Annotated in this window: 58 protein-coding genes and 4 pseudogenes (1 of these 62 only partly in view); 23 read left to right on the top strand and 39 right to left on the bottom strand. The window is 64.2% G+C overall.

All coding sequences use genetic code 11. From position 1 onward, the window contains the following. Positions 1-202: 202 nt before the first annotated feature. Positions 203-853: a DUF924 family protein gene (locus tag ACO2Q5_RS20270; RefSeq protein WP_423294432.1), complete on the top strand. Its 651-nt coding sequence runs from the start codon at positions 203-205 to the stop codon at positions 851-853. Between the two features lie 15 nt (positions 854-868). Here ACO2Q5_RS20270 and ACO2Q5_RS20275 read toward each other — a convergent pair whose 3' ends face one another. Both ACO2Q5_RS20275 and ACO2Q5_RS20280 read right to left on the bottom strand, forming a co-directional pair. Beyond that, on the bottom strand, positions 869-2,809 hold the full coding sequence (locus ACO2Q5_RS20275; RefSeq protein ID WP_423294434.1) for a heavy metal translocating P-type ATPase: 1,941 nt from the start codon (positions 2,807-2,809) through the stop codon (positions 869-871). Between the two features lie 70 nt (positions 2,810-2,879). Next, positions 2,880-3,257, bottom strand: a complete 378-nt coding sequence (locus tag ACO2Q5_RS20280) for a hypothetical protein (RefSeq protein ID WP_423294436.1) — start codon at positions 3,255-3,257, stop codon at positions 2,880-2,882. 99 nt (positions 3,258-3,356) lie between these two features. Here ACO2Q5_RS20280 and ACO2Q5_RS20285 point away from each other — a divergent pair. Further along, positions 3,357-4,216, top strand: a pseudogene (locus ACO2Q5_RS20285) (DDE-type integrase/transposase/recombinase); the annotation flags it as partial. Positions 4,217-4,537: 321 nt separating this feature from the next. Here the strand turns inward: ACO2Q5_RS20285 and ACO2Q5_RS20290 are convergent. The 4 genes from ACO2Q5_RS20290 to ACO2Q5_RS20305 form a co-directional block, all read right to left on the bottom strand. Next, positions 4,538-5,023: a DUF411 domain-containing protein gene (locus tag ACO2Q5_RS20290; protein WP_423294438.1), complete on the bottom strand. Its 486-nt coding sequence runs from the start codon at positions 5,021-5,023 to the stop codon at positions 4,538-4,540. 86 nt (positions 5,024-5,109) lie between these two features. After that, positions 5,110-7,509 carry a heavy metal translocating P-type ATPase gene (locus ACO2Q5_RS20295; protein WP_423294440.1) on the bottom strand — a complete coding sequence of 800 codons (2,400 nt, stop codon included), beginning with the start codon at positions 7,507-7,509 and terminating at the stop codon, positions 5,110-5,112. 41 nt (positions 7,510-7,550) lie between these two features. Continuing rightward, positions 7,551-9,035: a multicopper oxidase family protein gene (locus tag ACO2Q5_RS20300; RefSeq protein WP_423294442.1), complete on the bottom strand. Its 1,485-nt coding sequence runs from the start codon at positions 9,033-9,035 to the stop codon at positions 7,551-7,553. A 75-nt stretch (positions 9,036-9,110) separates the two neighbouring features. Then, on the bottom strand, positions 9,111-9,491 hold the full coding sequence (locus ACO2Q5_RS20305) for a hypothetical protein (protein WP_423294444.1): 381 nt from the start codon (positions 9,489-9,491) through the stop codon (positions 9,111-9,113). 95 nt (positions 9,492-9,586) lie between these two features. Between ACO2Q5_RS20305 and ACO2Q5_RS20310 the strand changes: the two genes are divergently transcribed. Further along, positions 9,587-10,048 (top strand): c-type cytochrome, encoded by a 462-nt coding sequence (locus ACO2Q5_RS20310; protein ID WP_423294446.1) that lies wholly within the window; start codon positions 9,587-9,589, stop codon positions 10,046-10,048. On the opposite strand, the gene ACO2Q5_RS20315 is transcribed toward ACO2Q5_RS20310, so the two are convergent. Beyond that, a complete protein-coding gene (locus tag ACO2Q5_RS20315; RefSeq protein WP_423294448.1) occupies positions 9,987-10,661 on the bottom strand; it encodes a hypothetical protein in 675 nt (224 codons plus the stop codon). The two genes, ACO2Q5_RS20310 and ACO2Q5_RS20315, sit on opposite strands and share 62 nt — an antisense overlap. Positions 10,662-10,689: 28 nt before the next feature. Between ACO2Q5_RS20315 and ACO2Q5_RS20320 the strand changes: the two are divergent. Then, a pseudogene (locus ACO2Q5_RS20320) lies at positions 10,690-10,809 on the top strand (IS5/IS1182 family transposase); the annotation flags it as partial. Here ACO2Q5_RS20320 and ACO2Q5_RS20325 read toward each other — a convergent pair. Together ACO2Q5_RS20325 and ACO2Q5_RS20330 are read right to left on the bottom strand one after the other, a co-directional pair. Beyond that, positions 10,789-12,357 carry an FAD-NAD(P)-binding protein gene (locus ACO2Q5_RS20325; RefSeq protein WP_423294450.1) on the bottom strand — a complete coding sequence of 523 codons (1,569 nt, stop codon included), beginning with the start codon at positions 12,355-12,357 and terminating at the stop codon, positions 10,789-10,791. The pseudogene ACO2Q5_RS20320 and the gene ACO2Q5_RS20325 sit on opposite strands and share 21 nt — an antisense overlap. 101 nt (positions 12,358-12,458) lie before the next feature. Further along, a complete protein-coding gene (locus ACO2Q5_RS20330) occupies positions 12,459-12,599 on the bottom strand; it encodes a hypothetical protein (RefSeq protein WP_423294452.1) in 141 nt (46 codons plus the stop codon). A 70-nt stretch (positions 12,600-12,669) separates the two neighbouring features. Between ACO2Q5_RS20330 and trmFO the strand changes: the two genes are divergently transcribed. Next, complete coding sequence (gene trmFO / locus ACO2Q5_RS20335; RefSeq protein ID WP_423294454.1) at positions 12,670-14,004, top strand: methylenetetrahydrofolate--tRNA-(uracil(54)-C(5))-methyltransferase (FADH(2)-oxidizing) TrmFO; 1,335 nt, start codon at positions 12,670-12,672, stop codon at positions 14,002-14,004. Positions 14,005-14,008: 4 nt separating this feature from the next. Then, positions 14,009-14,860 (top strand): tRNA glutamyl-Q(34) synthetase GluQRS, encoded by an 852-nt coding sequence (gluQRS, locus tag ACO2Q5_RS20340; RefSeq protein ID WP_423294456.1) that lies wholly within the window; start codon positions 14,009-14,011, stop codon positions 14,858-14,860. Here the strand turns inward: gluQRS and hisI are convergent. Beyond that, entirely contained in the window at positions 14,845-15,204 is a 360-nt protein-coding gene (gene hisI, locus ACO2Q5_RS20345) for a phosphoribosyl-AMP cyclohydrolase (RefSeq protein WP_423294458.1), read from the bottom strand. The genes gluQRS and hisI overlap by 16 nt on opposite strands. Positions 15,205-15,266: 62 nt before the next feature. Between hisI and ACO2Q5_RS20350 the strand changes: the two genes are divergently transcribed. Next, positions 15,267-15,713 (top strand): iron-sulfur cluster assembly scaffold protein, encoded by a 447-nt coding sequence (locus ACO2Q5_RS20350; protein WP_423294460.1) that lies wholly within the window; start codon positions 15,267-15,269, stop codon positions 15,711-15,713. Positions 15,714-15,849: 136 nt separating this feature from the next. Here ACO2Q5_RS20350 and ACO2Q5_RS20355 read toward each other — a convergent pair whose 3' ends face one another. The 4 genes and pseudogenes from ACO2Q5_RS20355 to ACO2Q5_RS20370 all read right to left on the bottom strand — a co-directional run. Continuing rightward, positions 15,850-15,972 carry a hypothetical protein gene (locus ACO2Q5_RS20355; protein ID WP_423294462.1) on the bottom strand — a complete coding sequence of 41 codons (123 nt, stop codon included), beginning with the start codon at positions 15,970-15,972 and terminating at the stop codon, positions 15,850-15,852. A gap of 84 nt (positions 15,973-16,056) precedes the next feature. Continuing rightward, positions 16,057-18,144 carry an ATP-dependent DNA helicase RecG gene (recG, locus tag ACO2Q5_RS20360; RefSeq protein WP_423294589.1) on the bottom strand — a complete coding sequence of 696 codons (2,088 nt, stop codon included), beginning with the start codon at positions 18,142-18,144 and terminating at the stop codon, positions 16,057-16,059. After that, complete coding sequence (gene ligA, locus ACO2Q5_RS20365) at positions 18,141-20,546, bottom strand: NAD-dependent DNA ligase LigA (protein WP_423294464.1); 2,406 nt, start codon at positions 20,544-20,546, stop codon at positions 18,141-18,143. Before ligA ends, recG begins: the two co-directional genes overlap by 4 nt. Before the next feature lie 57 nt (positions 20,547-20,603). Then, a pseudogene (locus ACO2Q5_RS20370) lies at positions 20,604-20,765 on the bottom strand (winged helix-turn-helix domain-containing protein); the annotation flags it as partial. Between the two features lie 98 nt (positions 20,766-20,863). Here ACO2Q5_RS20370 and ACO2Q5_RS20375 point away from each other — a divergent pair. Then, positions 20,864-22,504: a hypothetical protein gene (locus tag ACO2Q5_RS20375; RefSeq protein WP_423294466.1), complete on the top strand. Its 1,641-nt coding sequence runs from the start codon at positions 20,864-20,866 to the stop codon at positions 22,502-22,504. 20 nt (positions 22,505-22,524) lie between these two features. On the opposite strand, the gene ACO2Q5_RS20380 is transcribed toward ACO2Q5_RS20375, so the two are convergent. Beyond that, positions 22,525-22,821 carry a hypothetical protein gene (locus ACO2Q5_RS20380; protein WP_423294468.1) on the bottom strand — a complete coding sequence of 99 codons (297 nt, stop codon included), beginning with the start codon at positions 22,819-22,821 and terminating at the stop codon, positions 22,525-22,527. Between ACO2Q5_RS20380 and ACO2Q5_RS20385 the strand changes: the two genes are divergently transcribed. From ACO2Q5_RS20385 to ACO2Q5_RS20415, 7 genes are all read left to right on the top strand, one after another. Then, a complete protein-coding gene (locus ACO2Q5_RS20385) occupies positions 22,805-23,344 on the top strand; it encodes a hypothetical protein (protein ID WP_423294470.1) in 540 nt (179 codons plus the stop codon). The genes ACO2Q5_RS20380 and ACO2Q5_RS20385 overlap by 17 nt on opposite strands. Next, positions 23,341-23,607 carry a hypothetical protein gene (locus tag ACO2Q5_RS20390; RefSeq protein WP_423294472.1) on the top strand — a complete coding sequence of 89 codons (267 nt, stop codon included), beginning with the start codon at positions 23,341-23,343 and terminating at the stop codon, positions 23,605-23,607. Before ACO2Q5_RS20385 ends, ACO2Q5_RS20390 begins: the two co-directional genes overlap by 4 nt. Before the next feature lie 7 nt (positions 23,608-23,614). Next, complete coding sequence (locus ACO2Q5_RS20395) at positions 23,615-24,091, top strand: hypothetical protein (protein ID WP_423294474.1); 477 nt, start codon at positions 23,615-23,617, stop codon at positions 24,089-24,091. Positions 24,092-24,101: 10 nt separating this feature from the next. Further along, positions 24,102-24,332, top strand: coding sequence for a hypothetical protein (locus ACO2Q5_RS20400; RefSeq protein WP_423294476.1), 231 nt, complete (start codon positions 24,102-24,104; stop codon positions 24,330-24,332). Then, positions 24,329-24,562 (top strand): hypothetical protein, encoded by a 234-nt coding sequence (locus ACO2Q5_RS20405; RefSeq protein WP_423294478.1) that lies wholly within the window; start codon positions 24,329-24,331, stop codon positions 24,560-24,562. The genes ACO2Q5_RS20400 and ACO2Q5_RS20405 overlap by 4 nt, the downstream gene beginning before the upstream one ends. Before the next feature lie 139 nt (positions 24,563-24,701). Then, positions 24,702-25,079 (top strand): hypothetical protein, encoded by a 378-nt coding sequence (locus tag ACO2Q5_RS20410; protein WP_423294480.1) that lies wholly within the window; start codon positions 24,702-24,704, stop codon positions 25,077-25,079. A gap of 164 nt (positions 25,080-25,243) precedes the next feature. Next, positions 25,244-26,176 (top strand): hypothetical protein, encoded by a 933-nt coding sequence (locus ACO2Q5_RS20415; RefSeq protein WP_423294482.1) that lies wholly within the window; start codon positions 25,244-25,246, stop codon positions 26,174-26,176. Positions 26,177-26,603: 427 nt separating this feature from the next. Here the strand turns inward: ACO2Q5_RS20415 and ACO2Q5_RS20420 are convergent, their stop codons facing one another. Genes ACO2Q5_RS20420 through ACO2Q5_RS20430 form a run of 3 tightly spaced genes read right to left on the bottom strand, consistent with a single transcriptional unit; the run spans position 26,604 to position 28,429 of the window. After that, complete coding sequence (locus ACO2Q5_RS20420) at positions 26,604-27,155, bottom strand: toll/interleukin-1 receptor domain-containing protein (RefSeq protein WP_423294484.1); 552 nt, start codon at positions 27,153-27,155, stop codon at positions 26,604-26,606. 9 nt (positions 27,156-27,164) lie between these two features. Beyond that, a complete protein-coding gene (locus ACO2Q5_RS20425; RefSeq protein WP_423294486.1) occupies positions 27,165-27,824 on the bottom strand; it encodes a hypothetical protein in 660 nt (219 codons plus the stop codon). Continuing rightward, positions 27,824-28,429 carry a TIR domain-containing protein gene (locus ACO2Q5_RS20430; protein WP_423294488.1) on the bottom strand — a complete coding sequence of 202 codons (606 nt, stop codon included), beginning with the start codon at positions 28,427-28,429 and terminating at the stop codon, positions 27,824-27,826. The genes ACO2Q5_RS20425 and ACO2Q5_RS20430 overlap by 1 nt, the downstream gene beginning before the upstream one ends. A 612-nt stretch (positions 28,430-29,041) precedes the next feature. Between ACO2Q5_RS20430 and ACO2Q5_RS20435 the strand changes: the two genes are divergently transcribed. Further along, entirely contained in the window at positions 29,042-29,746 is a 705-nt protein-coding gene (locus ACO2Q5_RS20435; protein ID WP_423294490.1) for a recombinase family protein, read from the top strand. A 183-nt stretch (positions 29,747-29,929) separates the two neighbouring features. On the opposite strand, the gene ACO2Q5_RS20440 is transcribed toward ACO2Q5_RS20435, so the two are convergent. From ACO2Q5_RS20440 to ACO2Q5_RS20455, 4 genes and pseudogenes are all read right to left on the bottom strand, one after another. Beyond that, positions 29,930-31,096, bottom strand: coding sequence for a DUF262 domain-containing protein (locus ACO2Q5_RS20440; RefSeq protein ID WP_423294492.1), 1,167 nt, complete (start codon positions 31,094-31,096; stop codon positions 29,930-29,932). Next, the gene (locus ACO2Q5_RS20445; RefSeq protein ID WP_423294494.1) at positions 31,093-32,283 is read right to left on the bottom strand and encodes an adenine-specific methyltransferase EcoRI family protein; all 1,191 of its coding nucleotides are present in this window, start codon (positions 32,281-32,283) and stop codon (positions 31,093-31,095) included. The genes ACO2Q5_RS20440 and ACO2Q5_RS20445 overlap by 4 nt, the downstream gene beginning before the upstream one ends. A 453-nt stretch (positions 32,284-32,736) precedes the next feature. Then, positions 32,737-33,315: pseudogene (gene ctrA, locus ACO2Q5_RS20450) on the bottom strand (response regulator transcription factor CtrA); the annotation flags it as partial. 107 nt (positions 33,316-33,422) lie between these two features. Then, the gene (locus ACO2Q5_RS20455; RefSeq protein WP_423294496.1) at positions 33,423-33,701 is read right to left on the bottom strand and encodes a DUF1153 domain-containing protein; all 279 of its coding nucleotides are present in this window, start codon (positions 33,699-33,701) and stop codon (positions 33,423-33,425) included. A 129-nt stretch (positions 33,702-33,830) separates the two neighbouring features. Between ACO2Q5_RS20455 and mnmA the strand changes: the two genes are divergently transcribed. Further along, positions 33,831-34,970: a tRNA 2-thiouridine(34) synthase MnmA gene (gene mnmA / locus ACO2Q5_RS20460; protein WP_423294498.1), complete on the top strand. Its 1,140-nt coding sequence runs from the start codon at positions 33,831-33,833 to the stop codon at positions 34,968-34,970. A gap of 15 nt (positions 34,971-34,985) precedes the next feature. On the opposite strand, the gene ACO2Q5_RS20465 is transcribed toward mnmA, so the two are convergent. Then, positions 34,986-35,240 (bottom strand): DUF2312 domain-containing protein, encoded by a 255-nt coding sequence (locus ACO2Q5_RS20465; protein ID WP_423294500.1) that lies wholly within the window; start codon positions 35,238-35,240, stop codon positions 34,986-34,988. A 137-nt stretch (positions 35,241-35,377) separates the two neighbouring features. On the opposite strand from ACO2Q5_RS20465, the gene ACO2Q5_RS20470 reads away from it, so the two are divergent. Next, positions 35,378-35,593, top strand: coding sequence for a hypothetical protein (locus tag ACO2Q5_RS20470; RefSeq protein ID WP_423294502.1), 216 nt, complete (start codon positions 35,378-35,380; stop codon positions 35,591-35,593). On the opposite strand, the gene ACO2Q5_RS20475 is transcribed toward ACO2Q5_RS20470, so the two are convergent. The 3 genes from ACO2Q5_RS20475 to ACO2Q5_RS20485 all read right to left on the bottom strand — a co-directional run bounded on the left by ACO2Q5_RS20475 (position 35,594) and on the right by ACO2Q5_RS20485 (position 37,998). Continuing rightward, positions 35,594-37,390: an enoyl-CoA hydratase-related protein gene (locus tag ACO2Q5_RS20475; RefSeq protein WP_423294504.1), complete on the bottom strand. Its 1,797-nt coding sequence runs from the start codon at positions 37,388-37,390 to the stop codon at positions 35,594-35,596. Between the two features lie 78 nt (positions 37,391-37,468). Continuing rightward, a complete protein-coding gene (locus ACO2Q5_RS20480) occupies positions 37,469-37,657 on the bottom strand; it encodes a hypothetical protein (protein WP_423294506.1) in 189 nt (62 codons plus the stop codon). 14 nt (positions 37,658-37,671) lie between these two features. Further along, positions 37,672-37,998 (bottom strand): TraR/DksA family transcriptional regulator, encoded by a 327-nt coding sequence (locus tag ACO2Q5_RS20485; RefSeq protein WP_423294508.1) that lies wholly within the window; start codon positions 37,996-37,998, stop codon positions 37,672-37,674. Between the two features lie 131 nt (positions 37,999-38,129). Between ACO2Q5_RS20485 and ACO2Q5_RS20490 the strand changes: the two genes are divergently transcribed. Next, complete coding sequence (locus tag ACO2Q5_RS20490) at positions 38,130-38,558, top strand: TIGR01244 family sulfur transferase (protein WP_423294510.1); 429 nt, start codon at positions 38,130-38,132, stop codon at positions 38,556-38,558. 34 nt (positions 38,559-38,592) lie between these two features. Here ACO2Q5_RS20490 and ACO2Q5_RS20495 read toward each other — a convergent pair whose 3' ends face one another. The 11 genes from ACO2Q5_RS20495 to ACO2Q5_RS20545 all read right to left on the bottom strand — a co-directional run bounded on the left by ACO2Q5_RS20495 (position 38,593) and on the right by ACO2Q5_RS20545 (position 49,004). Then, positions 38,593-39,549, bottom strand: coding sequence for a FliM/FliN family flagellar motor C-terminal domain-containing protein (locus ACO2Q5_RS20495; RefSeq protein WP_423294512.1), 957 nt, complete (start codon positions 39,547-39,549; stop codon positions 38,593-38,595). A 77-nt stretch (positions 39,550-39,626) separates the two neighbouring features. Next, complete coding sequence (locus tag ACO2Q5_RS20500; RefSeq protein ID WP_423294514.1) at positions 39,627-42,353, bottom strand: ATP-binding protein; 2,727 nt, start codon at positions 42,351-42,353, stop codon at positions 39,627-39,629. Positions 42,354-42,357: 4 nt separating this feature from the next. Continuing rightward, the gene (locus ACO2Q5_RS20505) at positions 42,358-42,627 is read right to left on the bottom strand and encodes a hypothetical protein (RefSeq protein WP_423294516.1); all 270 of its coding nucleotides are present in this window, start codon (positions 42,625-42,627) and stop codon (positions 42,358-42,360) included. After that, on the bottom strand, positions 42,624-42,995 hold the full coding sequence (locus ACO2Q5_RS20510) for a response regulator (protein ID WP_423294518.1): 372 nt from the start codon (positions 42,993-42,995) through the stop codon (positions 42,624-42,626). Before ACO2Q5_RS20510 ends, ACO2Q5_RS20505 begins: the two co-directional genes overlap by 4 nt. Before the next feature lie 121 nt (positions 42,996-43,116). Further along, entirely contained in the window at positions 43,117-44,391 is a 1,275-nt protein-coding gene (locus ACO2Q5_RS20515) for a helix-turn-helix domain-containing protein (protein ID WP_423294520.1), read from the bottom strand. Positions 44,392-44,510: 119 nt separating this feature from the next. Further along, positions 44,511-45,491 (bottom strand): ABC transporter substrate-binding protein, encoded by a 981-nt coding sequence (locus ACO2Q5_RS20520; protein WP_423294522.1) that lies wholly within the window; start codon positions 45,489-45,491, stop codon positions 44,511-44,513. 40 nt (positions 45,492-45,531) lie between these two features. Continuing rightward, positions 45,532-46,431 (bottom strand): ABC transporter permease, encoded by a 900-nt coding sequence (locus ACO2Q5_RS20525; protein WP_423294524.1) that lies wholly within the window; start codon positions 46,429-46,431, stop codon positions 45,532-45,534. Further along, on the bottom strand, positions 46,428-47,294 hold the full coding sequence (locus tag ACO2Q5_RS20530; RefSeq protein ID WP_423294526.1) for an ABC transporter permease: 867 nt from the start codon (positions 47,292-47,294) through the stop codon (positions 46,428-46,430). Before ACO2Q5_RS20530 ends, ACO2Q5_RS20525 begins: the two co-directional genes overlap by 4 nt. 100 nt (positions 47,295-47,394) lie before the next feature. Continuing rightward, a complete protein-coding gene (locus tag ACO2Q5_RS20535; RefSeq protein ID WP_423294528.1) occupies positions 47,395-47,670 on the bottom strand; it encodes a hypothetical protein in 276 nt (91 codons plus the stop codon). Between the two features lie 25 nt (positions 47,671-47,695). Further along, positions 47,696-48,214, bottom strand: coding sequence for a hypothetical protein (locus ACO2Q5_RS20540; protein ID WP_423294530.1), 519 nt, complete (start codon positions 48,212-48,214; stop codon positions 47,696-47,698). Beyond that, the gene (locus ACO2Q5_RS20545; protein WP_423294532.1) at positions 48,207-49,004 is read right to left on the bottom strand and encodes an ABC transporter ATP-binding protein; all 798 of its coding nucleotides are present in this window, start codon (positions 49,002-49,004) and stop codon (positions 48,207-48,209) included. Before ACO2Q5_RS20545 ends, ACO2Q5_RS20540 begins: the two co-directional genes overlap by 8 nt. Positions 49,005-49,123: 119 nt before the next feature. On the opposite strand from ACO2Q5_RS20545, the gene ACO2Q5_RS20550 reads away from it, so the two are divergent. Further along, positions 49,124-49,327 carry a hypothetical protein gene (locus tag ACO2Q5_RS20550; protein ID WP_423294534.1) on the top strand — a complete coding sequence of 68 codons (204 nt, stop codon included), beginning with the start codon at positions 49,124-49,126 and terminating at the stop codon, positions 49,325-49,327. A 71-nt stretch (positions 49,328-49,398) separates the two neighbouring features. Continuing rightward, the gene (locus ACO2Q5_RS20555) at positions 49,399-49,794 is read left to right on the top strand and encodes a cupin domain-containing protein (RefSeq protein WP_423294536.1); all 396 of its coding nucleotides are present in this window, start codon (positions 49,399-49,401) and stop codon (positions 49,792-49,794) included. 20 nt (positions 49,795-49,814) lie between these two features. Here the strand turns inward: ACO2Q5_RS20555 and hydA are convergent, their stop codons facing one another. Then, entirely contained in the window at positions 49,815-51,266 is a 1,452-nt protein-coding gene (hydA, locus tag ACO2Q5_RS20560) for a dihydropyrimidinase (RefSeq protein ID WP_423294538.1), read from the bottom strand. 91 nt (positions 51,267-51,357) lie between these two features. Beyond that, positions 51,358-52,608: a Zn-dependent hydrolase gene (locus ACO2Q5_RS20565; RefSeq protein WP_423294540.1), complete on the bottom strand. Its 1,251-nt coding sequence runs from the start codon at positions 52,606-52,608 to the stop codon at positions 51,358-51,360. A gap of 137 nt (positions 52,609-52,745) precedes the next feature. On the opposite strand from ACO2Q5_RS20565, the gene ACO2Q5_RS20570 reads away from it, so the two are divergent. Both ACO2Q5_RS20570 and ACO2Q5_RS20575 read left to right on the top strand, forming a co-directional pair. Then, positions 52,746-53,411, top strand: a complete 666-nt coding sequence (locus ACO2Q5_RS20570) for a TetR/AcrR family transcriptional regulator (protein WP_423294542.1) — start codon at positions 52,746-52,748, stop codon at positions 53,409-53,411. A gap of 9 nt (positions 53,412-53,420) precedes the next feature. Next, positions 53,421-53,760 carry the 5' portion of a heme-degrading domain-containing protein gene (locus ACO2Q5_RS20575; protein WP_423294544.1) on the top strand. Its footprint extends 143 nt past the window's final position, so 340 of the gene's 483 nt are visible here — the first part of the coding sequence; it begins with the start codon at positions 53,421-53,423; its stop codon lies beyond the right edge, outside the window.

Here is a 53,760-nt window from a genome sequence, read left to right on the forward strand (position 1 = left end):
AGCCGCAACAGCCCGAAAAAAGAAGGAGTGAAACCCGCCCTTGACCCAAAACTGAACCGAAATCCATAATCAGAGGTGGGTCAAATCTCGATGGAAAACCCGGGTCACTTCTCAGTGGAAATCAACAGCATAGGCGCTTGCACCGCATTGGGAAATCCGCTCCCGTGCCCATGGCGCGGGGGCGTTTTCATTGGGGGATGACATGACCGACAACACCGATGCCGGGGAAATCCGCGCGGTTCTGGATTTCTGGTTCCCCGAGGGCCGCGCTCTGGATATCGACCCCGACCGCCATGCCGAGCTATGGCGCTGGCGGATGCATGGCAGCGCGGACAGTGCGATTGCGGCGCGCTTTGGCCCGCTGACCGAACGCGGCGCGGCGGGGGCGCTGGATCATTGGGCAGAGGCGCCCGAGGGCAGGCTGGCGCTGATCGTGGTGCTGGACCAGTTCCCGCGCTCGCTGTGGCGGGGCAGCAAGCGGGCCTGGGCGCAAGACCCGGCGGCATTGGCGCAGGCGCTGGAAGGGTTGGAAAACGGTGACTGGGCGGCGCTTGGCCTGCCATGGTTCCAGATCGCCTTCACCCAGCCCTTGGGTCACGCCGAAGGGCCGGATCATCTGACCCGCATCGACCGCTTGATCGCGCTCCGCCGCGACATTGCCGCGCGCGTGCCCGCGCCCTTGCGCCCGCTTTATGCCTCGCTGGTCGATCAGGCCGGCAAGGTGCGCCGCGTCATTGCCAGCTTTGGCCGCCACCCGCACCGCAACGCCATCCTCGGCCGAAACTCGACACCCGAGGAGGAAGCCTATCTGGAAAAGGGCGATTTCCCCCATCAGCGTGCCTTTCGGGGGTGAGCGCATCCCCACGGGTCAGGCGGGCTGCGCGACACCCGTCAGCGCCTGTCCGGCAACAGACGCCTTTGGCCGGCGGATCGGGTCCGACAGCAACCGCAGCCCGTTCAGCACCACCAGCACGGTGCCGCCTTCATGACCAATCACCACCAGCGGCAACGGCAGATCGAAGAACAGCCCGCCGATGACCAGAACCACCATGGCGCCGATGGCGAAGGTCAGGTTCTGCCGGATCACCCTTGAGGTTTGGCGCGACAGGCGGTGCGCATCCGCAAGCCGCTCCATATCCTCGGACAGCAGCGCCACATCGGCGGCCTGAAGCGCCACCTCGGACCCGGCCGCGCCCATGGCGATGCCGACATCGGCGCGGGCCAGCGCCGCGGCGTCGTTCACGCCGTCGCCGACAAAGGCGACGCGGCCGGTTGCGGCCAGTTCGCCGACTTCACGCACCTTGTCCTGCGGCAGCATCCCAGCATGGATCTCGTCCGGCTTCAGCCCAAGGCTAGCGCCGATGCGCAGCGCCACCGGCCTGCGATCTCCGGTCATCATGACGATGCGGTGGACACCACTGTCGCGCAGGGCCGTGATCGCCCCGGCGGAACTGGCCCGTGCCTCATCCGCCACGCTGACGGCACCCAGCACGGTGGCGCCGCGACCCAGATAGACGACCGTATTGGCGCCATCCGCCAGCGCCTGCAACGCGGGGTGATCCGTTGCGGCCTTCATGTCCTCGACAAGATAGGCATTGCCCGCCCAAACCGGGCCAAGTGCATCGGACCCTTCGATGCCGATGCCAGGCCGGGCGTTCACATCGGCCACCTGCGCCGGATCAAGCCCGCGGCTGGCGACCTCACGGCGGATCGCGGCGGCGATATGATGCTCGGAGTGCGCCTCCAGCCCCGCCAGCAGCGACAGGAACCCGGCCTCGTCGCCATCCAAAGCGACGATTTCCGTCACCTCGGCGCGGCCGGTGGTCAGGGTGCCGGTCTTGTCGAAGGCGAAGGTATCGACCTCGGCCAGCGTCTCCAGCGCGCCGCCGCCCTTGAACAGAACACCGCCCCGCGCCGCCGCCGAAAGGGCCGACAGGATCGCGGCGGGGACGGAAATGACGATGGCGCAGGGGCTGGCGGCGACCAGCAGCGTGGCGGCGCGGTAAAGCGCCAGTTCCCAACCGCTGCCCAGCCACCAGAACGCGGCAAAGGCGAGCACCGCACCCGCCAGCACCGCGACCGTATAGCGTTGTCCGAACCATTCGCTGAACCGCTCGGAGGGCGCGCGGGCGGCCTGCGCCTCGGTCACCAGCCGGATCATGCGGGCGATGGTGCTGTCGCCGACCGGGCGGGAGATCGAAACCTCCAGCACACCGTCCAGATTGATCGTGGCCTCGAACACCTGCGCACCGGCCTCTTTTGACACGGGCATGGATTCGCCGGTGATATTGGCCTCGTCGATGCCGCCGCGCCCGGTGACGACCACGCCATCACTGGGCACCCGGGCACCGGGGCGCAGCACCACCACATCGCCGACGGCCAGCACCTCGGCGGGAACCTCCTCGACGGTGCCGTTGGCGGTCTTGCGCAAGGCGGTTTCGGGGCGCAGCGCCATCAGCGCCTCGATGGCGCGGCGGGCGCGGCCAAGCGCGCGCTCCTCCAGCGTGGTCGAGATGCTGAACAGCGTCAGCAGCACCGCGCCCTCGAACGGGGCGCCGACGATTGCGGCGGCAATGGCGGCGGCGATCATCAGCAGGTCGATGTCCAGCACCCGCTCGCGCCACAGGGTGGAAAGCGCGCGCCAGCCGGTCGGCAGGCCGCCCGCCAGATAGGCAAGCACCAGACCCGGAAGTTCGACGGGTGCCCATGCCACGCCCGGCAGCCACCGCCCGGCAGCCGCCATTGCGAGGCCCAGCACGGTGGCCAGCGAAAGGGCCATGGACAGGTCGATGGAAGAGGCTTTGGTCATGTCAGGGTCCTGGCTGGCACGACTGCGGCATGGGGCCGTTGTCGCGGGCTGGCTTGGATTCATGCCTTGATTAGTGGGTGCGGCGGCCGCGAAAGGCAAGTGCGGCAATCGCGATCCAGATGCTGCTGCGCAGGATCATCGCGCCCATGGTGCGCGCCTCCCATGCGCCCCCCGAGACCACATGCCACAGAAAGGCGGCAAAGACCGCCACTGTCGCCAGCGCGATGCCCAGCGACAGCATCGGTGCCCAGCCCGCGCCGCGCCACAGGCCGATTCCAGCCAGAACATAGGCGAACCCGGCAAGGAAGTTGAACCACAGCACGAATGGCAACACTGCGCCCATGTCGACGCCGCCGAACAGCGCGCGGCCACCGGAAACGATGGTCAGCAGCCCGAAGATCACTGCGACGGCGGCGGCGATGGATAGGGTACGGGGTCTCGCGGTCACGGCATCCTCCGGGGTCAAGCGTCGGCCAGTCGGCCATCGCGCAGATGGACCAGCCAGTCGAAGCGGTCAGAAATCTTCTCATCATGGGTGACGGGGGGCAATCGTTACCTCGCAGGCGGGCCGGAAGCGCTGACGGATCGGCCGTCAGCGCCGTGCCGGGTGTGGAACCGCATCGGCGAGAATATCCAGGACCAGATCGTCGACATGGCGCTGGAGCAGTCCGAGCTGTCCCCGCGCGAGCTGGCGGTGCGATTTACCCATGAACGCCAATACTTTGTGTCCGAAGCCACGGTCTACCGTCTGCTCAAGGCCCATGACCTGATCACCAGCCCGGCCTATGTCGTGATCAAGGCGGCCGATGCGTTCCACACCAAGACCAGCCGACCGAACGAGATGTGGCAGACCCACTTCACCTACTTCAGGATCATAGGCTGGGGCTGGATGTATCTGTCGACCGTGCTCGACGACTTCTCGCGCTACATCATCGCCTGGAAGCTGTGCACCACAATGCGGGCCGAGGACGTGACCGAGACGCTGGACCTTGCTCTCGCAGCGTCCGGCTGCGACAGCGCCACGGTGCTGCACAAACCCAGGCTGCTCAGCGACAACGCCCCAGCTACATCCCCGGCGAACTGGCAGAATACATCGAGGCCAACGAGATGCGCCATGTGCGTGGCACCCCGATGCATCTCCAGACCCAGGGCAAGATCGCGCGCTGGCACCAGACCCTGAAGAACTACATCCTGCTGGAAAACTACTTCCTGCCCGGCGACCTCGAGGCCCGGATCAAGGCCTTCGTCGAGCACTATAATCACCAGCGCTATCACGAGAGCCTGAACAATGTGACGCCCGCCGATGCCTGCTTCGGCAGGGCTCCGGCCATCATCAAACAGCGCAAAAGGATCAAGCGACAGGCCATCGAACATCGGCGCTTGCAGCACCGCAAGATCGCCGCCTGACATCAATCCCCAGACGAGGCCCACACTCCGCTAATCTGCGCCCCAATCTGCGCCAAATGTTCTGACGACGGACAATGGCCAGCAGCAGGATGCAGACCGCAAATTGTCGCAATCGGGCGCATCCTGCCCGGAAAGCAGCTCGCGCCCGCGCGGTCACGCGCCACCTTCCTTCCCGCTGGCACGCCGGGTCAGCCAGCAGTCGCGTTCATGTCGTGCGCCACCCGACGCCGCGAGACAGCCCTGCCGGCAGAGGCAAGCCGCCTCGGTCGGGTGCTGTTTCGGGTCATTGGCGAGCCGGGCGGCCATGTCGGCAGTCCCGTGTCAGATTTCCCGCGGGCCGAGGAAGCGGCCAAAGCTGCGGGTGGTCGGGCCGAACAGGAACACTTCATACGGCTCCGGCGCGACACCGGGGAAATCCATGCCGGGCGAGCCGGCGGGCATTCCGGGAACGGCCAGCCCCGTCGCGTCCGGCCGCTCGGCCAGCAGGCGGCGGATCGCGGCGGCGGGCACATGGCCCTCGACCACATAGCCCCCCACCTCGGCGGTGTGGCAGGACGCCAGTTCCGCCGGCACCCCGAGCCGCTGCTTGAGGCTGCCCATATCGGCGGATTCCACGACCCGCACCGGGAACCCTGCGGCCTCGATATGCGCGGCCCAACCGTCGCAGCAGCCGCAAGACGGGTCCTTGGTAATGCTGACCAGCGGCAGGGTTTCGGCATGCCCCCGCCCGAGCGTGGACATCAGCAGGGGGAGCGCGCCGGCCGCCGCCAGAATGGCGCGGCGGGTGACGGGGTGATCGTTTCTCATCTTTGAGCCTCGTTTCATGGATTGCGTTGTCTCGCCGTCCCGGTCTGGACACGACGCATGAAGGAGTGAGCGGGTGCCGCCGATCGTCACAGCTTCACCCTCCGCAGCCGCGCGGCATTGGCGATGACACTGACCGAGGACAGCGCCATGGCAGCAGCGGCGATGATTGGCGACAGCAGTAGGCCAAAGAACGGGTAGAGCACCCCGGCCGCCACCGGCACGCCGAGCGCGTTGTAGATGAAGGCGAAGAACAGGTTCTGGCGGATGTTGCCCATGACGGCTTCCGACAGCTTGCGCGCCCGGACGATCCCGTTGAGGTCGCCCTTCAGCAGCGTGACGCCCGCGCTTTCCATCGCCACATCGGTGCCGGTGCCCATGGCGATGCCGACGTCCGCTGCGGCCAGCGCGGGCGCGTCGTTGACGCCGTCGCCCGCCATCGCCACCACCTCGCCCGCTGCCTTGTGCCGCTGCACGACCGCGCTTTTCTCATCGGGCAGGACTTCCGCCTCGACCTCGTCGATGCCAAGCTGGCGGGCGACTGCCTTCGCCGTGGTCCAGTTGTCGCCGGTCAGCATCACCACGCGGATGCCCTGCGCCTTCAGCGCCGCCAGCGCCTCGGGGGTCGAGGGCTTGACCGGATCGGCGATGGCGAAGATCGCCGCCACCTGGCCATCGATGCCCATGAAGATCGCGGTTGCCCCGTCCGCGCGCAGCCGGTCGGCCGCATCGTCCAAGGGCGCAACATCGACACCCTGCTCAGCGAGGAATTTGGCGTTGCCGAGGGAGATGCGCTTGCCGTCGACAGTGCCGAATGCGCCCTTGCCGGTCGGCGAGTCGAAGTCCACGATCGGCGCGGTCGCGATCCCGCGCTCTTCCGCCGCGCGCACGATCGCGAGCGCCAGCGGATGCTCGCTCGCCCGTTCGACGCTGGCGGCAAGCCGCAGCGCCTCGTCCTCGGTGAAGCCCGCAGCCGGAACGATGGCGGTGACGGCGGGCCGCCCCTCGGTCAGCGTCCCGGTCTTGTCGACGATGATCGTGTCGACCTTTTCCATGTGTTCCAGCGCCTCAGCGTTCTTGATCAGCACACCCGCCTGTGCGCCGCGCCCGACGCCGACCATGATCGACATCGGCGTGGCCAGCCCCAGCGCACAGGGGCAGGCGATGATCAGGACCGAGACCGCCGCGATCAGACCGAAGGAGAAGCGCGGCTCTGGCCCCCAGATCGACCAAGCGACGAAGGCAAGGACCGCGACCAGGATCACCGTCGGCACGAACCAGCCAGACACCTGATCGGCGAGCCGCTGGATCGGCGCGCGGCTGCGTTGCGCCTCGGCGACAAGCTGGACGATCTGCGACAGCATGGTGTCGCGCCCGACCTTGCGGGCTTCGATCACCAGCGCGCCGGACTGGTTCATGGTGCCACCGATGGCCTTGGAGCCGACCTCCTTGGTCACCGGCATGGATTCGCCCGTGACCATCGATTCATCGACGGCGCTGCGGCCCTCCAGCACCTCGCCATCGACCGGCACCTTCTCACCGGGCCGCACCCGCAGGTGGTCGCCGACATGGACGGTGTCGAGTTGCACCTCCTCCTCGGTGCCGTCGTCACGGATGATCCGGGCGGTCTTGGGCGCGAGGTCCAATAGCGCGCGGATCGCGCCACTGGTGCTCTCGCGCGCCCGCAGCTCCAGCACCTGGCCGAGCAGGACAAGGACGGTGATGACCGCCGCCGCCTCGAAATAGACCGCCACCGAGCCGTCCGGCTGCCGGAACGCATCCGGGAAGATGCCGGGCGCAAGTGTAGCCACGACGCTGTAGATCCAGGCCGTCCCCGTGCCCATGGCAATCAGCGTGAACATGTTGAGGCTGCGGTTGACCAGTGACTGCCAGCCGCGCACGAAGAACGGCCAGCCCGCCCAGAGAACGACCGGCGTTGCCAGGATCAGCTGCAGCCAGTTCGAGGTCCGCTGACCGACATAGTGGTTCAACCCGAGGAAGTGGCCGCCCATTTCGAGGATCACCACCGGGATCGCCAGCGCCAGCCCGATGCGGAACCGGCGCGTCATGTCGATCAGTTCCTCGTTGGGCCCATCATCGAGGCTGACCAGCACCGGCTCCAGCGCCATGCCGCAGATCGGGCATGACCCGGGACCGATCTGCCGGATCTCGGGATGCATCGGGCAGGTGTAGGTCGTCCCCTCAGGCACCGGCTCGGCCTTCGCCGCCGCTATGGCCGGATCGAGATAGCGCTCGGGATCGGCCAGGAATTTCGCACGGCAGCCCGCCGAGCAGAAGTAATACGGCGGGCCGGCATGCTCGGCCTTGTGCTGGGTCGTGTGGGGATCGACCATCATACCGCAGACCGGGTCCTTGACCTTATGGGCATTGTCCGGCGCGGCGGTCGCGTCGTCATGCGTGTGACCCTGCGCATGTCCGTGGGCCGAATGATCGTGGTGCTGATGATCGTGTTCAGTCTTGTTGGTCATGTTCATGCCTCCTCGGCGTCTTGGTCTCGGCGATCGCGCGATTATGCGCTGACCGCGAATTCGGTCATCATGCCGGTCTCGAGATGCGGCATGTGGTGGCAGTGCAGCATCCAGCGCGCGGCTTCGCCGGCGTCGAGCGCGACATCGACCATCGACATCGGCGGCACATACACCGTGTCCCGCCGCGCGCCGCGGACCGCACGGCCGTTCAGCCCGACGACCTGGAACACATGCCCGTGCAGATGCATCGGGTGGCCCATCATCGACATGTTGTGGAAGGACAGCACGACCCGCTCGCCGCTCTGCGCGGTCACCGGGCGATGCTGGCCCCAGACGGCGCCGTTGATCGTCCAGAGATAGGGCTGCATCGAGCCGCCCAGCATCACCATGTGGCTGCGCTCCACCGGCCGATCCGACAGGGCGTCTGCGGCGTTCAGGCGCGACTCCTGCGCAAGGTCGGTGTCGAAGGCGGGTGCCTCGGCTTCGGCCATGGGGTCGAGGCGCCGGATTTCGGCGCCCGGCGTGGCAAGGATCAGGCCGGTGCGCTCGCGCGCGCCCTCCCGCTGCGCGAGGATCGGCCAGGCGCCGCCCTCCTGCGGCAGCTCAATCTCGAGATCGAGCCGCTGGCCCATGGCCAAGCCGAAGCGCGTGCCAGAAAGCGGCCGAACCGCATGGCCATCGGCCGCCACCAGACGCGCCGGTGCGGCCCCGGTGTCGATCCAGAACACCGTCGCTGCGGCGGCATTGATCACCCGCAGACGGATGCGCCCGCCGCGCTCGACCTGCACCACCTCGGGGTCCGACAGCGTGCGGTCGTTGGCTAGGTAGGCATCCCAGTCGTAGTCGTTCAGGTCCATGGCACCCATTCCCATCATGCCACCCATGGCACCATGATCCATGCCTGCCATGCCGCCCATTGGCATGTTTCCCATCGCGCCCTGGCCCATGCCCGCGCCGTGGCCGCTTGCGTGACCACCCGCAGCCCCGTGGCCGCCAAGGATCTCGGCCATCACCTCCTCGGGCGCCTTGAACGAGAAATCGTGCAGGAACAGCACCACCTCTTGCCGGTCGGCGGTGACATCCTCGGGGCTGCGCACGATCAGCGGCGCTGCCAGCAAGCGCATCTCCTGCATCGGCACATGGCTGTGCATCCAGTAGGTGCCGGGCAGCGGCGCAAAATCATAGGCGCGGGTCTCGCCCGGGGCGAGCATCGGCAGCGGCAGGTCGGGCACGCCGTCCTGTGCGTTGGGCGGAATCTGGCCGTGCCAGTGGATGATGGTGCTCACGTCGAGGTCATTGCGCAGGTCCACGCGGAACCGCGCGCCGGGATCGAGCGTCAGCCCCTGTCCGGCCGGCCCGGCCAGACCCCAGACCGTGGCGGCGCGACCGTCAATGTCCAGCACCCGGCTGGCGGCGTGCAGGGACAGCGGGGCGGTGCCCTGCGCCGCCGCGATGCGGGGCAGATGCGCATAGGCCAGCATGGCTGCGCCAGCGGCCAGAAAGCCGCGTCGTGAAAGGGTATTCATGGTCGTCTCCTCGGGACAGCCTGTCCCGTTCATCAAAACCGACAAGACGCCGCGGGCCTGAGCCCGGACGCGCGATCAGAGGAGACGGAGCTTGGGAGGTCGCTCGTTCAGTCCGGGGGCCCGGCTGGCGAGATTTTCAGCAGCCGGCAGGTCATGGCCGGCAGACGCGCAATCGCCGCCAGAGCCCTCGTTCGGCGAGGTCAGGAAGACCGATACACCGGCGCAAAGCAGCTCACAGCTCGCGACATCACCTGATCCACAGTGCCGTTCACCGTCGCAGGGTTCTGGATGGCCGGCATCGACCTGCATCGTCTTGCTGACATGCACCGCGTGATCCGGCTCCGCGCCCAGAAGCGCGGCGTGCCCAGCCGTCACCGTCGTCATGACGGCGATCGCGAGTACGGCAAGCATGGTGACGAGGCGCGAGAGCATGCCGGAAAGGTAGGCGCTGGTCACAGGAATGTCCATTGCCCGCGGCGTCGCGCCTCTGGCAGAAATTCATGCTCGGCATGTAGGCCAATTGAAATTCCTCACCAGTAGTCGTGCAACCCATGCGAAAAGAACTCCGTAATATTCTGTGGATCGGTTTCCTCATCGGAGGCCTGGTCCTGGCGATCCTCGTTGGATGGCATCAGTCCCGCACTGCATCCACCACGGCCTCATCTGCAGAATTCATCGAACAGGGCCGGCAGGTTTATGCCGACCAATGTGCCTCCTGCCACGGCGCCGATTTGAAGGGACAGCCCGACTGGCGCTCGCCGCTTCCCTCCGGCCGGCTGCCTGCACCACCGCATGATGAGAGCGGCCACACATGGCACCACGCCGACGAGGTCCTGCTCCGCATCGTAAGGGAAGGCACGGCCGCCGTCGTGGGCGGTGGCTACGAGAGCGACATGCCCGGCTTTGCCGATGTCCTGAGCGATGCGGAGATCCGGGCTGTCCTCGCCTACATCAAGAGCACCTGGCCGGAGCGGGAGCGCGGATACCAGGAGGAGGTTTCCCGCCGCGACTGAGATTCCCGGACTTCGGCTCCCCCACCGTGATCAATCCCCCGTGCCGGTAGTTGCAGATCAGCCATGCGGGAACGCAGATATAGAGAGTAAATAAAAACAATAGCTTACACTGGAGAAGGTTGTCTTTCAGGCCCATCCCCTCCGCCACTAAACTTTTAGCACCTGAAACCTGGGTTAAGATTTTGAACGGCATGGATAAATCCGCCGTTCTAAAGCCGCGTTTACGGGTGTGGCGCGGACGGTCGGCGAAGGCGAGTTTGAGGACGGTCTGCTTGTCCTCCAGACGATCCGACTTCCAGAGTTTCCAAGGGTTTGCGAGGAAGTCGAGCGCCGTTCTAGGTGTCTTGTCTAAACTCGATGCCGGGCGCGTGGCCGTAGCCATCTTTTCCCGGATCAGCAGCTTCTCGTCTTCCAGTCTGCTGATTTTCTTTTCATAGGCAGCGATCACACTGGGTAGGGACGCATCGAGGATGCGTTCCAAAAGTTGCGCCACCTGCTTTCCACCTTCACCAGTTGCACGGTCATCGCCTTGGCTTGCGTCTCGGCCTGCTGCGCGCGATGCGCCCAGAGATCGGCGAACATGCGGCGCGCGATCGCGGGACGCGGCGCGCATGCTGCGTCGGGCATTCTCTCGGACCAATGGCGTTCATGCCCTCCCCCCGCGGCGCAGGACCGCGAAGCCATGGAAGACCGTCACCGCCGGCGCAATTGCCCGGAACGAAGCGCTGCGGGCACCGGCATCATTCTCGGGGCGCACTGTCGCCCACCGCCTTAGAAATCCCGCGGGCAATTGCCGCGCCGATTTCTGCGCTGGCGGTGATGCCCTGCACGAAGGGCCGATCATGCATCAGGTAGGGGATCGCGGCCAGGTGCAGATGCTGGTCGTAGCCCGGAACGCCGACGAGGGTGAAGTCACCGTCCAGCTCGGGAATGTCCTGCCCCGATCCGATCAGCGCGCGGCGCAGGCTCGGGAAGGGCATGTCCTTGCTCTCCATCGGTTTCTGGCCGCGCGCGTCGATGAACACCGGAAACACATGCGTCTTTCCCTTGGCGCGGATCACCGTGCGGTCGGGCTCTCGCTTCAGCTTATAACCCTCGCCAAGGGCCAGAACGGACAACAGGCCAGCATCCCGCAGCGCCAGGAGACGTCGGATGGATTCAGAGGGCACGGCAGCGTAGTTGTCGACAAAGACCTTTTTCAGCCCGTCGTCGAACCGCTTGCGATCCGCATCGCCCAGATGCGGCACCAGAGTTTCCACCTTCTCATGCATCCGCAACAGCGCATAGCGCCAGGGCACGGTGATCTGATGCGCCTTGTTGTGTTCAACCTCCTCCAGGTTCTTGCGGGCCCAGCGGAAGGGATCCTGCGCCTCGCGTGCCGCGAAATAGGCATCGGCAAAGGTATCGGCAGTCAGCCTGGCCAGGCCGATGCGGGCGGCATAGGCAGGATCGGCTTGCGCGATCTCCTGTTGCAACAGGGCGAACACCCGGTCCAGCGGGTCGGCCTGCGCGGCACAATGCGCCACCGCGTCATCGGTCATTACCTTCAGCGGTTCGTAGGGAATCGGGCACCAGAAATCGGCCTCGGGCAGCACGCCGGTCCATGACATCAGGGTCAGGTGCAGACCCTCTGTCGTGGGCATGAAGGTCAGCTCCCCGCCCTTTCGGTGAAACCGGCCGTGCTGGTTTGCCACCGCCATGGCCGCGTCGATGGAACTGAGTGACGTGCCCATGATCCCGACGGCCACGGGGGGAACCTCTGCCTGGATCAGACCGGACCACGGGCTGGGGAAATAGCTGCGAGTGGCTTCATCCGCATCGGGAAAGGCGTGCCCGGTGGCCAGGATCACACGGTCAAACGGGCCGAACTCGCGACCGTCCGCGCGCAGGACCAAAGCATCGTCGCGCGCGATGACATCGGTGACCTCGGTATTCTCGAACACCTCGGCGCCGGCGCGGTGACAGTCCAGCAAAGACAGCAGCTGGTCGCGGAAGTACTCTCCCAGCAGCAGCCGCGGTGTGAACTGGCGGTCATCCAATTCTGCTGGGTCAACGCCGTAGGCGCGCAGCTTTGCATCCGGCTGATCCTTCAGCCAGTCCAGATAGGTGGCGTCGATGGGCGGGATCTCGATGCTTGCGATATTCGCCAGCATGGATTTGCTGGCCGCCTCGGGTGAATAGGGCAGACCGATGCCCGCCTTCTCGCCACGTTCGAACAGCGTGATGTGATGCGAAGGGTCGGCCTGAATGAGGTTGAAAAAGCTGTAGATGCCCGTGGGCCCGGTTCCGACGATCGCGATGCGCGCCATGCGAATCCCCTGAGATTGGTCATCAAACAACCCACACGACCTTGGGCGGGTTCCTGGGCGGGTAACGGACATGGTCATGGATCAGTCCGACGCAAAGAAGATCACGCACAGCCTACCGTCGTGAGTGCGACGGCGTGGCTGCCATCATGCAGACGGGGCAGCGCCTCATGGCCCGGGGTTTCGATCGTCAGCTCGCGGAATTCCAGTTCCGCAGTGCCATCCTGAACGGCTTCGCCGCGCACCGCACGGCCGTCACGGACGCCATGAGGTCCCTCCCTTGCGGGGGTGCCGCGGGGGGGCTACATCGCGGATATGGAAAAGCTTCACATCATCGGCGGCGGCATGGCCGGGTCCGAGGCCGCATGGGCCGCGGCACAGCTGGGCGTGCCGGTCGTCCTGCATGAAATGCGCCCCCATGTGGGCACCTTCGCGCATCGCACCGGCAATCTGGCCGAGATGGTCTGTTCGAACTCCTTCCGCTCGGACGATCACGAGCGGAACGCCGTGGGCCTTCTCCATTGGGAGATGCGGGCGGCGGGCGGTATCGTGATGGAGATGGCCGAACGCCACCGGCTGCCCGCGGGTGGCGCGCTGGCCGTCGACCGCGACCCGTTCTCCGAGGCGGTCACCGAACGCCTTCGCAGCCATCCGCTGATCACCGTGGAAGCGGGAGAGATCACCGAACTCCCCGCCTCGGGCCAGTGGATCATCGCCACGGGCCCGCTGACCTCCGGCGCGCTGGCGCAGGCCATTCAGGCCGAGACCGGGGCCGAGAGCCTGGCCTTCTTCGACGCCATCGCCCCCATCGTCTATGCCGAAAGCGTGGATATGTCAGTGGCCTGGCGCCAGTCGCGCTATGACAAGGGCGAGACGGAGGAGGAGCAGAAGGCCTATCTCAACTGCCCGATGGACCGCGCGCAATATGAGGCCTTCATCGACGCGCTGCTGGCCGCCGAAAAGACCGAATTCCATGAGGGTGAGACCGCGGGCTATTTCGATGGCTGCCTGCCCATCGAGGTGATGGCCGAACGCGGGCGCGAGACCCTGCGCTTTGGCCCGATGAAGCCGGTCGGCCTGACCAACCCGCACCGCCCGGAAAAGCCCTATGCCGTGGTGCAACTGCGCCGCGACAATGCGCTTGGCACGCTGTATAATATCGTCGGCTTCCAGACAAAGATGAAATACGGCGCGCAAACCTCTGTTTTCCGGATGATTCCGGGGCTGGAGAGTGCCAGCTTTGCCCGGTTGGGCGGCATCCACCGCAACACCTTCATCAACTCGCCCACACTGCTGGACAACCGGATGCGGCTGAAATCCCGGCCGAACATCCGCTTCGCCGGGCAGATCACCGGAGTTGAGGGCTATGTGGAATCCGCCGCCATGGGCCTACTGGCCGGGCGGATGGCGGCGGCGGAAATTCTTGGCCGCGATCTGCCGCCGCCGCCGCCGGAAACGGCCACCGGCGCGCTGATCACCCATATCACCGGCGGGGCCGAGGCAAAGACGTTCCAGCCGATGAATGTGAATTTCGGGCTGTTCCCGCCGATTGACGCCAAGGGCGGGCGCAGGGGCCGCAAGGACCGCTACAAGGCCTATACGGACCGCGCGAAAGAGGCGTTCCAACAATGGCTTGCACCGCAAGGCTGATGTGATGGGCGAAGTTACCCGCTTTGCCCCGTCTCCCACCGGACCACTGCATCTGGGCCATGCCTATGCTGCAATCGTGGCCCATGACATGGCCCGCGCCTCGGGCGGGCGGTTTCTGGTGCGGATGGAGGATATCGACCGCGCCCGGTCGCGCGGGGGCTGGGATCTGGCGGCGCTGGACGATCTTGGCTGGCTGGGCCTGACATGGGACGGGCCGGTGCTCTATCAGTCCAGCCGCCTGCCCGCCTATCGTGCGGCGCTGGAGCGGCTGGAGGCCATGGGCCTGCTCTACGGTTGCACCTGCACCCGCGGCGACATCCGCGCCGCGCTGTCCGCCCCGCAGGAGGGCGCCTTTCCGGTGATCGGCCCCGATGGCCCGGTCTATCCCGGCACCTGCCGCGGACGCCCGGTGGCCGAGGGCGCGGCGATCCGGCTGGACCTGACCCGTGCGGTGAACCGCACCCGCGATTTGGAGTATCGGGAGACCGGCCCCACCTGCCCCGGCCTGCGCCGGATCGACGCGCAGGCGATGCTGTCCGGTGTGGGCGATATCGTCCTGGCGCGGCGTGACATGGGCACGTCCTACCACCTGTCCGTCGTGCTGGACGATGCCTTTCAGGGCGTGACCACGGTCACCCGCGGCGAGGATCTGGCCGAGGCGACGGAGATCCACGTCCTGTTGCAGCGCCTGCTGGACCTGCCAACGCCAGCCTATCACCACCACCGGCTGATCCGTGACGATCAGGGCAAGCGGCTGGCCAAGCGCGACGATGCCCGCGCGCTGTCGCTCTATCGGGCCGAGGGCGCCACGCCGGAAGACATCCGCCGGATGCTGGGGCTTCAGACCATCGGCTGAAGGATCTCGACCTCATCGCCGGCGCGGATCGCGGTATAGAAGCAGGATCGGCGATTGGTGTGGCAGGCCGGGCCTTCCTGCGTGACCAGTGCCAGAAGCGCGTCGCGGTCACAATCCACCCGCAGTTCGACAAGACTTTGCAGGTGCCCCGAGGTTTCGCCCTTGACCCAGAATGCCTGACGCGAGCGTGACCAGTAGGTCACTTTCCCGGTCTCCAGCGTCTTCGCCACCGAGGCCGCGTTCATCCACGCCATCATCAGCACCTCGCCCGAGGCATGGTCCTGCGCGATGCAGGGGATCAGCCCGTCCGCGTCGAATTTCAGGCTTGCAGGGTCGAAGGTCATGGCGCTCTCCTTGGCGGGCCGCGCGGGCGGGATTACATAGCCCGGGGCAAAGGGGCAAGGGCATGAGCGAACAGGACCTGATCCGGCTGTATTCCGGGCGCATTCTGGAACTGGCGGCGAATATTCCGCGCACTGGCCGCCTGCCCGTGCCGGACGGGACGGCACGTCGCCGGTCGCCGCTTTGCGGATCGACGCTGAGCGTGGATGTGGTGCTGCGCGACGGCCGGGTGGCGGATTTCGCGCAGGAGGTGCGGGCCTGTGCGCTTGGTCAGGCTTCGGCCGCGGTGCTGGCACAGGTGGTGATCGGGCGGAACGGCGCCGAACTGCGCTGCGCGCGCGATCAGCTGGAGGCCATGCTGACTGCGGGCGGGCCGGTGCCCGACGCACCGTTTCAAGGCTATGAGGTGCTGATTCCCGCCCGGGATTACCGCAACCGCCATGCCTCCATCCTTCTGGCGCTGGAAGCGACCTGCGCAGCGGTCGAAACCGCAGAGGCCGCCGCCGGATAAAAAAACCGCCGCACGTCGGGTTGCGACGGCGGCGGAAGGGGCGTGTCTGTGGCGCGGGTCTTCGGGATCGGGACAGATCGGAACAGGAAGACCAGGGCGCCTGGGGATACAGACCGCAGGCAGAAACGAAGGTGCCTCAGACCGAGGCGGGAACGGCAAGCGCCACGAAGAGCAGCGCAAAGAGCAGGGCGAGACCGGCCACATCCCCGGCAATCGAGGCATCGGAACGGCGGACGGCAGCTTTCAGACGGGCGATCATCGGTATCTCCTGTGCTCAAGTTGCTATCTTGTTCTCATACTCCTCGCGATTCGTAAAGAACATTTTACGAACATGTGAGAACATTCAACCAACATTGATCAGCCGGATCGCCCGGTCCTGATCCAAGAGCCACAAAAGCAGCCGCGCCGCCCGGCCCCGCGGCCCCTCCAGCGCGGGGTCATCGTTAAGGAGCTTGCGCGCATCCATCTGCGCCACCGCCATCAGGCCCGACTGGCGTTCCAGATCGGCCACCCGGAACCGCGGCAGGCCGGATTGCGCGGTGCCGATCAGATCACCCGCGCCGCGGATCGCCAGATCCTCCTCAGAGATGCGGAACCCGTCCTCAGTGTCGCGGATGGTCTTCAGCCGCCGTTCAGCCGTCTCCCCCAATGGGGCCTGATACATCAGGAGGCAGGTCGAATCCGCCTCGCCGCGGCCCACCCGTCCGCGCAGCTGGTGCAGCTGCGCCAGCCCGAAGATCTCGGCCCGTTCGATGACCATGATGCTGGCATTGGGCACGTTCACCCCCACCTCAATCACGGTGGTGGCCACCAGAACCGCCGTCTCTCCTGCCACAAAGCGGGCCATGGCGGCGTCCTTCTCGGCCGGGGGCATCTGGCCATGGACCAGTCCGACCCGCCCCTCGCCCAGCACGGCCCGCAGCGATTTGAACCGCTCCTCGGCGGAGGTCAGATCCACCACCTCGGATTCTTCGACCAGCGGGCAGACCCAATAGGCCTGCCGACCTTCGGCAATCGCGCGGCGCAGATGGCCCACCACCTCCTCCAGCCGGGCGGAAGAGACCAAAGCCGTGCGGATCGGCTTTCGCCCCGGCGGCTTTTCATCCAGCACGGAAACATCCATGTCGCCGTAGCTGGCCAAGGCCAGACTGCGCGGGATCGGCGTCGCCGTCATCACCAGCACATCCGCCGCCTGCCCCTTGGCGCCCAGCTCCATCCTTTGCGCGACGCCAAAGCGATGCTGCTCGTCGATCACTGCAAGACGAAGATCCTGAAACTCCACATCTTTCTGAAAGACCGCATGGGTGCCGACCAGAATGCCGATCCGCCCCGCGGCCAGATCAGCCAGCTTGGCGGCGCGGTCGGCGCCGCGATCGCGCCCGGTCAGCAGCTCCAGCCGCACCCCCGCCGCGGCGGCCAAAGGCGCCAGCCCCTCATGATGCTGGCGGGCGAGGATTTCGGTCGGCGCCATCAGCACACCCTGCCCGCCCGCCTCGACCGCGATCAGCAGGGCCAGCATGGCGACCAAAGTCTTGCCCGCCCCCACATCGCCCTGCAAGAGCCGGTTCATCCGGGTTTCGGCCGCCATATCGGCCGCGATTTCCGCCACCGCCCGGGTCTGCGCGCCCGTGGGCCGGTAGGGCAGCGCCGCCAGAACCTTCGCCTGCAAGCGCCCGCTGCCGGTGGTGGACAGGCCGCGCCCCCGCCGCAGCGCCGCCCGCGCCAGCGACAGGGTCAGCTGATGGGCGAACAGCTCATCATAGGCCAGCCGTGCGCGGGCCGGATCGGCGGGCGCCAGTGCCGCTGCATCCGCAGGCGCATGCGCCAAGGCGACCGCCGCGCGCCAGTCCGGCCAACCCTCCCGCGCCTTCAGGGCCGGATCAATCCATTCCGGCAGATCGGGCGCACGGGCCAGCGCCGCCGCAACCGCCCTCTGGATCACCTTCTGCGTCACCCCCGCGGCCAGAGGATAGACCGGCTCATGCGCGGGCAGGCTTTCGGCTTCCTGCGGCAGGAGCACATGGTCGGGATGAACCATCTGGGCAATGCCGTCGAAAACCTCGACCTTGCCGGAGACGACCCGGCGTTCGCCCGGCGGCAGCAATTTCATCAGGTAATCGCCGCGGGCATGGAAAAAGACCAGAAACCAGTCCGCCCGCGGGTCGCTGACCGCGATCCGGGTGGGTCCGCCCTTGCGGCGCGGCGGCTGATGCGCCCCCACCGTGACCTCAACGGTGACGGTGCCCGGCGGAAGGATGTCGGTCACGCTGAGGCGGCGGGTCCGGTCGATGCCCGATTGCGGCAAGAGAAAGAGAAAGTCCTTGGGCCGGGTGACGCCAAGCGCCTCGACCGCCTGCGCCGTCTTGGGGCCGACGCCGTCCAGCGTCTCCAGATCCGCGAACAGCGGGAACAGGAGTTCCGGCCGGCTCATCCCGCGCCGATCCGGCGCAGCCATTCATCCTCGTCAATCATTTCGATCCCCAGACGCTCAGCATCCTTCGCCTTCGATCCCGCCCCGGGACCGGCGATCAGCAGATCGGTCTTGGCGCTGACGCTGCCCGCGACCTTGGCGCCCAAAGCCTCGGCCCGGGCCTTGGCCTCGGCCCGGGTCATCTTTTCCAGCGTGCCGGTGAAAACCACGGTCAGCCCGGCCACCGGGCTGGACGCGGCCCGGGCGGCCGGGGGCGTGATGTCGGACAGTTCGGCCACCAGCGCCTCAACCGCGGACCGTTCGGGACTGCCAGCGGCCAGGGTCGTGACCAGAGCGGCGGCCAGAACGGCGCCCAGACCCTCGATCGAAAGCATTTCCTCCCAGGCTGCGCGGGCCTCGTCCGGAACGCCGGCAAAGGCCTGATCGCGCCGCTCTTTCACCCTTGCACGGCGCCCCTCCTCGGTCGCCGCGGCCCGCTCAGCCGCCTCGGCCTCATCCGCGGCCAGATGCGCCTGCGCCGCGGGATGGGCCGCGTCGATGGCACCGCGCAGCGCGTCCCATGTCAGATAGTGGCGGGCCAGATCCTTGGCTGCCACCTCGCCCAGATGGCGGATGCCAAGCGCGAAAAGGAACCGCTCGAAGGGAATGACCCGCTTTTCTTCGATTGCGACAAAAAGCTTGGTGGCCGATTTGGCGCCGAAGCCTTTCACCTGCGCCAGGGGTTTCCGCGCCAGATGGGTCAGCCCGAAGATCAGACTGTCGCGCACCCCGTCCTGCACCGGCATGCCGGAGGCACGGACCATCTCGGCCAGACGGTCGTGCAGATCGCCCCAAAGCGGCGCGCCCTCACCCGCGGCATCGGCCAGACGCTCTGCCGGAGGGGCGACCTGCGCCGCCTCGCTCCCGTCGCGGGCGGCGAGGTGGAAGATGTCGGCAGGAACCGAAATCCGGCCAAGATAATAGAAGAACTCCACCTGTTTCACGCCCAGACCTTCGATGTCAAAGGCAGCACGACTGACGAAATGCTTCAGTTTCTCAACCGCCTGCGCGGGGCAGATCAGCCCTCCGGTGCAGCGGCGGATGGAATCGCCCGGCTCCCGTATGGCAGGGCTGCCGCAATCGGGGCAGATTTCGGGGAAGACGAAGGGCACGGCCGTCTCCGGCCGTTTCGACAGGTCCACATCGGCGATCTTCGGGATCACATCGCCCGCGCGGTAGACCTGCACCCAGTCGCCCACGCGGATATCCTTGCCATCGCGGATCGGCTGGCCCGCGCTGTCGCGCCCGGCGATGTAGTCTTCATTGTGCAGCGTGGCGTTCGACACCACCACGCCACCCACCGTGACCGGGGTCAGCCGCGCCACCGGCGACAGCGCGCCGGTCCGGCCGACCTGAATGCCGATCGCCTCCAGCCGGGTCCATGCGAGTTCGGCCGGGAATTTATGGGCCACCGCCCAGCGGGGCGTGGTCGCGCGGAACCCCAGACGGGATTGCAGCGCAAGGTCGTTCACCTTGTAGACCACGCCGTCAATATCATAACCCAGCGTGGCACGCTGCGCCTCGATCCCGCGGTAATGCGCCAGCATCGCCTCCGGCCCGTCACACAGCCGGGTCAGCGGATTGGTCGGAAAGCCCATCCCCGCCAGCCGCTCAATGGCACCGATCTGGGTCGCCGCCAGCGGCGCCGACAATTCTCCCCAAGTATAGGCAAAGAACCGCAGCGGGCGGGCCGCAGTGATCGTGGCATCCAGCTGCCGCAGGCTGCCCGCGGCGGCATTGCGCGGATTGGCGAAGGTCTTCTCCCCCGCCGCAGCCTGCCGGTCGTTCAGCGCGGCGAAATCGGCATGGGACATATAGACCTCGCCGCGGATTTCCATCACCGCAGGGGCGCCGTCCACCTGTTGCGGAATATCGGCAATGGTGCGGGCATTGGCGGTCACATCCTCGCCGGTTTCGCCATCGCCGCGGGTGGCGGCCTGCACCAGCCTTCCGTCCTCATAGCGCAGCGACAGGGACAGCCCGTCGATCTTCGGCTCCGCGGTATAGAGGAGCGGACCGGGATGGCCGAGGAAATTGTGCACCCTTTCGTCGAACCCCGCCACATCACCGTCTTCGAAAGCGTTTTCCAGCGACAGCATCGCCACCTTGTGACGCACCTTGCCGAACCCCTCGGCTACCGCGCCGCCCACATGATCGGAAGGGCTGTCCTTCCGCTTCAGGGCCGGGAACCGTGCCTCAATGGCGGCATTGCGGCGCTTCAGCGCATCATAGGCGCTGTCGGAAATATCCGGTGTATCGCGCCCGTGATACGCCTCATTCGCAGCCGCAATCGCGGTAGCCAGCGCGGCCAGTTCGGCCCGGGCCTCCGCCTCGGACAGATCATCCACAGGTTTCGCGTCCATTGCCGCCTCCGCTTGGTCAGGCCCGGAAGGTATGCGGCACGCGCGGAATGGTAAAGGTCAGGCGCTGGCCGCCAGACGCGGCGCGGGCTTGGCCTCTCCGGCCGGATCGCGCAGCACATAGCCGCGGCCCCAGACGGTTTCGATGTAATTGCTGCCGCCCGTCGCCTCGGCCAGCTTCTTGCGCAGTTTGCAGATGAAAACGTCGATGATCTTCAGCTTAACAGACATAACCTTATGATTTGTTTATTATCATTATGTTACGAGTTGAATCCGGCCACAACTTGTGTCACAACTTGTGTCACATTGAGGTTTGAACGATGGCAAAAACAGACGTTCCCGGCACTAGGATACGCGGCAAACGCCGCATGTATGAATTCAACCTGCGCATCCCAAAACCGCTTCAAGCTGAGTTCTATGGCGGGTCCGACTGGTACCGCGCAGCCATGCACACGGACTCCCGTGTCGAGGCGGGAAATCTCGTAACCAAGAAAAAGGCAGAATTCCTCCTCCAACTGGAAGAGCTTGAACGGCGCGCCACTCTCGCGGCGGCTTTCGAGACCCTGCCCCCAGATCAGCGAGCGATTTTTGACGAAGCCGGTGACGTAACTCGCCTTCGGACGCAGCATGACCGCCACGATACTGCGCGGGCCTTCCTGATCGCAGGCGGAGGGATCACCGACGCCGACACAACGATTGCAGCCGTTAAGACCGACACACGCCGCAACGTGCCTGCCCACGAGCAAGACGAACTTATCCCCGCCCCTTCCACGATCACCGCACGCGCGGTGTCTAGGGCCACGTACAAGGCGGAACTGGCCGAGTTTGATGCTCAGCATGTCAGAGAGGCGAAGACGCTAAGGGCGTTGGGTCAGAAGGTGAAAGACCCGGAAAGCTTCGGGCTTCGAGAACTGATCGAGAAGTTGGAAGGCTTGAACCACGTCAAGGCCGGGGCGGTCCTACGCTGGAAGATGGTCGCGGACAGATTCATAGACTTTGCGGGCGACCTACCTCTGTCCGAACTGTCGATGGACCATTTGCGCGAGTTTGTCTTCGCATACCGGCAGCTACCGGCACGGCAGAACACGAAAGAGCTTCGTGACCTGTCGTTCATGGACAAGATCAAGGTAGGGAGGGCGAAGAACCTCCCCCCCGTTGATGAAGTGACCATCACACAGCACGTGGGCGCTTTGCGGGCATTGATCCCGTTGGCAATATCGCTGGGTTACATTGCCACCGACCCTTGGGCGCGCTTCACCCTAATCTCCCCCCAAAAGCGCAACTCAGAAGCCAAAAGGAAATCCCGCCTGCCCTTCACCCGCGATATGGCCGAAGCCACCCTGAATGATGCGGCAGGCCGCGCCGCTGGGTCAGTTGATCGCTGGGGGCCGCTTCTCGCGGCGTACATGGGTTGCAGGCAGGGCGAGATTTGCCAGCTTCTTGGGGCGAACGTCTTCCAAGTCGGGGATACGTGGTGTTTGCAAGTCACTGACGAAGACGCGCGGCAATCGACCAAAAACCAGTCAAGCGAACGGGTTATCCCGATTCATCAAACAGTACTGGACGCTGGTTTCATTGAATACGCCTCCACACGCGCCAAGGACGAATACCTTTTCGAGAATGAGACAGCGAAGGGATTGCAGCCCATGACCCCAGACAAGCGGGGATATGTCAGCATCCAGTTCTCGGGGCGGTTCAACAAACGCTTGCGCAAAAATCTAGGGATCACGGACTCCCGCTACACCTTCCACAGCTTTCGGCACCTCTGGGAAGACTGCGCCACCGCCGTGGGAATTGACCTTATCCATAACCTAGAAATTGCCGGGCGCAGCAAAGCTGAGCTTGGGTCCAAGGCGCTGTATGGGTCAGGCCCACGCATGAAGGCCCTCAAGCGCAGCATGGACAAGATCGACCCGCTTATTGATCTAGACAGTTACGTTCAGAACGATGGCGAGGACTAACCCGCTGACGCGGGCCAGCGTCAAGGCTGAATATCGACAAGCCCACCAAGCGGGGCGGCGACACCGCGCGACGGATAGACGGCTCGCGGACGAATGTCTGCGAGGACGGATGCGGGCTTGCCCGGTTCGGACTTGGTCAAGCCCGCCGTCAGGCGGTCTTTTGCTTTCTGCCTGTCAGGATCGGTGCGCCGCCGAAATAGGTCAGCAATGCTGACCTTGAACCGTTTTTTCTCCGATTCGTGACATTCGCTTCCATACGTGCTATAAATATGCAAGCGAAAAGTTTGACCGGAAGAAAAGATGGGATTGACGATCACCCAGACCGACTATGTGAACGCCTGCGGCGTCAGCTCGCGGATCGTGAGCGCCCGCGTGGCAGGCCTGCCCTTTGCCCGCGACGGGAAGGTGAAAAGGTACCAGCTCGCGGACTGCCTCCCCCTGCTTGGCAAGAAATATGCCCACGTTGCCCCCGACCTTCTGCGCCGCGCGAAGGATGACTCTGTGACGTTTCAGGGCGGGGATGCTGAGCTTGGTGCCTGCCGGAAGCTGGAAGCCTTCTTGACCGCGCATGTGGACGGCACGGAAGACAGAATCTACTGCGCCCGTTCCGCCTATTTTGACGGTCTCGCGAACTCCACGAAGTTATCGGCGCTTCTGAATGACCCCGAACGGCAGCGCCTGTTGATCCTGCGCCACCCGGCAATCCTTCGGTTCGTGCTCGCGGATGACCGGTCCGGGCTGCCTGCCTCCCGCGAAGATTGGGGGCAGTTTGCTTACCGCTTCGCGCTGTTGCACAGCGCGCGCGGCCCGATTTTGAGTCAGATTCCGGTGGCGGCATGAGCCACCGCGTCAACTGTCTGCGCCGCCTCTGCCTCTCGCACCCCCGAACTGCAAAGACGATTGCCCGGCGCGGCGGGGACCCGGAAGGCATCCGCGCCATTCTGGACGACCCGCGCGCCATGGAAGGCTTCCTGCAAATGGCTGCCCGCCTGACCCGCGATGAGATTGACTCAATGATCGCCCCGACCCTCACCGACGCGCCCGCCGTCCCCGCCACCGAAAACGACTCTATGACCATTCAAATGGTCGCAGCCCACGGATGAAACGACAATGACTGACACCACCAACTTTGATACCGCGATGGCGGGCGATGCACGGGCAATGGCCCGTTTCGACGCTATCGCAGAACGACTGATCGGAAGCGCCCGCGAAGAGGGGCTGGAAATCAGCCGTGAAGACCTCAAGGCGCTGGGCGCGGTAAAAATCGCCGTGTTTACGGACCTTGGCCTTGATACGGCGGACGCAATGGCGGAAATCCGGCGCGGCCCGGCTGCCGAACAACTCGAGCGCCGGGAAATGCTCGCGCAGCTTGATCAGAAAAGTTCGGCCTTGCACGCCGAACTGAGCCGCTTGCCCCCGGCGCAGCGCATGGAAATCGGACGTGCGCTTGAGCGCCAGCGCCCCCACCTTGAACAGTCCGCCCCCCAGCCGCTGACCGCAGAGCAAGAGGCCGAGCGACTCGTGTGGGTCCGGTCTCTGCCGCCCGCGCAGCGTATTGCGGCAGCGCGCGCAGCCGGGCTTTGCTGAGGGGGCGCGAATGACTGTCACGACCCTTTCCCGCCGCCTCACCGTCGCGGAGATCATCGAACAACTGCGCCACCCCCGGCGCAGGCCGAACTGGCTTGAAGCCTTTCAGCACGACCAGCGCCGGGGGTGGCTCTTCGGCCCTGACCTGCAAACGGTCCGGGCATTCGATATGCTGACCATTGCCGAAGCCATGGGCGGATGGCCTGCCGCCCCTTTCGCCTGCCACGGGGTGGCAGCATGACCCTTCGCGAAATGGCAGATCAAATCCGCCGGGAAGGTGGGCACCCCGAGTCCTACGTCACCCCGCCCCGCGCGGATGGCACGCGCCGCACCGTATGGGGCGACGAACTCACCGCCGAACAGTGGGGCGAGTTGTGGCGTCTCACCCGGCCTGTGACCGCGCCTGTTGCGAGTGAAGAACAGAAGGCAAAGTGGCGGGCACTCGCTGCCCATGCCCGCGCGCGCTACTGACTGAAAAGCCTGCGCCCCCGTCAGGGGGCGTGGAAGGACCGCAGCGGGGCTGCGCGTCAAGGCGCTGCAAAGCGCCGCCCGTGGCAGCCGGGTTAAGTCTGCCACCCCCTCCCTATATCTAATCTGAAAGCCTCTTATCATGGCAAACGCCGCCACCCTTCTGCCTGCCGTCAGGGCAGAAATGACGTCCCAGACCGACTCTGACCTGATCGAAGCCTATGCGCACATTCTCATGCGCGAAGTGCGCCACCACACCACTCAGCCGCCTTCGCGCCTTGTGCTGGACGCCTCCGACTTGGTTGACGTGTTCGGCAAGCGCTACGCCTACCTTGTGGCGCGCCGCTGCAAGTTTGAACTGTCGTCCGACCTCAAGCGCTGGGTGCGCACCTCTGGCCCGGTGGAAGGTGAAACCCAGCTCTTCTGCGAAGACTTCGCCCTCGATGTAATCCACGCGCGCCGTTCCGTTGATCCGCTGGGGCTGTGTAGGGAGTTCCACGCCGGGGCGGAAAATGGCTGACGCTTTCGTTTTCGACGCCGACCCGCCCCGCCGCCGGAACCGGGCAGACCGCCGCCTTCGGTTCGCCGCCGCCGAACGGGCGCGCGAACAGTGGACGGCGGAACAGCTTGAAGCCGAAGCCCGCCCCCGGCACCGGGGCTTCGCTTCTGGACGATATGTGCGCCATGATCGACTCGGCCAAACCTGCCCCGGCAATCGCCCCTCCGAAGGGCGATGAAATGGGGAAGACATTGACCAGTGTCTTGAAGAAAGTCCCCCGGCGCGTGCGGTTCGACAACGCGCATGACGCCATTGCCAGCGCCGAATTGGCTATGGCGATGACTGCACCGACCTATGGCGCGCGTATCTTGGGCGCGTCTGAAACGGTTGACGTAGAAGTGCGCGCCGTCTGGGGCTTCACCGCAAACAACTTTGAGGCCAGCAAGGAAATTCTGCGCCGCCTTATCTTTATCCCGCTGGACGCGGGCGAAGCTGACCCGGAAAACCGCACCCCGGCGGGTGGCTGGCGTCACAAGGACCTTCGCGCATGGGTTTCGGAACACCGGGGCGAACTTGTCTGGGCTTGCCTGACGCTCATTCAGAACTGGGTGGCGCAGGGTGCGGTTCCGCAGGACCGTATCACGCGGGGCAGCTATGGCGCATGGGCTGGCGTTATCGGGGGCATTCTGGACGCCGCCGGGATTGATGGCTTCCTTCTCGGGCAGGACGAAGAACAGGAAAAGGCGCGGGACTCGTCGCAGGACGCAATGCAGCAGTTTATTGACGTGCTGGCTGACTTCCCGCCCGGCACTCTCTTCCGGCCCGGCGGCAACACCCCGTTTGAAGAGCTGGACGTGGTGAGCTTGCAGGCGGTCTTGAATGGTGAGGCGCGCGCAGGCGATGACCATGTAGGGGTGGAACCTATCCTGATTCCGAACTGGGGCTATGACCGCGTTAGCGGGCAGTACGAGTCTGCCGGGCGGATCGGACGCAACATGCAGACGGTAGCGCGGAAGCCGTGGCGCAGTGGGGACAAGGAACTGACCTTCACCACGCTGGACGATACGAGGAACAAGACGAAGGTTTACCGTCTTGGTGTGAAGGTACGGGCCGCGTGAGCGGCCCTTTCCTTTGCGGGTAACGACTGTTTGCGGGGGTACTTGCTGGGGTGTAAAATCTGCCCCCGCAAGATTTTTTCTAAAAAATACAGTGGCTTATGATAGTTTTACGGGGGTTCGGTGGCTTGCGGGGGTAACGCGCTGTACTCCCCACCCCCTACAGGGAATATTATTTGCCCACTTACCCCATAGCGATAATGGGTCAGTGTGTTCTGCAAATATTATCTATTTCTATTCTTCTGAATTGAAGAACTACCCCCGGTACCACCGTAACCCCCGCAGAATTTCTTATTTACAAGGGCCAAACTGCGCGGGGATAGACAAAACCTACCCCGCAAGTACCCCCGTACCCCCGCAAATTACGGCGACACCTCGATCAATAGACTACATCCCGCTATAGTTTGAAACAGGACCGCACAGCCGACGATCAGCGAGCAAGCCATTTACTAAGTTCGGTCGCTTCGTTCTCCCGATAGTCGAGAACCATCCAAACGGGTTCGCTGTAGCCATTCAAATCTCCATAAACAATTCGATCGTACAACCCAATGTATTCCCAAGACATCCACTGTGTATCACCCTGCTTTTCCAAAACTGGAAAGATTGCGATATTCGATTCTGACTTTCGTCCATCTGCAATTCCAAGCTCCCATGGGACCCAGCGACTATCTTTGCTGTTCTCGCTTGCAAGTAGAACGAATTTCTTAGCTTGACCTATTCTGTCACGCAAAACCAGCGCAGTCTTCTTGCTGGTGTATGGTGGAAGGGCTGGGTCCTTTTTATCAATATAAACACTCGCTCCATGGTTCTCCAAAATTCTGATGACTGGAACCAGAACATCACTGTCCTTACTGGAATGGGATAGAAACGTCGCATTTGAAGGGGAGCGACCCTCAGCACGCTTTCTTATTTCAGTGCGCATCTGCGCATCTAGTGAGTCACCAAAGGAAACGAACTGACTCCGCGTGTAATAATTAATCATCACTCACCTTTACTTTGTGACTAGTTCATTCATCTTGTGTCGATACCTTATTAACCTTTGGTTCACCTCAAGCATATCTGCCTTGAGTGCTTCATAAGCAGGAAATCTTTTCTGCAAGCCTTGAGGATCAACATCATCTGCTTTATCCAATTGCCTCTCGTACCAATGCCGATACCGGGCCTGCCACTTTGTAAGGTGCGGCCTTAGACCTTCGTTAAGAACTTCAACTGAAAGGTTGATGATCTTACTTGTACTATCCGTCCTAACCTTTGAAACAGGGATATCTTTGATTAACTCACGTGTAACGCTAAAGAAGGCAAACCATGAATCATATATTTCAGAAATCACGTCATCTTCGATATCAATTGGCAATCCAATCTTTCTAGTGCTCAATTCCACCCAGATCGAATATGCAATCTGCCTATCAGTGTCATTCAGCCTAAGGGAAATTTTCTGATCCCCCAAGCCAAACTCAGCGCTATCAATTTGAAAGTCCGTTAGGCGCTGCCTGAAGTATATACGCATCACGAGCCATACGAGAAAGACAACGATCAAAATAGCTATGACCGCAACGGGGGACGCATAAATGCTTAGACTCCAGTCCTCCGACAGGACGAGAGACACTAAATCAGCGCCAGTAGACTCTTGAGTCGGGATTTGTTGCTCCATCAGCACTGCCTATTGTTATACATTCTCTCTCTTGGGTTTTTGATAAGATGTGCATGCGTGGTGCGGCGCTGATAAGCAGCTTCAATTGCTGTCTGCAATTGGTCAAGTGTAGCCGGGTATTCCATATGCCGCGCATAGCAATCAATGCGGGGCCAATCAGTTGACAGGTTCGCTTCGAAACGGGGAGGGAACGTAGTGAAGCCCGGCAGCTTGATCCCTAGTAAGCCGTTAGGATAGGTATACTGACCGGCGCGAAGTGAAGAAAGAATCTCCCAATCAACATACCTCCGAGACCATGTGCATGCGCCCATCATCACTATCGTCACGGTCGTGTCATGAAGAAACTTCTCTCTGATCCGCCTCATGACATAGTCGGTATCTGTGCTTTGAATAACATCGCCGGGCATTTCCTCGCCCAGCCCGCGAGCTATGAAGGTGTCGTGAGTATGGTCAAAATCACGAACAAACCGATTCACTAGCTCTTGGTCAGCATGGTGATACGAGATAAAGCACTTTCGCCTAACAGGGGGCATGGAACTTCCCTTAATTTCATCTAACACGAGCAAAGCTATCACACCTGCTCGCGCGTTGAACAGTCTCAGCAACCTCCTTCATCGCTACCTCTTATTGTCCTTCCAGCAGCCGCGCGCCTCAAGCGACGTAATCCCCCAGACCGTGCACATTTGCCTGACTTAAACAGTCTGGGATTATGTCCCGCCACCCCCGAAAACCGATTGTTTCCCATTCAAATCATTGATTATAATACACTTTTCTGCATTGACCTGATACAAACTGACCTAACGAGCGTTATACCGTTCTGTACCTAGACGTGGGCGCGCTGTCCTGATGGCCGAAACAGCACTTTGACGCGCACCAGTCGGCCTGCAACTCGCGGCAACTTTGTTTTTTAACATGACATGGAGTTGCAGCTCAGGGACCCCGTCCTCCCCCTCTTCGCCTCTCAAAACGCCCTTAAGCGCCTGCTCAGGTACTGACGGGAAGGCACTTTTCTATAAGGGAAAAGTTGCATTCAGATTTCCTTAACTCCTGCATCTCATACAACTGGCTCGCGTCTAGCCTTCGGCATGCCGTCTGAGGATCGCGAACGCGGTTCGCCTCCGGTCATCGCCCGACAGGTTCGATTGCGCCCCCCAACGAGCACGCGGCACCCCAAGGTCAAATCGGCAGCCAGATCGGACAGAACCCATGAGCACCACTTGTACGATTTGAGTATACTCACACAGGACAATGAAAATGCCTCCGAATGTGTCCTATTAGACTTGCCGAATCATTTTTCGTACAGTTATGATTTGCAGGACAGTCAAATCGGACAGAAAGGGCAGATAATGGGTGAGTTGATCGGTTACGCGCGGGTATCAAGCCGGGGGCAGTCGCTCGACGTTCAAGAAGATGCCCTGCGCAAGGCGGGCGTCAGCCCGGAACACCTTTATTCCGAGAAGGTGAGCGGGCGCAGCCGCGACGGAAGGCAGGCGCTGGCTGAGCTTCTGGGGCGTGGTATCCGCAAGGGTGACACTGTCGTGTGTACGCGCCTCGACCGTCTGGCACGTTCGACGCGCGACCTCTTGGAAATCGCCAAGACACTTGAAGACAAGGGAGTGCATCTGCGCGTTCTAGAGCAACCCATTGATACCAGCACCGCCGCTGGCAAGCTGTTCTTCACAATACTTGGCGCGTTTGGTGAGTTTGAAGCCACGATCAGGGCTGAGCGTCAAAGGGAAGGGATCGACGCGGCACTTGCAAAAGGCGCAGAAAGTCCGTTCAGGGGTCGCCCTGTTACATTGGACGCGGAAAAAGTGGTGCAGCTTAAGGCGGAAGGAATGAGTCCGACAGCAATCGCCAAGAAACTAGGCATTGCGCGCTCGTCGGTCTATCGTCTCGTACAGGACGCCCATTCCTACTAAAACAATTGTCACTCAGCCGGAGAGCAAGCTCAAATCAGCAATCGATTTGGCTCGCCTTGCCGTCGGATTCTGTTTCAAATGGGCGGGGGACCCGTCCGGGGTACTACCATCTTTCCGCGCGAGCGCCTCAGTCACCGCTTACTGGTTGCAATGCAACCATACCGAAACCTGCTGCGAAAACATCTAACGGTTTCCTTTCGCTCTATTGTGCGTCACGCAAAGCATCTGACAGTTTTTTGAGGAACTATCTCCCGCCTTGCTCCACGCTGAGACGTGATCGGCATCCATCTCGCCAAATCCATAAATTCTGCCCTTGTTCGAGTCGTGCCCTATTGCGCAAAGCGGACAGTTGGACTCCCCCTTGGCTTGCGCAGCTTGCGTTTGCTTCGCGTAAGTCGACTTTTTCGTTTTGTCGTCAAAAACGCGGACGTTCAACAACTTGGTGTCAATGGACCCACCTAATACAAACTCGAAAATCCCTTTCCGGTTCGTCACTTCATCATCAGACGAAAGTTGCCTAACTGCTTCGGAAACCTTCTTTGAATCATAACTTTTGTTATGGTATTCTTCATACAGCCTACCCCACTCTAAGCCCTTCATTTCCGGCATCACATCGGGGAAGACAGTCGAAACCCAATCTATAACGCTATTAAAGTAATTCCTAAGCTCATTAATGTTGTTCGAGTTACGATTTGCGCTCATATATGAGCCAATGTCGCCCCTACTTACCCAGTCAAGCGCTCGCTCAAGGAAGTCTTGACGATTGGCGCTGCCCTTTATATAGGCACTCCACTTCTGAATGTTTGCGTTTTGACTGTTACTAAACTCTTCTTTAGCCCTTGTGACAAAGGGACCCGAGTAAATGGCGTTCAACAACTCTTGCGGCTTAAGCGGAACGCCGGCGATGTTAATTGTCTCGAACCATTTTTTTATCTCAGTTTCAGACCCTTCGCACTCATAGATCAGAAACTTGGACTCAAGTATCTTCTTTTGAAGATCAGAGGCTAAGCTATCGAAATTTTTTGGGTTTCCGTTTTCTGAAATGGCGAATTTATTTGTTACAAAGCGACCAACGCTTGTGATGCGTTGCTGCCCATCGAGAACTTCGAATTGATCATCGCCAACCTTGTTAAAGTAAATTAGACCGAGAGGGTACCCTTCAAGCAGTGAGTTGATAACTGCTTGCTCACGCTGCCCCCCACCTTCGGCGTAGATGTAATTCCGCTGATACTCAGGTTGGATAGTTAGCTTGCCACTAAGGCCGAACAAGCCCTTTCCTTCAAGTTGATTGTATACGAATCCATCGCAAATATCTGCGACTGTGAGATCGGTAATGAGCGTTGTTTTCAATTATTCAACTCCTCTGAACTCTTCGCAGTCCGGCGATGCCGAATAAGAATCCGCTTATAGACCTTTACGTCGTTAATTACGCCAGACATATTCAGCGGGATATTTCCGGGCTTCCCAAATCGCCTAAAGTAGGCGTCTTTTTGATCCTGTGCAGAGTACCAGCGCGTCCTGTAAGGATTGTTCGGATCACTAGACTCCAGCGTCCCCACAATTTCAAATTGATCGGGGTTATACTTGTCAAGAAATGTCACTGGTACTCCCATAACTCCATCATAGTCGCTGGGAATCTCTTTATAGGTAGACACTTCAATAGCGTCGTAGTTGTCATACTTGTCATATGCAGACTTCCCCCTCAGCCCAGAGCTATAGCGAAGGTTATCTGCCATTGTCATAAGGCTAAGAGGACGATGACGGCGACCATGGTCGATATTTGTGTACCAACACGAGGTCGAGACCCTAGCCATTTTTTTGCCGGTCTGCTCGTTGATGTGGTGGAACTTTTCCCAGTTATCAGGCACTTCGAAGAACATACCGACATTGAAGTTGGTACACCCAAGCCACAACCTGTTAGCCATTATATGCGGAAACACATCCTGATATGTGATTGCATTCGTGTTGCCAATTATGAGGAACTTCTTTTCATGCTCAGTGAGAAGGGCAATGTACTCACTAAAAAGCGAGAACGGTGGATTTGTAACGACTATATCGGATAGTTTCAGGAGGTTGACGCATTCTTCACTTCGGAAGTCGCCGCCTTGTAGGAGTCTGGTTCGTTTGTGAGGGTTTTGCTGCAAAAAAAATCTGACGTCCTCAATGTCCCGTGCGCCGTCGCCGTTAAGATCGTTCACTTCCTCAATCTCAAGAGCGACTGCATTCGGCTCTTGGGGCTTACCACCGCCTTCTAAATACTCACTGAACGATAGCTGCGCCCCTGCAATAGATGATCCGCCGCAACTCGTGGTAATGAGCTTTCTTAATCCAAGTCGATTGAAGTTTGTGGCAAAATATTTGAAAAAGTTGCTTTCAAACGGATCGTCACAATTGCAGTATACGACTTTGTTTCGAAAGGTATTGGGATCGAACTCCAAGTACGCCTCGACTTCTTTCTGAATGTCGATGTATTGGGTGTAAAATTCATCCCGTTTGGCCGTTCGAGCGGCAGTAAGGCGACTAGCTGCTGATGTCATGGTCAAATCCTACTACGCGGTTCACGATCTTCGCAATGGCTGGTTGGTTGCTAGGGCGCAGCTTTTGAAGTGCTCCCGCGTGCCAGACGGCTTCTGGACATGCAAAGCGCGGCAAAAATTGGACACTTGGGGCTTTTCGCATCTTCCGGGCGCGAGCATCCCTGTAGTGAGAAGCGTCTTGATCTTCTAGCAGAATGGATGTGCTCGGCGCTACCCATGCGCGAAGGCTAGGCCACAGTAATTGCTCGATAGGTGGCGCGACAGCGCACCCGCTGACGCGGGCGAAGGCCACGACGACTGAGCGAGAGAGGGGCCAAGCTGGCCCCTTTTCTGTGTCGGTGGCTTGCGGATGGCCCCCGCGTCAGCGGGTGAATTTGTGTCACATTACGTGTCTCAGCACGTGTCACAGAACAAGCGTAACGCATTGATTCTGAACGGATTACATGAGCGCGCGAACACGTCGATGATCTTCAGCTCCGGCTCATCCATGCCGCCGTACAGGTGGTTCAGGAACATCTCCTTCGTCAGCGTAGTGCCCTTGCGCAGGGAGAGCAGCTCCAGCATCTGATATTCCTTTCCGGTCAGATGGATGGCCTTGCCCTCGGTATCTACCGTCTTCTGGTCCAGATTGACGGTGATCGCCCCGGTGCGGATGACGGACTGGCTGTGCCCCTTGGACCGGCGGATGATCGCATGGATGCGGGCGACCAGTTCCTCACGGTGGAAGGGCTTGGTCAGGTAGTCATCCGCGCCGAAGCCAAAGCCTTTCAGCTTGTTCTCGGTATCATCGGCGCCGGAGAGAATGAGGATCGGTGTCTCAATCCGCGCCAGCCGGATCTGGCGCAGAACTTCATGCCCGGACATATCGGGCAGGTTCAGGTCCAGCAGGATCAGATCGTAATCATAAAGTTTCGCCAGGTCGATTCCGTCCTCCCCCATGTCGGTGCAATAGACGTTGAGGTTCGCATGGGTCAGCATCAGTTCGATGCTGCGCGAGGTCGTGGGGTCATCTTCCACCAGCAAAATGCGCATCGGGGAAATCTCCGCTCCAGGGTCTGGGTCACATCACCATCGTTAACGACACTCGCAGCCACTGGTTAATGTGAGGTTACTTTGACAGAGCGCAGGCATGAAACAACCTAAAGTTGTCGATATTTCTGGATCGCCGTGACCTTCAGGGCGCCTTCGCCATGGGTTTCCACCGCCCCGCGCCACAGGGCAAATTCCTCCTCCGAAAGCGAATACCGCTCCATCGCCTCCGCCTCGGTGATCAGGCCGTGAATCACCGCGCGGACCACCACCGCCTTGCGGCTGGCCACCCAGCGGCGGGTGTCCGGCGCGGGAAGATCGGCGCGGGTCAGGATCTGGCCATCCGGCAGTGTGACCTGCCGCGGGCCATCCACACGCTTGAGATACATCGTCAAACCCCGTTTCCCCTGCATCTGCCGCATGATTGGGCGATCACGCTTAAGCAATGCTGAAAGCCCGGGGTTGAGAGTGTTGCGCATTTTCCTATATTCCCGTGCAATTCCCGAAGGACTCTGCCCATGCCCCGCGACCTCACCCTCAACTCGCTTGGGTTCCCCAAGCCCCCGGCCGAGACGCGCGTCGTCGTGGCCATGTCGGGGGGCGTGGATTCCTCGGTCGTGGCGGCGATGCTGCACGAGGAAGGCTATGACGTCGTGGGCGTCACCTTGCAGCTTTACGATCATGGCGCGGCCCTGGCCAAGAAGGGGGCCTGCTGTGCGGGCCGCGACATCCATGATGCGCGCCGCGTGGCGGAAACCATGGGATTCCCGCATTACGTCCTGGATTACGAGAACACCTTCCGCGAGGCGGTGATCGAGGAATTCGCCGATGCCTATCTGGCCGGCGCGACCCCGGTGCCCTGCATCCGCTGCAACGAACGGGTGAAGTTCAAGGACCTGCTGGCCACGGCGAAAGATCTGGACGCCGATTGCATGGCGACCGGGCATTACATCCAGCGCAAGCTGGGCACCACCGGGCCGGAGCTGCATCAGGCCGCTGATGCTGCGCGCGACCAGTCGTATTTCCTGTTCTCGACCACGGCCGAGCAGCTGGATTACCTGCGCTTCCCGCTGGGCCATCTGGCGTCCAAGGCGGAAACCCGGGCGCTGGCGGCGAAATACGGGCTGCCGGTGGCCGACAAGCCCGACAGTCAGGACATCTGCTTTGTCCCGAACGGCAATTATGCCGCGGTGATCGAAAAGCTGCGCCCCGGCGCCGCCGATCCCGGCGAGATCGTTGACCTTGAGGGCCGCGTTCTGGGCACGCATCGCGGCGTGATCCACTACACCATCGGCCAGCGCAAGGGCCTTGGCATCGGGGGCTTGGGCGATCCGCTTTACGTGGTGAAGCTGGACGCCGACAGCCGCCGCGTCATCGTCGGCCCGAAAGAGGCATTGTCCACCCGCATCATCCCGGTGCGGGAAATCAACTGGCTGGGCGATGCACCGCTGTCGTCGCAGCCCGAATGGCATGTGCTGGCCAAGGTCCGCTCTACCCGCGCCCCGCGCGAGGCGGTGATCCGCCCGATGTCGGACACCGAGGCCGAGGTGGAGCTGATCGCACCCGAGGACGGGGTCAGCCCCGGGCAGGCCTGCGTCTTCTATGCCCCCGAAAGCAGCCGCATCCTGGGCGGCGGCTGGATCTGGCGCGGCCGCTGACCGCGCCAGATGAGATCAGCCCATCCCGAGGGCGGACTTGTACATCTCCAGCACCGCCTCTTCCTCGGCGATATCGTCGGGCTTCTGCTTGCGCAGGGCCACGATCTTCTTCATCACCTTGGTGTCATAGCCGCGGCCCTTCGCCTCGGCCATCAGCTCTTTCTGCTGTTCGGCGATGTCTTTCTTTTCCGATTCCAGTTGCTCGAACCGTTCGATGAACTGCCGCAGCTCATCCGCCGCGATCCCGTAGCTGTCGCCTGCATCCGCCATGCGCGCCTTGCCCTTTGTGCTGTCGTTGCCTCGGCCGCCAGATAGCCCCGCGCACCCCGCCCTTTCAAGTCCCGGGTTGCAGGCCGGGCCGGATGGGGCTAGCCACGGGGCAGAAATCCGCGAAGGGGACAGCCGCGATGGACATTCTGATCTGGGCCGGGGCGCTGATCTCGCTTCTGGGAGTGGCCGGGCTGGTCTATTGCGTGACCCGTGCCTTCCGTCTGCGCCGTGCGGGCCTGCCGGATGAGGCGATGCGGGGCGAGCTGCAGAAGATCATCGCCATCAACATGGGCGCGCTTGGCGTCTCGGCGCTTGGGCTGATGATGGTGGTGGCCGGGATCGCGCTTGGCTGATCAGCCGGCGTCCAGATCGGACAGCCGCCGCCCATGGGCAAAAAGCCGGTCCATCAGCGGATGCGGCGCCCAGAAATCATCCTCTTCGGCCCAGCGGCGCATGTCCACGCGCAGGACCATCGGCCCGCGGTCAGCCGCCTGAAACATCGGCCCGCCGCGGCGGCGCGGGAAACCGTGGCCCTGCACCATCAGATAGTCGATATCCGCCGGACGCCGCGCCACCCGCGCATCCAGCAGCCGCAACCCCTCATTCGCCAGTGCCGCCAGCCAGCGTTTCGTCACCTCGTCCGGGGACATTTCCCGCAGGCTGGCCGCAGTGTCCGGCAGCTCGGGCAGGGCATCGCCGAACCGTTCCATCGCGGCGGCCATCACCCGGCGCGGCACGCCGGATTCGGCCAGCCGCGTCAGCGCCGCTTTGCCCGCGCCCGCCATCCGGCGCCCGATCAGCGGCATCCGGCCGGTCAGCACCGGCGCCGCCCCCAGCAGCCGCAACATGGCCACCGCCGTTGCAATCTGGTCGGGCCGCGCGGTTTCGGGCAGCGCAAGCTCGGCCACGCGGCCATTCGGCGCCAGCACCAGCCCCATCGCCCCCTCGGCCCCGCCCGCAACCAGCTGCGGCACCTGCGGCATGGCCCGTAGCAGCGCGGCAAAGCCCGCATCCGCCGCGCCATGCACCACCAGCCCCGCCCCGGACAGCGCCTGCGCCCCCGGCACCACCGCCAGACGCGCCCGGTCGGCATCGCGCTGCAGCGCCGTCATCCGCCCGGCACGCACTTCATCCTCCATCCGGGCCGTCAGCCAGGACAGTGCCGCGGCCATCCGCGCCGGATCGGCATCGGTCCAGCTGACCCGCAGCCCCTGCCCCAGAGCCATCAGCGCCAGCGCCGCCTGCACCGGACCGGCCCCCGACAGCCCCAGATGCGACACCACCCGGCCCTGCGCGCGCTGCACCGGCTCGGGCAGGACGGCCGCGCGCCGTTCCGACCGGGCCGCCGCGATCAGGCCCCTTGCCTCCGGCCCCTGCGACAGGTCATCATGGCTGACCGCCTCCAGCGCCAGCCCGTTCGCAAACGGCAGATACAGCGCCGCCTCGACGCAATCGACGATCCGCGCGGGAGCGGGCAGCGGACTGCGACGCGCCTCGGCCCGGGCCTGTGCCACCGCCGCGGCAAAGCCCGGCACATCCGAAAGCCCCTCGGTCCGGAGGGAGGCCGGGCGCGGCCCGCCCAGAGCCAGCGCCAGCTCCACCGCTGCGGGCAAGGGATCGCCCTCGACCACCTGATCCACCAGCCCGATGGCCAAGGCCTGCTCGGCCGAAAGCCGCGGCGCGCGCAACAGGATGTCCAGCGCCTCGGTCGCGCCCACCAGCCGTGGCAGACGTTGCGTGGCGCCCGAAGACGGCGGCAAACCCAGAACCACCTCGGGCAGGGAAAACCGCAGGTCGGCCGCCGCCACCCGGCCATGGGCCGCCAGCGCCAGCTCTGCCCCCGGCCCCAGTGCAATCCCCCGCAGTGCCGCCACCACCGGCACCGGCGCGGCATCCAGCGCGGCGCAAAGCTCGGCCAATGTAGGATGCAGCTCCGCATCGCCCGGCGGCAGGTCGATCGAAGCCGCGGCCGCGAACTGCCGCCCTTCGGCGGCGATCACCACCCCCCGTGCCGGCGGGGCGGAGGCCAGCGCTGCCATCAGCGCGGCACGCACAGCGGCGGTCAGCGCATTGGCGGGCGGATGCACCAGATGCAGCACAAGGACCGCACCTTCCGGACCCGCATGTTCCGCCTTGACCTCTGCCGTCATCTGTCCCCCGTCTGCGCGCGGGCGCTGCCCGGGCCAGTCTAACAGGGCAAACCCGTGGTTTGGCAAGCCCTTGCGGGATCAGACCGGCAGGTTGTCAAAGGGATCGTCCTCCACCACCGCATCCGGCGGCGGAGCGAAGGACGGCAATCGCCCCTGCATCAGCGCGCAAAGCGCCTGAACTTCGGTCAGCAGCAGCTCCATCGCTGCCTTCTGTGCCGCAATCGCGGGCGGCACGGAGTGAAGAGGCGGCGGGGTCGTGCGGGTCATGGCGAGGTCTCCCTTCAGGCGGCGCAATGGTTGCAGAACGGGGTGGCGGGCAGCGTGTCCAGCCGCCCGGCGGCGATTTCACCGCCGCAGCGGGTGCAGAAACCGTAATCGCCGGACAGGATCCGCCCCAGTGCCGCCTCGATCGCGCGCAGTTCGGCCTGCGCCGCCAGACCCTCGGCCTCCAGCACCTCATCCGTCTCGCGCTCGGTGGCCAGCTCCTCCCAATCAGGGTTGGTGTGGCTGTCCAGCTCGGCCTCGACGGCGGTGATGCGGGCTTGCAGCTCGGCCCGGCGCGCCAAAAGCGCGGCCTCGCGGCGGGCAACGGGAATGCGGTCGGTCATCGGCGGTCTCCTTCGCCGCGGCTTGTGGCCGATCCGCACAGGTTCTGCCTTGACGCAGGTCAAGCCGCCTTCCGCCCGCGCGCCCGGGCCGATAAGGTCGGCGCGAACCGACTTCCCGAAAGGAGCGCGCCATGGACATCCGCCCGCTGACCGAAGGTTACGCCGTCTCGCCCCAGATCACCCCCGGGGATCTGCCCGCCATCAAGGCGGCCGGCTATACCACCGTCATCGCCAACCGCCCCGATGCGGAAAATCCGCCCGAACTGCATATCGAGACGATGCGGGCCGCGGCCGAGGCGCTCGGGCTGGGTTTCGTCGTCAATCCGATCGTGGGCGGCGCGCTGACCATGGCCAATGTCACCGCTCAGGGCGAAGCGATCGCAGCCGCCCCGGGGCCGGTGCTGGCCTATTGCGCCAGTGGCAACCGCTCTTCCGTGGTCTGGGCGCTGAGCCAGGCGGGCCACCGTCCGGCGGATGAGCTGATCGGGATTCCCGCGCGTTTCGGCTATCAGCTGGAACACCTGCGCCCGCAGATCGAAGCGCTGGCCGCCCGCGGCTGAGGCGCCGGGCGGCGCGGCACCAGTCGCACCGCCCTTAGCCTGCGGCGCGCAGCGCCTTGCGCGGCGGGGCATCGGTCCCGGTCTCGGCCGGGGCGGTTGCCGGACTGATCCGTTCGGCGGCAGCGGCGGCCTCTCCGGTCAGGCGCAGCGCCCGCAGGCCGCGGGCCTGACCAAGGCGCGCGCGGGCGACCGGGCGGCCATCCATCCCCTCCAGCACGATCCGGTCCAGCGCCGCACTGGTCAGCGGCAGCATCTGACCGGGCGCCAGGGCGAGCACGGCCTGCAAGGGCAGCACGGTGCGGGCCAGCACAGCCTCCAGCGTGCAATCCGCCTCTCCCACCGTGTCAGACAGCATGCGGGCAAATTCGGCGGCAGGATCGGGCCCGCGGGCCGCAGCTGCAGGCGTGGCCACACGGTCGCCTTCTGGCAGTGCCAGAACCAGCTGGCCACTGCGGCCGCCCTCACCAAAGCCCACCACGGTCTGGGCGACGAGATAGGGCAGATCGTCCAGCAAAAGGCCAAGCGGGCGCGGATCCTCGACAAAAGACGCATAGCGATAGCCCGCGGGCCAGCGCAGCCCGTCGGCGGGCGGCCCCTCCCCCTCCATCCCCGACAGCGCGCGGTCGATGCCGTCCATGACCATGGCGGCATCCGTGCGGGTGGGGCGCCGCGGCGGCGGCGGCGCAGGCAGCACCCGGCCGATGGTCTGCGATTCGATCAGCCCCGCCATGAGCTCCGCCGACAGCGCCAGGACGCCATGCCGCCCCTCCGGCCCGTCCAGCAGCGCGATCAGCGCCCGGTCGGGCACCAGTTCCAGCACCTCTGCCAAAGACCTGCGCGCCAGATTCTGCGCGCCCATATCCACCACCAGCCCCGATGACGCCCGGGCCGCCCGGGCAAAGGACAGCCGCCAAAGCTGATCCGCACCGGAAGCACCAGCGACGGGCCCCGGGCCGCCACGCGCCATCTTGCGCCGCAGGATTCCGTTCATGCCGCCGTCCCCGCCCGCCGTTTCCTGACCGGACCAGCATAGGCTTCTGCGGGTAATCAAAGCGTTAAGGCGCGCCTTTATCCTGCACTGCGGCGACGGTCACTGCGGCGGGGCGGACCTGCGGCAGGCTCTTCCAGACGCAGCGGCAGGACGATGCGGAAGACGGCGCCCTTTTGCCCCGGCAGATAATCCAGCGTGCCGCCCAGATTGGCCACGATCTCGCGGCAGATCGCCAGACCAAGGCCCGCGCCCTGCGCCCGCGATTCGCCGGGCAGGCGCGAGAATTTCTCAAAAATCACCGCTTGTGCGGATTTCGGGATGCCGCTGCCGTTGTCGGCCACGTCGATCCGCACCCGGCCCGCACGGGTCCGCACGGTCAGCCGCAGTTCGGGCGCAGCGGCATCGCAGTACTTCCGGGCGTTGGAGAACAGGTTGATCAGCACCTGCGTCAGCCGGTCCGCATCGGTGCGCAGAAAGATGCTTTCGGCCAGCGGATCGCGGATCAGCGTCACCTCCCGCTCCGGCTTGACCTGTTCCGAGGCGGTCAGCGCGCGGTCCACCACCTCGCGCAGGCTGACAAGCCCAAGCGTCAGCTGCACCTTGCCGCTTTCCAAGACCGACAGATCCAGCAGATCGTCCAGCAAGCGCGTCAGACGGACGGATTCGTCGCGGATGATCCGGCCGCTGCGCGCCACCTGTGCGGCGGGCAGATCGCCCTCGGCCAGCATTTCCGAAAACGCCCGGATCGAGGTCATCGGCGTGCGCAGCTCATGGCTGATCTGGGACAGAAAAGCATCCTTCTGCACCGAAAGAAGCCTCAGCTTGTCATTCGCCTCGCGCAGCGCGGTGGCCGTGCGCGACAGTTCCGACCGCTGGTGTTCCAGCTGGGCGGAATATTCGATCATCTGCTGGCTTTCCCGGGCCAGCGTCATCAGATCGTCCACCGTCACCGTCTCGCGCCCGACCAGCTTCGAGATCATCGCATGCGCGGTGGCCGCCCCGATGGAGCCGGCCAGCGTTTCCTCAAGACTGGCCAGAAAGGCGGGCGTTGCATCGGGCATGAGCGAGCTGCTTTTGCCCTGCGCCCGGGCGGCCTGCTCGAACAGGGCCTGCGCCTGCTCTTCGCCCAGAATGGTCTGCGCCATGCTCAGCAGATCCTCGGCCTCCACCACGCCGCGGGACCAGCGCTGCGGGCCGACCGGATTGTCGAAGACATTGACGAAGGCCACGCCCTGCAACCGCTCCAACGGCAGCGGGAAGGTCAGCACCGATCCGGCAAAGAAGGCGGCCGCATTCAGCACCATCGACCAGACAAGGGCATGGACCAGCGGGTCCATGCCTTCGGTCCCGAACAGGGCCCCGGGCCGCAGCCAGCCGATGCCCCATGGCCCCTCAGTCAAAAGCGCCGAGGACAACACGGCATCCGGCCCGAAGGAGGGCAGGAACAGGGTGTAAACCCAGACCAGCCCCCCCGTCGTCAACCCCGCCGCCGCGCCCACCCGGGTGGCGCCACGCCAGAAGATGCCGCCCAGCATGGCGGGCAGGAACTGTGCCACGCCGACGAAAGAGATCAGGCCGATGGCGGCCAGCGCCTCGGACCCGCCGGAAATGCGGTAATAGCCATAGCCAAGCGCCAGCACGATGATGATGGACAGCCGCCGCGCATTCAGGACCAGAGCCCGCACATCACCCGAAATCGCGCCCGAGGCCCGCAGCCGCAGCCAAAGCGGAATGACGATATGGTTCGACACCATGGTCGCCAGCGCAATCGCCTCGACGATAACCATTGACGTGGCCGAGGAGAAACCGCCCAGAAAGGCCAGCATCGCCAGACCGCCCTGCCCCTCGGCCAAGGGAAGCGTCAGGACGAACATGTCGGGATTGGCCCCCGCGGGCAGGCGGTCCAGCCCCATCACCGCAATCGGCACGATGAACAGGCTCATCCCCATCATATAGGCCGGAAAGGCCCAGCTGGCCCGGGCCAGCTGCTGGTCGTCGGTGCTTTCCACCACCAGAACCTGAAACATCCGCGGCAGGCAGATCACCGCAACCGCCGAGAGGAACAAAAGCGCGGACCAGCGGCCCGGCTGCATCTGCCAGCCTTGCACCGCAGAGGCGTCGATCCGGGCAATGATCTCGGCCGGGCCGCCGGCAAGACCCCAGACCACGAAGATGCCCACGGCCACCAGCGCCACCAGCTTGACCACCGCCTCGACCGCGATGGCGATGACGATGCCGTGGTGCTGTTCGCGCGCATCCAGATTGCGGGTGCCGAAGAGGATGGTGAAGAGCGCCAGCCCCCCCGCCACCCAGATGGCAATGCCGCCGGGGGCCAGCGTCTCCGTCTGGCCGGGACCGCTGGCCGCAAAGACACCAAAGGCCAGCACAACCGATTGCAGTTGCAGCGCGATATAGGGGGTCGAGGCGACCACCGCCATCAGCGTCACCAGCACGCCCAGCATGTTGGACTTGCCGAAGCGCGAGGAGATCAGGTCCGCGATCGAGGTCAGCCGGTGTGTCTGCCCGATCCTGACCAGCTTGCGCAGCACCCACCACCAGCCGATGAACATGGCCGTGGGGCCAAGATAGATCGTCAGAAACTCCAGCCCGGACCGCGCCGCATAGCCCACAGCGCCGTAAAACGTCCAGGCCGTGCAGTAGATCGACAGCGACAGCGTATAGACCAGCGGCGACCGCAGCCAGCCGATGCGCCCGGACTGCGCCCGCCGCTCCATCACGAAGGCGATGGCAAAGAGAAAGATCACATAGCCAAGGCAGGCCAGAACGAGGAGGTTGAAGGTCACGGCCCTAATCCTCGTCCTCTTCCCCGGGCCGGGGCGGGCGCATCAGACCGCGCGCCAGCGCCGCCGCCGCCAGAATCAGCAGAAGCCAGATCAGGAAGAAATAGATCACATCCCCCGACAGCCGCCGGTCGCCCTGCCCTGCGGGGGACCACAGAATCGGCAGGATCATCAGGAACAGCGCCACCACCGGCAGAATCCGCACCGCATCGCGCAGCCGCCTGCGACGATAGGGCGAGGGCGCCAGAAACAGCGGGCCCTTGCGGCGCAGCTTCATTCCGCAACCGCAAGGCTGCGGACGGCGGCCAGCATCTCGGCATTGGAAAAGGGCTTGGTCATGAACAGGCTGACGCCCGCACGTTCCGCCGCCTCACGGTCGCGCGGCAGACCCTTGGCCGTCAGCATGAGGACGGGCACCTCCCGCGTGGCCGGATCGCCGCGCAGGGCCTGCAGAACCTCGATCCCCGACAGACCGGGCAGCATATGGTCCAGGATCACCAGATCCGGCCCGGTCCGCCGCGCGGTATCGGCGGCTCCGCGCCCTTCGGCCAGATGGGTGACCTGCCATCCGTCGCGCGACAGGATGAACATGATCGCCTCGGCGATATTCGCCTCATCCTCGATCAACAGCACGCGCCGCGTCATCCTGCACCTCTTCCGCCGCTCCTCCCAAGGCCCGGAACCGGCGGTGCGCCCGGGGGTGCAGTATCGGCCGATTTCGGGGCCGCTGTCAAAATCCCGTGACGGATTGCGTGACGATCCCGGTTCAGGCCAGCGCAAGGATCGACGGCTCCCTCCGGGCCGGACAGGGGCCGCGCGGACAGATCCGGCAGGTCGACCCGACCGGCACAGCCGGTGCCGCGGTCTGGGTCGCGGGCAGGATCAGCATGGCCGCCGTCCGCAGGTCCGGGCCGGCAAAGCCGAAGGGCAGCCGCGTTTCGCAATGCGCCAGCGTGCGGAACAAGGCCCCGCCGCTGGCGGCCTCCACCGTGGCCATGACCGGCAGACCCGGCCGCGCCAGTGCCGAGAACAAGGGCCAGAGCGGACAGGCCGCCCCGAACCGCGGCAGGGCAAAGCCGGGCGCGGGCTTGCGGAACAGAAGCGTCCCCGAGGCGTCGCACAGCACAAGCCCCGCCTCCGCCCCCGGCAAAAGCGCGATCCGCCGCATCGCCGCCAGCACGCCGGTGCCGAACTGCCGCGCCAGCGCCGCCGGATCGGGGCCAAGGCTTTCCAGCGCGGCACGCACCGGCGCCAGCGGCAGGGCCGCCGCCTCGGCCTGCAATTCGGCCACAAGGGTCCGGCCCAGACTGCGCGCCGCATCCGAGGGCAGCGCGGCGACTTCCGCGTCCAGTGCATCGGCCGCGGCACTTCCGGGTTCGGGCAGATGCCAGTCCCGCGCGGCCAGCCAGGCCTCCACCTGCTCCTGCGGTGAAAGGTTCACCGTATCGGGCGTCGCCTCCGAACGGTCCAGATAACCGACCAGCGCCTCGGCCCCCAAAGCCAGCCGTTCGCTGTCCTGATAAAGATTCGCATGGAATCGTCGCTGCCAGTCGGGCGACAGATCCTCGGTCTCGGCCAGAATGGCGGCAGTGGCGCGGACGCCAGACATAGCCGACAACAGCTCGTGCAGCGCTGCAGACAGGTGCGGATCATGGCTCAGCCGGTCATTCAGTACCTCGACCGCGCGTTCCAGCCCCGCCGCCCGGCCGTGCAGCCCGGCCACCAGCGCGGCCCAACCCGGATAGCGCGCGGCGAAATCCTCGATCCGCTCCACCTCGGCCCGGCTTTCGGGCAGGGCCGCCGCCGCCGCGCGCAGATCCTCGACCAGCGCCCCGGGCGAGGCCCCGGCCAGCGTCTCCACCCCGGTGTCCAAGGCCATGGCCAGCCGCTCCAGCACCTCGGGTGTGACATTGCGGCGGTTGTGTTCGATCAGGTTGAGATAACTGGCCGAAATCCCCGCCGCGGCGGCCACCTCGGCCTGCCGCAGGCCCGCGGCCAGCCGCCTCTCGCGCAGTCGCGCACCGATCAGGGCCGTGGGCATGGGCGGTATCCCGTTGTCATGCCGCAAAGTTTACAGCGTCGCCCGATTTTGACAAAGCCGGAAAAGCGAAAGGGCGCCGCCGTCACCGGCCGCGCCCCCCTGCATCATTCTGCCGAAGCTTACTTCAGGGCCAGATCGGTCACCGCATGGGTCCAGGCCCCTTCCGGCGCCTTGGTGATCACCGCATCCGAACCGCCCGACATCAGCGCCGCCACGGTCGAATCGTAATCGGCCGGGTCCAGCGTGCCGTCCGAACCGGCGGTCAGCTTCGCCACCTCGCCCATCATGCGCTTCTGGTGGGCTTCGGTCTGGGCGCCGGTCTCATCGTTTTCCAGCACGATCATCGCCGCTTCGTCCGGGTTCTGCTCAGCGTATTTCCAGCCTTTCATCGAGGCGCGGACGAACTTGGCCATGGTTTCGACGAAGGCCGGATCGGCCAGCTTGTCCTCCATGACGTAAAGCCCGTCTTCCAGCGTGGCCACGCCTTCGGTGGTGTAGTTGAAGTTCACCAGCTGCTCGGGCGTGATGCCCGCATCGATGACCTGCCAATATTCGTTGTAGGTCATGGTCGAGATACAGGCCGCCTGCTTCTGCAGCAGCGGATCGACGTTGAAGCCTTGCTTCAGCACGGTCACGCCTTCGGGGCTGCCATCAGTCTTGTAGCCCAGCTTGGCCATCCAGTTCAGGAACGGATATTCATTGCCGCCGAACCAGACGCCAAGGGTCTTGCCCTTGAAATCCGCCGGGGTGGCCACGCCGGATTCCTTCAGGCAGGTCAGCTGCATGCCCGAGGATTTGAACGGCTGCGCGATGTTGACCAGCGCCAGCCCCTTTTCGCGCGCGGCCAGGGCCGAGGGCATCCAGTCCACCACGACATCCGCGCCGCCGCCCGCAATCACCTGCGTCGGTGCCACATCCGGCCCGCCCGGAAGGATGGTGACGTTCAGCCCCTCCTCCTCGTAGAACCCCTTGTCCTTGGCGACGAAATAGCCCGCGAACTGGGCCTGGGTGACCCATTTCAGCTGCAGCGTCACGTCTTCGGCCTGTGCCCCCGTTGCCATCAGCCCGGCCAGAAATGCGCTCGTCAAAAGCTTCTTCATTGCGTCCTCTCCTGTTGCGGAACCGTTCCTGCGGTTCCTGTTACCGTCGTTGCGAGGGGTGCCAGAACGTCACCCGCTTTTCGATCAGCGCGACCAGCCCATAGAAGGCCGATCCCGCCAGTGCGGCCACCGCAATCTCGGCCCAGATCATGTCCAGCGCAAGCTGCCCGATCGAGGCGTTGATGCGGAAACCCATGCCCACGATGGGGCTGCCGAAAAACTCGGCCACGATCGCGCCGATCAGCGCCAGCGTGGTGGCGATCTTCAGCCCGTTGAACAGAAATGGCATGGCCGCCGGAAAGCGCAGCTTCCACAAAGCCTGCCAGTGGCTGGCCGACCACGTGGCCATCTGGTCGCGCTGCATCCGGTCGGTCGCCTTCAGCCCGGCCACCATGTTCACCAGCACCGGGAAGAACACCATGACCACGACGACCGCCGCCTTGGACTGCCAGTCAAAGCCGAACCACATGACCATGATCGGCGCGATTCCGACAATGGGCAGCGCGGCGACGAAGTTCCCCACCGGCAGAAGGCCGCGCTGAAGGAAGGGGAAGCGGTCCACCACCACGGCCGCCGCCACCGCCGCGGTGCAGCCGATGACATAGCCCGACAGCGCCCCCTTCAGCCCGGTCTGCACGAAATCGGCCCAGAGCGTGGGCAGGCTGGCACCGATCCGCGCGGCAATGGCCGTCGGCGCGGGCAGGATGACGGGAGAGACGGCGAAGACCCGGACGATCACCTCCCACAAGACCAGCAGGGTCAGCCCGAAGACCGCAGGCACCAGCGCGCGCGCCACCCGCCCGCCCTGCGCCAGCCCGGCATTGATACCCCATGCGCCCAGCCACAGGGAAAGCACCAGCCCCAGCCGCGGGTCAAAGGCCCAGCCCGCGGCGATAAGGACGAATGCCGCCAGCCAGCCCGGAGACAGCACCCCGCTCATCGTGCCAGCCCCATGCGTTTCAGCGTCACCCGCTCCACCCCGCCGATGACAGCGACCAGCGCCGCCGCCACGATGGCCGCCCCGAACAGCGCCGCCCAGATCTGGATGGTCTGGCCGTAATAGCTGCCGGACAGCAGCCGCGCACCCAAGCCCGCGACCGCACCCGTGGGCAGCTCACCTACGATGGCACCGACCAGCGCCGCCGCCGCCCCCACCTTCAGCGAGGCGAAGAGATAGGGCATCGAGGCCGGCAGCCGCAGCTTCCAGAACACCGCGGCACCCCCCGCATTATAGGTCCGCAGCAGATCCAGCTGCATGGCATCCGGCGCGCGCAGCCCCTTCACCATGCCGACGACCACCGGGAAGAACGACAGATAGGCCGAGATCACCGCCTTGGGCACCAGCCCCTGCACGCCCATGGAATTCATCACCACGATGAACATGGGCGCGATGGCCAGAATGGGAATGGTCTGGCTGGCAATCGCCCAAGGCATCACCGACAGGTCCATCACCCGGTTGTAGACGATGCCCACGGCCAAGAGGATGCCCAGCCCCGTGCCGATGGCAAAGCCCAAGAGCGTGGCCGAAAGCGTGATCCAGCCATGATAGACAAGGCTGCGTTTCGAGGTGACGGCCTGTCCGAACAGACCCTTCCACAGCTCTGCCGCCACCTGATGCGGCGCGGGAAGAACCGGGCGCTCCTGCGCCATGGTCTCGGCCACCAGCTGGCTGAAGGCCGGCGGTTCGGTCCCGGCGCGGGCGGCCTGATCCAGCACCCATTGCCGGTTCAGAGCCACCGCAGCGCCATACCACAGGACGATGATGGCGGCGACGACCGTCAGGATGGGAAGAAGCGCCCTCATCCGCGGCCTCCGTCCTGGCCGGGTGCCCGCACCCTCAGGACCTGAACCGCCCGGGCGGGCGCAGCCGCGGCAGTCACGCCCGCATTCAGCGCAAGCCGCATCATTTCTTCTTCTTCCTTGCGTCCTTGCCCTTGGACAGGCCCCATTCGTTCACACGGTGGTGGTTGCGGGTCAGCCAGACCCAATCGGCCCAAAGCACCACGCCCAGACCCACAACAAAGATCAGCGGCAGCGCACGCGCCCATGCGCCGCCCGTCTCGGCCAGCCGGGACCAGAGCACCAGCGTCAGGAGGCCCAGCACCACGCTCAGCATCACCGCCCGCACCTTCCACGCGCGGGGCAGCCAGTCGGGCCGGTCGGAATCGGGGCCGGTCATCCGCGGCTCTCCTTCGGTCCGATCATCAGTTGCAGCACGGCATCAGCCCTCCCTGCCAGTCAAAGGTCGGGCTCAGCTCCAGATAGCTGTCCGTCGAAACCTCCCGCACCGCAATGTTCACCGCCGACGTGCCGGAGGGGTCTTTCGCCTCGGGATAGAATTTGAAGGGCTTGCCCAAAGCGGCCCAACCGCCGCCGGTGGCCACAAGCTCATCGGCGCAGGCGGCACCGTCTTTCAGCCAGGTCTTCTCTTCGATGGCGTCGACGAAGACATATTCGCAGAGCAGCTTCAGCGTCGCCGGTGCCGAAACCGCGGGCGTCTGCACATAAAGCTGCACATAGACCGGCTGTTTGGATGTGACGACCGGCATGCGGTTGTGCTTACGGTCCTGCAGAATGGCCATCAGCCGGATGCCGTCGCGCAGGTCGCCCTCCGCCTCGGGGTACGGCTCGGCCCTGCCCAAGCCATACGCCTCGGAATAGGTTTCCGCAGCGACCGGCCCCGCAAGAGCCGCAAGAGACAAGACCAGCGCCGCCCTAATCATCCAGATGCCCCGCCCGCAGCCCTTCGCGCACCCGATGGGAGATTTCGATGAATTCGCGGCTGTCGCGAATGTCCAGCGGCCGTTCGCGCGGCAGCGGGCTTTCGATCACATCGGTGATCCGGCCGGGCCGCGGGCTCATCACCACGATCTTGGTGGACAGATAGACCGCCTCGGGGATGGAATGGGTGACAAAGCCGATGGTCTTGCCCGTCCGGTCCCAGAGCTTCAGAAGCTCCTCGTTCAGCCGGTCGCGGACGATTTCATCCAGCGCCCCGAAGGGTTCGTCCATCAGCAATATGTCGGCATCGAAGGCCAAAGCGCGCGCGATGCTGGCGCGCTGCTGCATGCCGCCCGACAGCTGCCACGGGAATTTCTTGCCGAAGCCCGACAGTTCAACCAGATCCAGCACGCGGGCGATCCGCTCTTCCTGCTCGGCCCGGGAAAACCCCATGATCTCCAGCGGCAGGCGGATGTTGCCCGCAATGGTGCGCCACGGATAAAGGCCTGCCGCCTGAAACACATAGCCATAGGCGCGTTTCTTCCGCGCCTCGTCCGGGGTCATGCCGTTCACTGTCAGGCTGCCGCCGGTCGGATGTTCCAGTGCGGCGATGCAGCGCAGAAAGGTGGTCTTGCCGCAGCCCGAAGGCCCGATGAAGCTGACGAAATCACCCTTGTCGATGGTCAGGTTCACGTCCTTCAGCGCATGAACCGGCCCGTCGGCGGTCTGGAACACCAGATCCAGCCCCTGTGCCGCAATCACCGCGGGCGCGATGTTCAACGTGTCTTTCATTCCCTCTGCCTTTGCGGCTGTCGTCCGGCTGTCATGCCGCTGCCGCCTTTGGTTCATGCCCCGGTTGCGCGCCGGCCCCATGCTGTGCCCGACCGTCCCCTCTTTCACGGAGCTTTGCGATGATGACCACCGCCTTTGCCCCCACAGCCGAAGATCTGGCCTGTGACTGGTTCGACCTGTCGGCCCGCTTTGTCAGCTTCACCCATGGCCCCGCAGCGACCGAGGGCCCGGATGAAGAAGACTTCGGAGACGAGGAGGAGGAAGAGGACAGCGACGAAGACGAAGACGAAAGCGACGAGGACGAAGAAGACAGCAACGACTGATCTTCCCTCAAAGCCCCGGCCGCGGCAAGCTCGGGGGCGGGCACTCCCTGCCCCCGCTGAAAGGACCCGTGATGGCCGAATGCCGCAAAATCCGCCCCGCTGACCGCTACACCGGCAAGCAGGGCTTTACCTATGATGCCGGGATCGCCGCCGAGACGGTGGGCTCCCGCGCGATCTGCATGCACCTTCTGACCATCCCGTCCGGCGGCCGGGCGAAGGCGCATAAACACGCCACCCATGAAACCGCGATCTTTCAGACCGAAGGTCGCAGCGTGATGTATTGGGGCGAGCGGCTGGAGAACCGCATGGAGGCCGAGGCCGGCGATCTGATCTACATTCCCGCCGACATGCCGCATCTGCCCTTCAACCCCGGCCCAGGCCCCTGCACCGCCGTGATCGCGCGGACCGATCCGCACGAACAGGAAAGCGTGGTTCTCTTGCCCGAGCTGGAGCATCTGGTTCCCTGACCCTCAGCCTTCCCTGACCCTCAGACGCCGCTGACCGGAATGCCCTCGCGCGCGATCGGGCGCGGGTTGGTCAGCGCCTTCCAGGTCGACAGCGCCTTGTTCACCGCGCCGTTCGGGTCGCGGGCGACAAATTTGCCGTGGCCTTCCGCGCTGGTCAGGGTGCCGTCGGTCACGGCGACATGGCCGCGCGACAGGACATAGCGCGGCAGGCCCTTCACTTTCTTGCCCTCGAACACGTTGTAATCAATCGCGGATTGCTGGTTGCCCGCAGTGATGGTCTTCTCCTTCTCCGGGTCCCAGACCACAAGGTCCGCATCCGCCCCCACCAGAACCGCCCCTTTCTTCGGATAGCAGTTCATGATCTTGGCGATATTGCTCGAGGTGACGGCCACGAATTCGTTCATGGTGATCCGACCGGTGTTGACGCCATAGGTCCAGAGCATCGGCAGCCGGTCCTCAAGGCCCCCCGTCCCGTTCGGGATCTTGGTGAAATCGCCCAGACCCGTGCGCTTTTGCGCGGTGGTAAAGGCGCAATGGTCGGTCGCCACGCAGGACAAAGTGCCTGAGGCGAGCCCCGCCCACAGGGAATCCTGATGCTTCTTGTCGCGGAAGGGCGGGCTCATCACCCGGCGGGCGGCATGGTCCCAATCGGGGTTGGCATATTCGCTCTCGTCCAGCGTCAGGTGCTGGATCAGCGGCTCACCCCAGACCCGCTTGCCGTTCATCTTCGCGCGCCGAATGGCCTCATGCGCCTCCTCGCAGGAGGTGTGGACGACATAGAGCGGCACGCCCGCCATATCGGCGATCATGATCGCGCGGTTCGTCGCCTCCCCCTCCACCTGAGAGGGGCGGGAATAGGCATGCGCCTCGGGCCCGGTATTGCCCTCGGCCAAGAGCTTGGCCGACATCTCGGCCACCAGATCGCCGTTTTCGGCATGAACCAGCGGGATCGCCCCCAGTTCGGCACAGCGGCGGAAGCTGGCGAACATCTCGTCATCATTCACCATCAATGCGCCCTTGTAGGCCATGAAATGCTTGAAGGTGTTGATGCCGCGCTCCGTCACGGTCTTCATCTCGTCAAAGACCTGCTCGCCCCACCATGTCACCGCCATGTGGAAGCTGTAATCGCAATGCGCCCGCGCGGTCTTGTTGTCCCAGATCTTCAGCGCGTCCAGAAGGCTCTGCCCCGGGGCGGGCAGCGCGAAATCCACCACCATCGTGGTGCCCCCCGCCAGCGCCGCGCGGGTGCCGCTGTCGAAATCATCCGCCGAATAGGTGCCCATGAAGGGCATTTCCAAGTGCGTATGCGGGTCGATCCCGCCCGGCATGACATAGCAGCCGGTGGCATCCAGCACCTTGTCCCCCGTCAGCCCATGGCCGATGGCGATGATCTGGCCATCCTCGATCAGCACGTCCGATTTATAGGTCAGATCGGCGGTGACGATGGTGCCGTTCTTGATGACTGTGCTCATCTCGCTCTCCCCGGCAGGCCGCCCCTGCCCCATTCATCTGTTCACAAATATCCCGCGGGGGTCCGGGGGCGCGAAGCCCCCGGCGGCCGCCTCAGGACGCCACGCCAGCGGTTTCCAGCACCGCATGCAGCAACACATCCGTCCCGGCCGCGGCCCATTCGGGACTGATCTCCTCGGCCTCATTGTGGCTCAGCCCGCCGACGCAGGGGCAGAAAATCATCGTCGTGGGCGCCACACGGGCAGCCCAGCAGGCGTCGTGTCCGGCGCCGGAGACCACGTTCATATGGCTGTAGCCCAGCCGGTCGGCCGCTGCCCGCACCCGGTCCACCAGTTCCGGGGTAAAGGTCACCGGGTCGAAATGGCCCACAGCCTCGACCGCGCAGCCCACGCCAAGCGCGGCGCAGATCGTCGCCGCCTCTGCCTCGATCTTCGCGCGCATCCGGTCCAGCTTGGCCTGATCGACGGTGCGGATATCGACGGTAAAGACCACTGTGCCCGGCAGCACGTTGCGCGAGTTCGGCGCGAATTTTACCTGACCGACGCCGCCCACGGCATCGGGCTGATTCTCCATCGCCACGGCCTGCACCATTTCGAAGATGCGGGCCATGGCCAGACCCGCGTTCACGCGCATGGCCATCGGGGTGGATCCGGTATGCGCCTCGCGCCCGGTCAGGGTGAATTCCAGCCACCACAGGCCCTGACAATGCGTCACCACGCCGATGTCCTTGCCCTGCGCCTCAAGGATCGGGCCCTGTTCGATGTGAAGTTCGAAATAGGCGTGCATCTTCCGCGCGCCCACTGTCTCGTCCCCGATCCAGCCGATGCGGGCCAGTTCCTCGCCATAGGTCTTGCCGTCCAGATCGCGGCGGCCATAGGCGTAGTCCTGCGTATGGACCCCGGCGAACACGCCGGAGGCCAGCATGGCGGGCGCGAACCGCGCGCCCTCCTCATTGGCCCAGTTGGTCACCACCAGCGGGTGCCGGGTCTGGATGCCAAGGTCGTTCAGCGTCCGCACCACCTCCAGCGCGCCCAGAACGCCCAGGACGCCGTCGTATTTGCCCCCCGTCGGCTGGGTGTCCAGATGGCTGCCCAGATAGACCGGCAGGGCGTCCGGATCGGTGCCCGGACGGGTGGCGAACATGGTGCCCATCGTATCGACGCCCATGGTCATGCCCGCTGCGGTGCACCAGTCCTGGAACAGGTGGCGGCCGGCGCTGTCGGCATCGGTCAGGGTCTGGCGGTTGTTGCCGCCGGCGATGCCGGGGCCGATCTTCGCCATCTCCATCAGGCTGTCCCACAGGCGGGCGGAATTGATGCGGAGGTTCTCTCCGGGTGCGGACATGGCGGTCTCCCTGTCGGCGCGCCCTCTTTTGGCGGGGCGGGTCAGACATGCTTGCGGCGAATCTTTTCCTGACCGTATGGTCAAGACATACGCGACCACAACCTGACCATCCGGTCAACGAATTTCCCGCGGGGCAGATGGACGAAACCGCCCAATTTTCGCGCAGAAAGACCGGCCGCCGCACCGATATCCGGCGCGAGAATGAGCGGGTTATTCTGGACGCTGCCGAAAAAGTATTCGCCGAGGCCGGATTCGGCGGCGCGACCATGCAGCTGATCGCCGATATGGCGGGGCTACCCAAGGCGAACCTGCATTACTACTTCACCTCGAAGGAGGAGCTGTATCGCAAGGTGGTGGAGAATATCTTCACCATCTGGCTGGATGCCGCCGCCTGTTTCGACAGCGCGACCGATGCCGCCGCGGCCATCGGCGGCTATATCGAGGCGAAGATGGAGATTTCCCGCCGCCACCCCTTCGGCTCCAAAGTCTGGGCCAGCGAGGTGATGCATGGCGCGCCGGTCATTCAGGACTATCTGGAAACCACCTTGCGCGACTGGACCGAAGGCCGCGTCCGTGCCATCCAGCGCTGGATCGACGAAGGCCAGATCGACGCCATCGACCCGCGGCACCTGCTGTATATGCTTTGGGCCACGACCCAGCATTACGCCGATTTCGGCCATCAGATCGAAACGCTGAACCAGGGCAAGCCGCTGACCGACCGGCAGTGGAAGGCCGCGACCGAGACGGTCAAACGCATCATCCTGCAGGGCATCGGCCTTCGGGACAGCCGTGACCGGGCATAAGGAGAGACCATGGAAGCCGAAGACCTTGCCGCGGAATATGAAACGCTTGTGCTGCCGCGGTTCGACGAATGGGCGGCGCTGACCCTGGGGTTCGGGCTGGTCGAAACCGCCCGGGCGGCGGGCGCCCCCGTCGTCATCGACATCCGCACCGCGGACCGGGTGCTGTTCCATGTCGCCCTGCCCGGCGCCACGCCGCTGAACGACCTCTGGGTCGCACGCAAGGCGGCGACCGCGCTGTTGTTCCAAAAGCCTTCGCTGCTGGTCGGGGTTGAGCACCGGGCCAAGGGCGGCACTCTGGCCGATCACGGGCTGTCGCTGGCAACCCATGCCGACCATGGCGGTGCCGTGC

Source organism: Neotabrizicola sp. VNH66 (assembly GCF_049445895.1).
GTDB lineage: Bacteria > Pseudomonadota > Alphaproteobacteria > Rhodobacterales > Rhodobacteraceae > Pseudogemmobacter.

Bases quoted from the DNA above. Each gene is read 5' to 3' on its own strand.
- ACO2Q5_RS20485 (WP_423294508.1), bottom strand. From the start codon at position 37,998: ATGACCGACCGCATTCCCGTTGCCCGCCGCGAGGCCGCGCTTTTGGCG.
- ACO2Q5_RS20495 (WP_423294512.1), bottom strand. From the start codon at position 39,549: ATGAACGGAATCCTGCGGCGCAAGATGGCGCGTGGCGGCCCGGGGCCC.
- ACO2Q5_RS20510 (WP_423294518.1), bottom strand. From the start codon at position 42,995: ATGACGCGGCGCGTGCTGTTGATCGAGGATGAGGCGAATATCGCCGAG.
- ACO2Q5_RS20465 (WP_423294500.1), bottom strand. From the start codon at position 35,240: ATGGCGGATGCAGGCGACAGCTACGGGATCGCGGCGGATGAGCTGCGG.
- ACO2Q5_RS20390 (WP_423294472.1), top strand. From the start codon at position 23,341: ATGAGCCACCGCGTCAACTGTCTGCGCCGCCTCTGCCTCTCGCACCCC.
- ACO2Q5_RS20545 (WP_423294532.1), bottom strand. From the start codon at position 49,004: ATGAAAGACACGTTGAACATCGCGCCCGCGGTGATTGCGGCACAGGGG.
- ACO2Q5_RS20570 (WP_423294542.1), top strand. From the start codon at position 52,746: ATGGACGAAACCGCCCAATTTTCGCGCAGAAAGACCGGCCGCCGCACC.
- ACO2Q5_RS20350 (WP_423294460.1), top strand. From the start codon at position 15,267: ATGAGCGAACAGGACCTGATCCGGCTGTATTCCGGGCGCATTCTGGAA.
- ACO2Q5_RS20385 (WP_423294470.1), top strand. From the start codon at position 22,805: ATGGGATTGACGATCACCCAGACCGACTATGTGAACGCCTGCGGCGTC.
- ACO2Q5_RS20425 (WP_423294486.1), bottom strand. From the start codon at position 27,824: ATGGAGCAACAAATCCCGACTCAAGAGTCTACTGGCGCTGATTTAGTG.
- mnmA (WP_423294498.1), top strand. From the start codon at position 33,831: ATGCCCCGCGACCTCACCCTCAACTCGCTTGGGTTCCCCAAGCCCCCG.
- ACO2Q5_RS20300 (WP_423294442.1), bottom strand. From the start codon at position 9,035: ATGAATACCCTTTCACGACGCGGCTTTCTGGCCGCTGGCGCAGCCATG.
- ligA (WP_423294464.1), bottom strand. From the start codon at position 20,546: ATGGACGCGAAACCTGTGGATGATCTGTCCGAGGCGGAGGCCCGGGCC.
- ACO2Q5_RS20275 (WP_423294434.1), bottom strand. From the start codon at position 2,809: ATGACCAAAGCCTCTTCCATCGACCTGTCCATGGCCCTTTCGCTGGCC.
- ACO2Q5_RS20415 (WP_423294482.1), top strand. From the start codon at position 25,244: ATGATCGACTCGGCCAAACCTGCCCCGGCAATCGCCCCTCCGAAGGGC.
- ACO2Q5_RS20295 (WP_423294440.1), bottom strand. From the start codon at position 7,509: ATGACCAACAAGACTGAACACGATCATCAGCACCACGATCATTCGGCC.
- ACO2Q5_RS20375 (WP_423294466.1), top strand. From the start codon at position 20,864: ATGGCAAAAACAGACGTTCCCGGCACTAGGATACGCGGCAAACGCCGC.
- ACO2Q5_RS20325 (WP_423294450.1), bottom strand. From the start codon at position 12,357: ATGGCGCGCATCGCGATCGTCGGAACCGGGCCCACGGGCATCTACAGC.
- ACO2Q5_RS20490 (WP_423294510.1), top strand. From the start codon at position 38,130: ATGGACATCCGCCCGCTGACCGAAGGTTACGCCGTCTCGCCCCAGATC.
- ACO2Q5_RS20550 (WP_423294534.1), top strand. From the start codon at position 49,124: ATGATGACCACCGCCTTTGCCCCCACAGCCGAAGATCTGGCCTGTGAC.
- ACO2Q5_RS20480 (WP_423294506.1), bottom strand. From the start codon at position 37,657: ATGACCCGCACGACCCCGCCGCCTCTTCACTCCGTGCCGCCCGCGATT.
- ACO2Q5_RS20270 (WP_423294432.1), top strand. From the start codon at position 203: ATGACCGACAACACCGATGCCGGGGAAATCCGCGCGGTTCTGGATTTC.
- ACO2Q5_RS20535 (WP_423294528.1), bottom strand. From the start codon at position 47,670: ATGACCGGCCCCGATTCCGACCGGCCCGACTGGCTGCCCCGCGCGTGG.
- ACO2Q5_RS20505 (WP_423294516.1), bottom strand. From the start codon at position 42,627: ATGAAGCTGCGCCGCAAGGGCCCGCTGTTTCTGGCGCCCTCGCCCTAT.
- ACO2Q5_RS20455 (WP_423294496.1), bottom strand. From the start codon at position 33,701: ATGTATCTCAAGCGTGTGGATGGCCCGCGGCAGGTCACACTGCCGGAT.
- ACO2Q5_RS20475 (WP_423294504.1), bottom strand. From the start codon at position 37,390: ATGACGGCAGAGGTCAAGGCGGAACATGCGGGTCCGGAAGGTGCGGTC.
- ACO2Q5_RS20395 (WP_423294474.1), top strand. From the start codon at position 23,615: ATGACTGACACCACCAACTTTGATACCGCGATGGCGGGCGATGCACGG.
- ACO2Q5_RS20555 (WP_423294536.1), top strand. From the start codon at position 49,399: ATGGCCGAATGCCGCAAAATCCGCCCCGCTGACCGCTACACCGGCAAG.
- ACO2Q5_RS20520 (WP_423294522.1), bottom strand. From the start codon at position 45,491: ATGAAGAAGCTTTTGACGAGCGCATTTCTGGCCGGGCTGATGGCAACG.
- ACO2Q5_RS20525 (WP_423294524.1), bottom strand. From the start codon at position 46,431: ATGAGCGGGGTGCTGTCTCCGGGCTGGCTGGCGGCATTCGTCCTTATC.
- ACO2Q5_RS20565 (WP_423294540.1), bottom strand. From the start codon at position 52,608: ATGTCCGCACCCGGAGAGAACCTCCGCATCAATTCCGCCCGCCTGTGG.
- hisI (WP_423294458.1), bottom strand. From the start codon at position 15,204: ATGACCTTCGACCCTGCAAGCCTGAAATTCGACGCGGACGGGCTGATC.
- ACO2Q5_RS20420 (WP_423294484.1), bottom strand. From the start codon at position 27,155: ATGATTAATTATTACACGCGGAGTCAGTTCGTTTCCTTTGGTGACTCA.
- ACO2Q5_RS20530 (WP_423294526.1), bottom strand. From the start codon at position 47,294: ATGAGGGCGCTTCTTCCCATCCTGACGGTCGTCGCCGCCATCATCGTC.
- ACO2Q5_RS20405 (WP_423294478.1), top strand. From the start codon at position 24,329: ATGACCCTTCGCGAAATGGCAGATCAAATCCGCCGGGAAGGTGGGCAC.
- ACO2Q5_RS20515 (WP_423294520.1), bottom strand. From the start codon at position 44,391: ATGCCCACGGCCCTGATCGGTGCGCGACTGCGCGAGAGGCGGCTGGCC.
- trmFO (WP_423294454.1), top strand. From the start codon at position 12,670: ATGGAAAAGCTTCACATCATCGGCGGCGGCATGGCCGGGTCCGAGGCC.
- ACO2Q5_RS20445 (WP_423294494.1), bottom strand. From the start codon at position 32,283: ATGACATCAGCAGCTAGTCGCCTTACTGCCGCTCGAACGGCCAAACGG.
- ACO2Q5_RS20315 (WP_423294448.1), bottom strand. From the start codon at position 10,661: ATGCGCGCCGCGTCCCGCGATCGCGCGCCGCATGTTCGCCGATCTCTG.
- ACO2Q5_RS20310 (WP_423294446.1), top strand. From the start codon at position 9,587: ATGCGAAAAGAACTCCGTAATATTCTGTGGATCGGTTTCCTCATCGGA.
- ACO2Q5_RS20540 (WP_423294530.1), bottom strand. From the start codon at position 48,214: ATGATTAGGGCGGCGCTGGTCTTGTCTCTTGCGGCTCTTGCGGGGCCG.
- recG (WP_423294589.1), bottom strand. From the start codon at position 18,144: ATGAGCCGGCCGGAACTCCTGTTCCCGCTGTTCGCGGATCTGGAGACG.
- ACO2Q5_RS20400 (WP_423294476.1), top strand. From the start codon at position 24,102: ATGACTGTCACGACCCTTTCCCGCCGCCTCACCGTCGCGGAGATCATC.
- ACO2Q5_RS20410 (WP_423294480.1), top strand. From the start codon at position 24,702: ATGGCAAACGCCGCCACCCTTCTGCCTGCCGTCAGGGCAGAAATGACG.
- gluQRS (WP_423294456.1), top strand. From the start codon at position 14,009: ATGGGCGAAGTTACCCGCTTTGCCCCGTCTCCCACCGGACCACTGCAT.
- ACO2Q5_RS20355 (WP_423294462.1), bottom strand. From the start codon at position 15,972: ATGATCGCCCGTCTGAAAGCTGCCGTCCGCCGTTCCGATGCCTCGATT.
- ACO2Q5_RS20290 (WP_423294438.1), bottom strand. From the start codon at position 5,023: ATGAGAAACGATCACCCCGTCACCCGCCGCGCCATTCTGGCGGCGGCC.
- ACO2Q5_RS20470 (WP_423294502.1), top strand. From the start codon at position 35,378: ATGGACATTCTGATCTGGGCCGGGGCGCTGATCTCGCTTCTGGGAGTG.
- hydA (WP_423294538.1), bottom strand. From the start codon at position 51,266: ATGAGCACAGTCATCAAGAACGGCACCATCGTCACCGCCGATCTGACC.